A 55,969-nucleotide genomic window follows, 5' to 3' on the forward strand; every position below is an offset into this window, starting at 1 on the left:
GAGATCATTTGCAACAACGCCTTTTACGTGTCCGGCGTGGACATCGAGGAGCTGAAGAACCGCTACCACGTGGCGGTTTCCGCTCTGGACAGCCACTTTTTCGGGGAGGAGTCCTGCCACAAGGTGTTAAAGGAGCATTTCCGGGTGGGATCCCTTTCCGGGCTGGGACTGGAGGACTACGGCACCGGAATCATCGCCGCCGGAGCGGTGATGCAGTACATGTACGAGACCCAGAAGAGCACCCTGGAGCACATCACCACCATCAAGCCCTATTCCACCGGCCAGTTCATGATCATCGACACCTCCACCAGGCGGAACCTGGAGCTGGTGGAGACCATGCGGGAGAAGCAGAAGCGGGGGACCCTTTTGTGGGTTCTGGACAAGACCAAGACCGCCATGGGCGCCCGCCTGCTGAGAGCCTACATCGAACAGCCCCTGATCCACCGGGAGGAGATCATCGCCCGCCAGAGCGCGGTGGAGGAGCTGAACATGAATTACATTTCCAGGGAGGAGATCCGGGAGTATTTAAACCCCGTCTACGATCTGGAGCGCCTGATTGGGCGCATCAGCTACAAGACCGCCAATCCCAGGGACCTGATCTCCTTCTGCAATTCCCTGGAGATGCTGCCCTACATCAAACACCTTTTGGAAGAATTTTCCAGTCCGCTGTTAAAAGCTCTGGCAGATGACATGGACCCCCTGGAGGACTTATTTGAGCTGATCCGTTCCGCCATTGTGGAGGAGCCGCCCATCACCCTCAGGGAGGGCGGAATCATCCGGGACGGTTACAACGAGGAAGCGGACAAGCTGCGGGCCGCCAAGACCGAGGGCAAGACCTGGCTGGCCGAGCTGGAGGCCAGGGAGCGGGAAAAGACCGGAATCAAGGGCCTGAAGGTCAAGTTCAACAAGGTGTTCGGCTACTATTTCGAGGTGACCAACTCCTTCAAGAACATGGTGCCCGACTATTTTGTGCGTAAACAGACCCTGACCAACGCGGAGCGCTTCACCACCGACGAGTTAAAGCAGCTGGAGGAGATCATCATGGGGGCCGAGGACAAGCTGGTGTCCCTGGAGTACGATCTGTTCTGTGAAGTCCGGGACCACATCGCCTCCCAGGTGGTGCGCATCCAGAAAACCGCCAAGTCCATTGCGGGCACCGACGTGTTCTGCTCCCTGTCCACCGTGGCATCGCGGCGGAATTACGTGAAGCCCGCCATCAACGAGAAGGGCACCATTTCCATTAAAAATGGACGCCATCCGGTGGTGGAGCAGATGATGCGGGACGATTTGTTTGTGGCAAACGACACCTATCTGGACAACGGCAAGAACCGGCTGTCCGTGATCACCGGCCCCAACATGGCCGGAAAATCCACCTACATGCGCCAGGTTGCCCTGATCGTGCTCATGGCCCAGCTGGGCAGCTTCGTGCCCGCGGACGAGGCGGATATCGGTATCTGCGACCGCATCTTCACCCGGGTGGGGGCCTCCGACGACCTGGCCAGCGGCCAGAGCACCTTTATGGTGGAAATGACCGAGGTGGCCAATATTCTGCGAAACGCTACCCGCAACAGCCTGCTGGTGCTGGACGAGATCGGACGGGGAACCAGCACCTTCGACGGGCTGTCCATCGCCTGGGCGGTGATCGAGCACATTAGCAGCACCCGCCTTTTAGGGGCCAAGACGCTGTTCGCCACCCATTACCACGAGTTGACGGAGCTGGAGGGCACCATCGCCGGGGTGAAGAACTACTGCATCGCCGTCAAGGAGCAGGGGGACGACATCGTGTTCCTGCGCAAGATCGTCCGGGGCGGCGCGGACAAGAGCTACGGTATCCAGGTGGCTAAGCTGGCCGGAGTGCCGGAGTCGGTGATCCTCAGGGCCAAGGAGATCGCCGAGGAGCTGAGCAACGCTGACATTACCGCCCGGGCCAAGGAGATCGCCGAGGTCAGCGCCAACATCGCCCAGCGCAAGGTGGTGCCCAGGCCCGACGAGGTGGATATGCAGCAGCTCACCTTCTTCGACACGGTAAAGGACGACGACATTATCAAGGAACTGAGCGAGCTGGAGATCAACAGTATGACTCCGGTGGACGCCATGAATACGCTGTACCGCCTGCAGAACAAACTGAAAAACAGGTGGAAGGACAGCTGACAATCAGGAGATGCCATGAACTTTCATATATTGACACTGTTTCCCGAGATGGTGATGGGGGGCTTAAGCACCAGCATCACCGGCCGGGCCATGGAAAAGGGAATCATATCCGTGGAGGCCGTAAATATACGGGATTATTCCAAGGACAAGCACCGCCATGTGGACGACGCGCCCTACGGCGGCGGGGCCGGCATGGTCATGCAGCCGGAGCCCATCTGTGACGCCTACGAGGACCTGTGCGCCCGAACGGGCCGCAGGCCCCGGGTGATTTACATGACGCCCCAGGGCCGGGTGTTCACCCAGCAGATCGCCGAGGAGCTGGCCAAGGAGGAGGAGCTGGTGTTTCTCTGCGGCCACTACGAGGGAATTGACGAGCGGGCTCTGGAGCTGGTGGCAACGGATTACCTGTCCATCGGGGACTACGTGCTCACCGGTGGGGAGCTTCCCGCCATGGTGATGATCGACTGCATTTCCCGGCTGGTGCCCGGAGTGCTCAACAACGAGGTCAGCGCCGAGGTGGAATCCTTCCACGACAACCTGCTGGAATACCCCCAGTATACCAGACCTGAGGTGTTCAACGGGCTGGCGGTGCCGGAGGTGCTACTCAGCGGACACCACAAGAATATCGAAAAATGGCGCAGGGAGCAGTCCATAAAGCGCACCCTGGAACGCCGTCCGGACCTGCTGGAAGGGGCGAATCTCTCGAAAAAAGAGCAAAAATACCTGGAAGAGCTGATCCGGGAGCGGGAAACCGGGGAAAACGAGCCGGATAGCCATTGACAGAAAAGCGCAAATGTTGTAGAATCGGATGAAAACCACCGCCTCCGGGCGGAAAAACCTTCCCGGAAGGCCGGGATTAACAAAAATTTTGAGAATAACAGGAGTTGATGATGGACTTGTCCAGTGACACAGTAGGCATACGATTGTTTGTGATTTTGATTCTTTTGGCGCTGTCCGCCTTTTTTTCTTCCTCGGAGACAGCATTGACCACGGTCAACAAAATCCGCATCCGCAATCTGGCGGAGGCGGGAGATAAGCAGGCCGGGTACGTGATGAAGTTGGGAGAGAACCAGGCGCGCATGTTAAGCGCCATTCTGATCGGCAACAATGTGGTAAACCTGTCGGCCTCCTCCATGGTGACCGTGCTGGTGACGGACGTGTTCGGCAGCCGCTTCGCGGGGATCGCGACAGGCGTGCTGACCCTGTTGATTCTCATTTTCGGAGAGATCACGCCCAAGACCGTGGCGACACTGGAGTCCGAGCGCAACGCCCTGCGCTGCGCCCATGTGATTTATACGCTGATGATCGCCCTGACGCCCCTGATTCTGCTGGTAAACTGGATGTCCTCCGGGGTTTTAAAGCTGCTGCATGTGGATCCCAACAAGCGCAACGACGACATGACCGAGGACGAGCTGCGCACCATTGTGGAAGTGGGCCACGAAAAGGGCGTGATCGAGTCCGAAGAAAAGGAAATGATCAACAACGTGTTCGATCTGGACGACAGCGTGGCCAAGGACATCATGGTGCCCCGCATCGACATGGTGTTTGTGGACGTGGACGCCACCTACCAGAAGGTGATCGAGACCTTTCGGGAGGAGCACTACACCCGTCTGCCCGTCTACGAGGAGACTACGGACAACGTGATCGGCATCATCAATGTCAAGGATCTGCTTCTGGTGGAGGACCGGGAGCACTTTCACGTGCGCGATTATCTGCGCCAGCCCATCTACACCTACGAGTCCAAAAAGATTTCCGACCTGCTGCTGGAGCTGAGGAAAACCTCCAACAACATCGTGATCGTGCTGGACGAGTACGGTGCCACCGCGGGCCTTGCCACCCTTGAGGACATCCTGGAGGAGATCGTGGGCGATATCCGCGACGAGTACGACGGGGACGAGGAGGAAGAACTGGTGGAGGTGGCTCCCGGCGAGTATGTGGCCGAGGGCGCCATGAAGCTGGACGATTTAAACGACCGCCTGAACCTGGAGCTGGACTCCGAGGACTACGACTCCATCGGCGGCTTTATGATCGAACAGCTGGATCACCTGCCGGAGGCCGGCGAATCCATGGAATACGAGGGAATCCGCATGGTGGTGGACGCTGTGGACCGCAACCGCATCGACAAGGTCCGCATTTACCTGCCGGAAAGCGAAAAACAGCAGCAGGCTTCTTAAAAAACGCTTGCTTTTTAAGACAAGATATGGTAGAATTAATCGTTGTGACTAAGAAAGAGATGGTCCTCTGTTACAGATTGGGCGGTGAATGGGAAACTTACCGCCGGACGTATTAAGAACATCCAATATAATAAGGAGGTTCACACGATGAACGAAATTATCAAGAAGATTGAAGCAGCTCAGTTGAAGGAGAGCGTGCCGGAGTTCCACGTAGGCGACACCGTGCGCGTTTACAACAAGATCAAAGAGGGCGCTCGCGAGAGAATCCAGGTATTTGAGGGAACCGTGATCAAGAGACAGAACGGCGGCGCAAGAGAGACTTTCACCGTCCGCAAGAACTCCAACGGAATCGGCGTTGAGAAGACCTGGCCCTTACATTCCCCCAACGTAGACAACGTAGAGGTTGTCCGCAAGGGTAAAGTAAGACGCGCGAAGCTGAACTATCTGAGAGACAGAGTTGGTAAGGCTGCGAAGGTTAAAGAGTTGGTAAAATAATTGTAGTTCAGTAGGTCTGCGCACTTGCTGCGCTGACCGTACGAAAAACTAAGCTTGCAGGCAAAAGTCCCATCGACGAAGTCGATTTTAAATGGATTTTTGCTCGTATCTGTGAAGGTACTGAACAGATACAAATAATTCAGCAGTGCAGTACAAGGGACAATGAAAATTGTCCCTTTTTTGAACAGAGAACAGGTGGACGCGGTCACAGGCAGGTGGTGGTTACGTGGAATATTTTATGAATGAGGATACGGCGTGGCTCAGGCGGATTGTGCACTGGGTCGTGGACCTGGTGGTGGCGGTGGCGCTGGCGTGGTTTCTGGTGTACGGCTTCTGTGGCCAGGTGCGCATTTTAGGCAACTCCATGCAGCCGCTTCTGGACGCGGAGGACGTGGTGCTGGTCAACCGGCTGGCCTATGACCTGGGGAGTCCCCAGCGCTTCGACGTGGTGGTATTTGAGCGCGAGGACCAGCAGAAGAATGTCAAGCGGGTGATCGGACTGCCCGGCGAGACCGTACAGATCAAGGGCGGCATGGTGTTTATCGACGGCGAGCTGCTCCCCGCCGAGGACGGGCTGGAGCAGGTGTCCCTGGCCGGAATGGCGGACACGCCCATACGCCTTGGGGAGGACGAGTATTTCCTTCTGGGCGACAACCGGGACAGCAGCGAGGACAGCCGTTTCGCCAATATCGGCAATGTAAAACGCGGACAGATTCAGGGAAAGGTGTGGTTCCGAATCCTGCCCCTGCTGAAGCTGGACCTGATCCATTCCTAGTACTACAGCCGTTTTAAAGAACAGGAGAATTCAGAATGAATATACAATGGTATCCCGGACATATGACAAAGGCCAAACGGGCCATGAAAGAGGATTTAAAACTCATTGACCTGGTGATCGAGCTGGTGGATGCCCGGGTGCCGCTTTCCAGCCGCAACCCCGACATCGACGATCTGGGGGCCGGAAAGGCGCGCATCGTGCTGCTGAACAAGGCCGACCTGGCGGACGAGGCTTTAAACCGCCGCTGGGCCCAGTGGTTTACGGAGCGCGGCATGCACGTGGTGAAAATCGACGCCAGGAACAAGGGGACCTTAAAGCAGATCCAGGCGGTGGTTCAGGAGGCCTGCAAGGAGAAGATCGAGCGCGACAGGAAGCGGGGTATTTTAAACCGTCCCATCCGCGCCATGGTGGTGGGAATCCCCAACGTGGGCAAGTCCACCTTCATCAACTCCTTCGCCGGAAAGGCCTGCGCCAAGACCGGCAACAAGCCCGGCGTGACCAAGGGAAACCAGTGGATCCGCCTGAACAAGACCCTGGAGCTTTTGGACACCCCGGGAATCCTCTGGCCCAAGTTCGAGGACCAGCAGGTGGGACTGAAGCTGGCGCTGATCGGCTCCATTAACGATGAGATTTTAAACCGGGACGAGCTGGCCCTGGAGCTGGTAAGCTTCCTAAACCGCCGGTATCCCGGTGTGCTGGCGGAGCGCTATCAGCTGGAAAACGCCGGGGACTGCGACACGACCCAGGTGTTGGAGCAGGTGGCCAGACAGCGCTCCTGCCTGGCAAAGGGCGGCGAGCTGGATCTGCCCAAGGCCGCCAGACTGCTGTTGGATGACTTCCGCAGCGGACGGCTGGGACGGATCACGCTGGAGGAGCCGGAGACTGCAAAGGATAAAGGAGAGAAGGATCAGGATGGCAAGGACGTTAAGCGGTGAAAAGCTGGAAAAAGAACTGGCGCGCCTGGAGCAGATGCGGGAGTATGAGAATACCTACGCGGCCTGCGCCATGATCTGCGGCATCGACGAGGCGGGCAGAGGCCCCCTGGCAGGCCCTGTGGCCGCCGGAGCGGTGATTCTGCCAAAGGACTGCACTCTGCTGTATTTAAACGACTCCAAGAAGCTCTCGGAGAAGCGCAGGGAGGAGCTGTTCGTGCAGATCAAGGAACAGGCCGTGGCATGGTGCGTTGGCATCGTGGGGCCGGAGCGCATCGATGAGATCAACATCCTGCAGGCCACCTACGAGGCCATGCGCCAGGCTGTCGCGGGCCTCGGCGTAAAGCCGGATCTTCTGTTCAACGACGCGGTGGAGATTCCCGGCGTGGACATTATGCAGGTCCCCATCATCAAGGGGGACGCCAAGAGCGTGTCCATCGCCGCCGCCAGCATTTTAGCCAAGGTCACCAGGGACCACATGATGGTGGAGTACGACCAGCTGTTCCCGGACTACGGCTTTGCCAAACACAAGGGCTACGGCACCGCGGCCCATATCCAGGCCATTCAGGAGCTGGGGCCCTGTCCCATCCACCGACGCAGCTTTATCCGGAATATTTGGAGCGAAGAGGCTGAATCAAAAGAATAAAAAAGTGATTGACAGATTAGGATTGAGATGCTATATTCCCGTCTTTGACAGTTTGTAAATAAAAAAACTGCTGTAACCCCTTTGTTTATGGGCTTTACGGCAGTTTGTTTCCTTGTTTTATTATATAGTAATGTTTGTAGAACTGTGAATTTTTCTTAAAACACTGATACTATAAGGCTTGAGAGATTGAATGATCATGAATCAATCTCTTATGAAAATAAGTATACCACAAATTTAGAAATATCCAAGAAGTTCTAACATTACTATATATCAAAACGAAATGTTTGACACAGAAAACATAGGTTATATAAGGGGTTGAAAGACTTTTTTATTAATGCAACTGTCAAACTCCCGGCCATTCAGGAGCTGGGGCCCTGTCCCATCCACCGACGCAGCTTTATCCGGAATATTTGGAGCGAAGAGGCTGAATCAAAAGAATAAAAAAGTGATTGACAGATTAGGATTGAGATGCTATATTAATACCAGATAAAGGAAGTGCCTGTCCGGTATCTACGAGATGTTCGTAGATTTTCGTGCAGGCTTTTTTATTGCATCAATTCAGAAAACCCCGGCGCAGCCCGCGGGTTTCCGATGATAAAATTAGGGAAAGGATCATGGTGATGAGCACAAGGACAATGGAACTTACGCAGAAACAGACGAAACGCTTATGGAACAATCCGGACGCCAGATTGTTTGATTTGTCATGCCTGCGCGCAGGAGCTGTCATGCTGCTCTCTGGCGCATCTCTGTACCCTTTGGTGGATTATAATTGTTTCGCACGCAGACGAAATCCGTTTGCTTATCCGGGTCCCGGCACAGGCACGCCGTGATTGGTTAAGGAAAGGGATATTGGATCAATGCCGTCTGTCGCGAAATGAGCAGACGGCATTTTTGTATCCAAAAATAATTCCAGGCGGCTCAGGCGGCAGAGCGGCGGACAGCAGGTTCAAGTCCTGCCCTGGGAGTTCGCGAACCGGCAGAACCTGATTCTGCGGAGCGCAAAGCATGGTGGGCGATAATGCTCACACCATTTACGATATTTGGGAAACAGGCACTTCCTTGATACCGTTGACCGGGAAGAATTACCGGGCCGGACGATGCAGCCGCATAATCCGGATACTGTATGCAATGGGCGGGCAATCGATCTGCCGCCCCTATTGCGCCCGATCTGCCGGGGATACCCGGCGGATCAAATGATCGAGGAAAAATCATTTATAACTTGTGCAGGAGAGTGGAACGGAATGACCATACCAGGTTCATACCCTGTCTGTGATAGCGGGTTCGACTCCCGCTCCTGCAATGTATTAGTCTCCCTTCAGGGCGCGCGCGGGATGGACCTTCGTCTGTCCCACGCATTTGATCCGGATGACGGAATGGAATACGTCCCGCACTCAGGCTGCGGGTTTTGTGGGTTCAAATCCCACTCCGGATATTTCCTGTTGCAGCTCGAAAGACAGAGCTCCCGCCGGATCGGCGGGTGGAAGTTCGATCCTTCCCTTCAGGGTTCGCCGTTGCAGCGCAGCGGAGAACGCAGGCGTAGCCAAGCGGAATGGCAACCGGCTTTTAACCGGTATATCACAGGTTCGAATCCTGTCGCCTGCATTTGACAAAAAACGCAAAGAACCATCCGGGTATGGCCAAATGGATCAGGTCCCGTCTGTTTATCAAAAAGTAGTTGCCCTGCCGCAAAAGATACAGTAAACTATTAAGACAAAGAATGCGCAGGAAAACGGAGGCAGTGATGAACAATCGCCGGACGGGAAGCGAATATGAGGCCAGGGCGGCGGAATATCTGACCGCCAAAGGCTACCGGATACTGGAGAAAAATTTCCGCTGCCGCCAGGGGGAGATCGACCTGATCGCCCGGGACGGCAGCTACCTGGTTTTTGTTGAGGTGAAATACAGAAGCAGCCTGGCAAAGGGAGCGCCGGCGGAGGCCGTGGGGCCGCTCAAGCAGAGGCGCATCCGCCAGACCGCCGTATTTTATCTGTACAGCAGAGGTCTGGGTCTTGACTCGCCCTGCCGTTTTGACGTGGTTTCCATCACGGGAAATGAGATCCTTTTGATTCAAAATGCATTCTGAGCGATCGACGAACATAAAGGAGACCGGACAATGAAAATACAGTGGAATTATAAAAACGACCTGGAGATATTTGAAACCAGAGGTGAGGAGAGCACCCCCTATCTTTCCTTCCGAGCCCTGGACGACCTAGGAATGGTAAAAAATGGGTTTTCCACCCGCATGGGCGGAGCCAGCCAGGGGAAATTCGCCACCATGAACTTTTCCTACAGCCGGGGGGATGATCCCGATCACGTGCTGGAGAATTTCACGCGCATGGCGGCCGCACTGGGGGTGGAGCGGGACCGGATGGTGGCGTCCTACCAGACCCACACCACCAATGTGCGCCGCGTGACGAAAGAGGACCTGGGTAAAGGCGTGGTGAGGACCCGGGACTACCGGGATGTGGACGGACTGATCACGAACCTGCCAGGTGTCACCCTGGTGACCTTCTATGCGGACTGCGTGCCCCTCTACCTGGTGGACCCGGTGAAAAAGGCCATCGGTTTAAGCCATTCCGGCTGGCGTGGCACCGTAGCGCGGATGGGCCGGGAGACGGTGGAGGCCATGAAGCGCGAATTCGGCACCGATCCCCAGGATCTGGTGGCCTGCATCGGCCCCAGCATCTGCGAGGACTGTTTTGAAGTGGGCGGGGAAGTGGTGGAGGCCTTCTGTCAGGCCTTCGCGCCGGAGCATCACCAGACGCTTTTCCGGCCGGGTGTGGGGCCAGGCAAATACCAGCTGGATTTGTGGGCTGCCAACCGGATTATTCTTGAGGAGGCGGGTGTGCCCGCAAAACAGATTCACACCACAAACATTTGCACCAAGTGCAACAGCGACTATCTGTTTTCCCACCGCACGGTGGGGGAGGAGCGGGGGAACCTGGCGGCCTTTTTGTGCCTGAAGGGAGACGCGCTTTCAGACGGGAAATAAACGGGCCGGCGGGGGAAATGTCCCCGGCCGGTAAAAAACGGGAGATACCGGATTTTTGTGGTCCGGTATCTCCCGTTTTATGAAATTATCTGATTTTTATACCAATTTCTGGAAATACTCATAACCGCCGGCCTGATATTTTGCCACCAGGCGCTGAATCTTCTCCGTGGGGGAGAGGGTGGCGCTGATGGAGCGGTCATGGTTCAGAGAGTTAATGATGGCGGCGATGTACTTGCTCATATCGGCCTCCAGATACCACTCGCGGTTCAGCAGCTCCGCGGGGCGGTAGTTTAAGTTGGTGGTGATCACGTAGTCTAAGTAGCCCTTGGCGTGGAATTCGTCGAACTTGTCCAGGCCGTTGGTGAACAGGCCGAAGGTACAGCAGACGATCACCTTCTTGGCTTTGCGCTCCTTCAGCTCCTTGGCGGTGTCCAGCATACTCTCGCCAGAGGAGATCATGTCGTCGATGATCAGCACGGTCTTGCCCTCCACGGAAGACCCCAAAAACTCGTGGGCCACGATGGGGTTGCGCCCGCCGATCACCTGGGAGTAGTCCCGGCGCTTGTAGAACATACCCATGTCCACGCCCAGGTTGTTGGCCAGGTACACGGCGCGGTTCATGGCGCCCTCGTCCGGGCTGATGATCATCAGGTGCTCCTGGTCGATCTCGATGTGGGGATCGTGGGCGAACAGGGACTTCACGAACTGGTAGGTGGGCATGAAATTGTCAAATCCGATCAGGGGAATGGCGTTCTGTACACGGGGATCGTGGGCATCAAAGGTGATGATGTTGTCCACGCCCATGTTGGCTAACTCCTCCAGGGCCATGGCGCAGTCCAGGGACTCGCGCTTGCTGCGCTTGTGCTGGCGGCTCTCATAAAGGAAGGGCATCACCACGTTCACCCGGTGGGCGGTGGAGACGCAGGCTCCCACAATCCGTTTCAGGTCCTGGAAATGGTCGTCCGGGGACATGTGGTTGGTGTATCCGCTGACCGTGTAGGGGATGCTGTAGTTCATCACATCCACCATCACGTAGATGTCCGTGCCGCGGACCGACTCGTTGATCACCGCTTTGGCCTCACCGGTGCCGAATCTGGGGCAGCGGCAGTTTAACAGGTAGGAATCCACATCGTAGCCGCGGTAGTGGAGATCCTCCTTGCGGCGCATTAATTCCTCCATATCATTTCTGCGGAAGCGGACGATGTGGTCGTTGACCATACCGGCCAGCTCCTTGCAGCTTTCCAGGGCGGCGATTTTTAAGGGCGCCACGGGAAGCGAATCATTGAAAACAAAATTGTTTGTCATGAGAGCGTGCTCCTTTATGTGAATTGTAAAAAAGTTTGTGTTCCGACAATAAGCCATAATCACATATGATTTATACCATCGATCAATCGCAAACGTCAAGTGGTTGTAATAATTTTCTCAAAAAATACAAAAGCTTTTCCCATGGAACCCGATATTTTGGCGGAATTCGGCCAGTGGGAGAAAGCGCAACAATTTTGACGGCTTATCTTCTTGACCGAAAAAGGCCGCCGTCTAAACTGTTACGAAAAATCAGGCATTTACAAAAATGTGCGGAATTGGTATGATAGAAGTTACGACAGCACGTTCCAATATCGGAAGAGGAACGCTGCAACCGGCCGGGCGTTTGTGGAAAAGGCTTTACAAGTAAGGCGCAATATAGTAAAATCAAGCGGATAATGCCTGGCAGACGGAGGAAGATGCCGGATATGAAAAAACAGAGTGCGAAGAAAAACAGTTGTGAATACTGCGGCAATTACGCGTACGACGAAGAAAATGACTATTATGTCTGTGAAGTGAACTTAGACGAGGACGAGATGGTGCGGTTTTTGAGCGGAAGGGATTTCGCCTGCCCGTACTACCAGCCGGGCGATGAGTACCGGATCGTGCGTAAGCAGATGTGATGGACCGAGAAATTGGAGGAAGATTAGAATGAGCAAACCAGTGGTAGCAATCGTGGGACGCCCCAATGTGGGCAAATCCACGTTGTTTAATGTTTTGGCCGGGGAGACGATCTCCATCGTGAAGGACACGCCCGGCGTGACCAGGGACAGGATTTACGCGGACTGTACCTGGCTGAATATGAATTTCACGCTGATCGACACCGGCGGCATCGAGCCGGACACCAGCGATGTGATTTTGTCGCAGATGCGGGAGCAGGCGGAGATCGCCATCGCCACCGCGGATGTGATTGTCTTTATCGTGGACGTGCGCCAGGGGCTGGTGGACGCGGACACCAAGGTGGCGGACATGCTGCGCAAGTCCCGCAAGCCGGTGGTTCTGGCCGTCAACAAGGTGGACAGCTACGAGAAGTTCGGCAACGACGTCTACGAGTTCTACAATTTGGGCATCGGCGATCCGGTGCCGGTGTCCGCGGCCTCCCGCCTGGGAATCGGCGACCTGCTGGACGAGGTGGTCAAGTATTTTGACTGCGCCAAGCTGGAGGAAGAGGAGGATGAGCGCCCCCGCATCGCCGTGGTGGGCAAGCCCAATGTGGGCAAATCTTCTATTATAAATAAGCTGCTGGGAGAGAACCGCGTGATCGTCTCCGACATCGCGGGAACCACCCGGGACGCGGTGGACACTGAGATCATCCACGACGGCACGCCCTACGTGTTTATCGACACCGCGGGCCTCAGGCGCAAGAGCAAGATCCACGAGGAGCTGGAGCGCTACAGCATCATCCGCACCGTGACCGCGGTGGAGCGGGCGGACATCGTGGTGGTGGTCATCGATGCCAAGGAGGGTGTCACCGAGCAGGACGCCAAGATCGCCGGAATCGCCCATGAGCGCGGCAAGGGAATCATTGTTGCCGTGAACAAGTGGGACGCCATTGAGAAAAACGACAAGACCATTTACGAGTACACCAACAAGCTGAAGGAAATCCTGTCTTTCATTCCCTACGCGGAGTACCTCTTTGTCTCCGCCGCCACGGGACAGCGGCTGCCAAAGCTGTTTGAAGTGATCGACGCGGTCAGACAGAACCAGAACCTGCGGGTTTCCACCGGTGTTCTCAACGAGATTATGGCGGAGGCCGTCGCCATGCAGCAGCCGCCCTCCGACAAGGGCAAACGCCTGAAGATCTACTACATGACCCAGGTGGCTGTGAAGCCGCCGACCTTTGTGGCTTTTGTCAACGACAAGGAACTGATGCATTTTTCCTATGTACGTTATCTGGAGAATCAGATCCGAAGCGCCTTCGGCTTCCGGGGAACTTCCTTAAAGTTCGTCATCCGTGAGCGCAAGGAAAAGGATCAATAAAATGTGAGGTGTGTATTTATGGAGCGAATCATTTGCCTGGTGGTGGGATATGCCTTTGGATTGATTGAGAGCGGTTATCTTTACGGGAAAATGAACGGGATCGACATCCGCCAGCACGGCAGCGGCAACTCCGGCACCACCAACGCGCTGCGGGTGCTGGGCAAAAAGGCCGGCCTGGTGGTGTTTATCGGCGACGTGTTAAAGACCATGATCCCCTGTGTGGCGGTGCGGATCCTGTTCCGGGACGACCCGCCCATGGGGTATCTTCTGACTCTGTACACCGGTCTCGGCGTGATCCTGGGCCACAACTACCCATTTTACCTGAAATTTCAGGGCGGAAAGGGAATTGCGGCCACGGCCGGGATTCTCACCTCCCTGGACTGGCGGCTTATGGTGATCTGCCTGATCAGCTTCGTGCTGGTGGTGGCGGTGAGCCGGTATGTGTCCCTGGGCTCCCTGGTGGTGGCGACGATCTTTCTGGCCTGGAATTGTGTGATGGCTGGGTCCTACGGAATTCCTGAGGCCGGGCTGACGGACTACTACATAGTTGCGGCGGCCATATCGGCTCTGGCGTTCTGGCGGCACAAGGCCAATATTGTCCGCCTGGCCCACGGCACGGAGAACAAACTCTGGGGCAATAAAAAATAATATCACAGCAATGTTTTGACGCCGGGGCGCAGAGGGCCTTCCGAAGGGTGATGGACCGGACGGAAGGCGCGGAAATCACAAGCGCCGCGGCGTATGTTATATCAGGAGAGGAGCGAGCGTATTATGGCAAAAATCAGCGTAATCGGAGCGGGAACCTGGGGAACGGCCCTGGCCATCCTGCTGCACGGCAATGGAAATCAGGTAACCATCTGGTCGGCTCTGCCCGGGGAGGTGGAGGAACTGAACAGCACCCGCGTTCACCGGAACCTTCCCAAGGCCAGGATCCCGTCGGAGATTGAAATCACCGGGGATTTAAAATCCGCCATGGAGGAGCGGGATCTTCTGGTGCTGGCGGTGCCCAGCGTGTTCGTGCGCTCCACTGCCCGCCGCATGCGTGAATTTCTGCGCCCGGGCCAGATTGTGGTCAATGTGGCCAAGGGAATCGAGGAGGACACGTTAAAGACGCTCACGGAGATCATCGAGGAGGAACTGCCCGGAGTCCAGGTGGCGGCCCTGTCCGGCCCCAGCCATGCGGAGGAGGTGAGCCTGGGACTTCCCACCACCTGCGTGGCCGCGGCTCACAAGCGCCATGTGGCGGAGTATGTCCAGAGTCTGTTTATGAGCCGGATCTTCCGCGTCTACACCAGCCCTGATTTAAAGGGGGTGGAGCTGGGAGGTTCCTTAAAGAATGTGATCGCCCTGGCGGCCGGTATGGCCGACGGGCTGGGTTTCGGCGACAATACCAAGGCTGCTCTGATCACCCGCGGCATCGCGGAGATCGGACGCCTGGGGATTGAAATGGGAGGCCGGGCGGAGACGTTCGCGGGGCTCACCGGCATCGGCGATCTGATCGTAACCTGCGCCAGCATGCACAGCCGCAACCGGCGGGCCGGTATTCTGATGGGGCAGGGACATACCATGGAGGAGGCCATGAAGGAGGTCAACATGGTGGTGGAGGGCGTGCACAGCGCCAAGGCGGCCCTGGCCCTCTCCAGGCGGTACGGCGTGTCCATGCCCATCGTGGAGCAGGTCAACGCGGTCCTCTTTGACGGGCAGCCCGCCAGGGAATCCGTGACCGAGCTCATGCTGCGGGATAAACGCATCGAGAACGCGGGAATGGACTGGGAAGAGGACTGAACCTAAATTTTAAAGAATGTGCAGAAAAAAAGACAATAATTTTCCTGTAATGCACGCAAAAAGCCAAAAAATTTCTTTTTTCTCCCCGGGAAGTGGTTGACAATCCTTCCCGGACTTTCTATAATATAGAAAGCTTTATATTTTCCCGCCACACTTTGCGTTTATTTTGTTTTAACGCGGGGAAGCTGGGAAGCAAAAAAGCAAAAAGAGGAGGATCACAGTTATGAAGAAGAGAATTTTAAGTCTTGGCCTGGCAGTTATGATGGCTGCATCCTTAACGGCGTGCGGCGGCGGCTCCAAGACCGAGACCAGTGCAGCGGCTGAAAAGACTGAGGACAGCAAGGCAGCGGATACCAGCGCGGCAGCGGAGGGCGACACCACCGCAGCAGCAGAGGGTGAGACTGCGGCGCCGGCGGAAGGCGAGGCATTTATTATCGGAGGAATCGGTCCGATCACCGGAGCTGCGGCAGCTTACGGCAACGCTGTTAAGAACGGCATCGATCTCGCGGTAAAAGAGATCAACGCGGCCGGCGGCATCAACGGCTACCAGGTTGTGTATCAGTTCCAGGATGATGAGAACGATCCGGAGAAATCCGTGAACGCTTATAATGCTTTAAAAGATGTGCATATGCAGATGTTAGTCGGCACTGTTACCTCCAAGCCCTGTATCGCAGTGGCTGCGGAGACCGTGAACGACAATATGTTCCAGATCACCCCCTCCGGTTCCGCAGTGGAGTGTGTTGCCAACGACAACGCCTTCCGCGTATGCTTCTCCGATCCGGATCAGGGTAAAGCTTCCGCCCAGTATATCGGCGCAAACAAGCTGGCGACCAAGATCGGCGTGATCTACGACAGCTCCACCGAGTATTCCAGCGGTATCTACGAGTCCTTCCTGTCTGAGGCTCCCGCACAGGGCCTTGAGGTTGTAGCTGAGGAAGCCTTTACCGCCGACAGCAACACCGACTTCTCCGTACAGCTGGACAAGTGTAAAGAAGCCGGCGCAGAGCTGGTATTCCTGCCCATCTACTACCAGGAGGCATCCATCATCTTAAAGCAGGCTTCCGACAAGGAATTCGCACCCATCTTCTTCGGCTGCGACGGTATGGACGGAATCTTAAGCGTTGAGAACTTTGACACCAGCCTGGCCGAGGGCCTGATGTTACTGACCCCCTTCTCCGCTGACGAGGCGGGAAGCCAGGATTTCGTAAAAGCCTACGAGGCTGCTTATGGCGAGGTTCCGCTGCAGTTCGGCGCCGGCGCATATGACGCGGTTTACGCCATCAAGGCGGCTGCTGAGAAAGCCGGAATCACCCCGGATATGTCCGTTTCCGATATCTGCGACGCTATGAAGACCGCGATGACCGAGATCACGGTGGACGGCCTGACCGGCGCTCAGATGACCTGGAACGCAGCAGGCGAGCCCGAGAAAGCTCCCAAGGCTGCGAAGATTGTAAACGGCGTTTACGTAATGCAGTAAGTTCATTCACAATAGACCCAAAAGAGGGTTGTCGCAACGGCAACCCTCTTGTTGAATGTAATGGCCTGCCGTTTGAACGGTTACGGTAAAATAGAAAAAGTTGAGAGGTGTTGCACTTATGAGTTTTCTGTCCTATTTAATCAATGGCATTAGCCTGGGCAGTGTATATGCGATTATCGCATTAGGTTATACGATGGTGTACGGTATTGCCAAGATGCTGAACTTCGCCCACGGCGATATTATAATGGTAGGAGCGTTTTCCGCCTTCACCGTGATCAGCACCCTGGGCATGCCTCCGGTGCTGGGAGTGCTGGCGTCGGTCATCGTCTGCACGCTGCTGGGCGTCACCATTGAGCGGATTGCATACAAGCCGCTGCGCGGCGCCTCTCCGCTGGCCGTTTTGATCACCGCCATCGGCGTCAGCTATTTCCTTCAGAATCTGGCGCTGCTGATTTTCGGCTCCAATACCAAGCAGTTCACCTCCGTGGTGAACCTGCCCACCTTAAAGCTGGCCGGTGGCGCGCTGTCAATCTCCGCCGTGACCATTATCACCATCCTCACCTGCGTGGTGGTTATGGTGGCTCTGACCTCCTTCATCAACAAGACGAAGATGGGTCAGGCGATGCTGGCGGTTTCCGAGGACAACGGCGCGGCCACGCTGATGGGAATCAATGTCAACGGCACCATCGCCCTGACCTTTGCCATCGGCTCCGCCCTGGCGGCCGTGGCCGGCGTGCTGTACTGCTCCGCGTACCCCAACCTTTCCCCCTACACCGGCGCTATGCCCGGAATCAAGGCTTTCGTGGCCGCTGTGTTCGGGGGAATCGGCTCGATTCCGGGGGCGTTTATCGGAGGCATTATTCTGGGTGTGATCGAGGCGCTGTCCAAGGCCTACATCTCCTCCCAGCTCTCGGACGCCATTGTATTTGCCGTTCTGATTGTAGTGCTTCTGGTCCGTCCGACCGGAATTCTCGGCAAGAAGATCAACGAGAAAGTGTAGGTGCGCGAGATGGATAGCATGAAGAAGAAAAAACTGATTGACAACTCTCTTACATACGGTCTGGTGATCGCCTGCTGGGCGGTGGTGCAGATCATGATGGCCACAGGCCATATGACCAGCCTGATGAAGGGCCTGCTGGTGCCGCTGTGCATGTATGTGATCCTGGCCGTGTCCTTAAACCTGACGGTGGGTATCCTGGGCGAGCTGAGCCTGGGCCACGCCGGATTCATGTGCGTGGGCGCGTTCAGCGGAGCGTTTTTCACCAAGCTGACCGCGGAAGCGATTCCCAACCTGCAGGTGCGCTTTATCCTGGCGCTGATCATCGGCGCTCTGGTGGCGGCTTTGTTTGGAATTCTGATCGGGATTCCGGTGCTGCGCCTGCGCGGCGACTATCTGGCCATCGTGACCCTGGCTTTCGGCGAGATCATCAAGAACGTGATCAACGTGCTGTATGTGGGAGCGGACGCAAACGGCATCCACATCGCCATGAAAAAGGCTGATTTAAACCTCCAGGAGGGCGGCCAGGTGATTATCGAGGGAGCCAAGGGTATTACGGGCACCCCCAAGGCAGCCACCTTTGCCATTGGCATTATCCTGGTGCTGCTGACCCTGTTCATTGTGCTGAACCTGATGAATTCCCGCTCCGGGCGGGCTATCATGGCCATCCGCGACAACCGCATCGCCGCGGAGTCCGTGGGAATCAACATTACAAAATACAAGCTGATGGCATTCAGCATCTCCGCCTCCCTTGCAGGTGTGGCGGGCGTGCTGTACGCCCACAACCTTTCCAGTCTAGCGGCCACGCCTAAGAGTTTTGGCTACAACATGTCCATCATGATTCTGGTGTACGTGGTGCTGGGCGGTATCGGCAACATCCGCGGCTCCATTATCGCCGCCGTCATCCTGACTCTGCTGCCCGAACTTCTGCGCGGACTGAACAACTACCGCATGCTGATCTACGCGGTGGTGCTGATCGTGATGATGCTCTTTAACTCCGCGCCCAAGGCCATCGCCATGCGGGAGCGGATTATGGAGAAATTTCACAAGAAGAACGCAAAGGAGGCCGCTTAAACATGAATATGCTGGATGTAACCCATTTGAGCATCTCCTTCGGCGGACTGAAGGCGGTGGATGATTTCCATATCAATGTGAAGAAAGGGCAGCTCTACGGCCTGATCGGGCCCAACGGAGCCGGCAAGACCACGATCTTCAACCTTTTAACCGGTGTGTACAAGCCAAACGCCGGAAGCATTGTCCTAAACGGCAACAATATCACGGGCAAGCGGTCCATTGACATTAACAAGGCCGGCGTGGCCAGAACCTTCCAGAACATCCGTCTGTTCAAGGACCTGACCGTGCTGGACAACGTAAAGGTAGGGCTTCACAACAACAATCCCTACTCCACCATCGAGGGGATACTGCGCCTGCCCCGTTACCACAAGGTGGAGCGGAAGATGGACGAGAGGGCGATCGAGCTCTTAAAGGTGTTCGATCTGGACAAATACTGCCATTACAATGCCTCAAACCTTCCCTACGGCCAGCAGCGCAAGCTGGAGATCGCCAGAGCGCTGGCCACCGGTCCCAAGCTGCTGCTCCTGGACGAGCCTGCCGCTGGCATGAACCCCAACGAGACGGCGGAGCTGATGGACACCATCCGCTTTGTGCGGGACAATTTTGACATGACCATCCTTCTGATCGAGCACGACATGAAGCTGGTGAGCGGCATCTGCGAGGAGCTGACCGTGCTGAATTTCGGCCAGGTACTCTGCCAGGGCGAAACCGCCGCCGTTCTCAACGACCCGGAAGTGATTAAGGCATATCTTGGTGAATAAGGAGGAGAGGAACGAGATGGCTATGTTGGAAGTCAAAGGTCTGGAAGTCTACTACGGCGTAATCCAGGCCATAAAAGGGATCTCCTTTGAGGTCAACCAGGGGGAGATCATCGCGCTGATCGGCGCCAACGGAGCGGGGAAAACCACCACCCTGCACACCATAACCGGTCTGATCGCGGCGAAAAGCGGTTCCATCGTGTACGAGGGGACGGACGTGACCCGGATACCCGGTTACAAGCTGGTGGGCATGGGCATCGCCCACGTGCCGGAGGGCCGCCGTGTATTTTCCAGCCTCACGGTGCTCCAGAATTTAAAGATGGGCGCATACACCCGCAAGGACAAGAATGAGCTGGACGAGACTTTGAAAATGATCTACCGCCGTTTTCCGCGGCTGGAGGAGCGCAAGAATCAGCCTGCCGGAACCCTGTCCGGAGGCGAGCAGCAGATGCTGGCCATGGGCCGGGCATTGATGAGCCACCCGCGGCTCATCGTCATGGACGAGCCCTCCATGGGACTCTCGCCCATCTACGTGAACGAGATCTTCGACATTATCCAGAAGATCAACGGAGACGGCACCACCGTGCTTTTGGTGGAGCAGAACGCCAAGAAGGCCCTCTCCATCGCCAACCGCGCCTATGTTCTGGAGACGGGAAATATTGTGCTGAGCGGCGACGCGGGAGACCTGTTAAACAACGATCAGGTGAAGAAAGCTTACCTAAGTGAGTGATAGCCGGTGTTGAGGCAGTTCAACCGGATTAACCGCTGGACTGTTAAAAAAATGTTATAAAAAGTCGACCGATTTTTGGAAATTCAATAGATTTTTATGCGCCCCGCTGGTATAATAAAAGTACACCTGCGGGGCGTTTTTCTGCTGAGTGTAATGGTCCGTCGGCGCATCCTGCGGGCGATTGCCCCCCTGGGTGTGAGGTCCCCATGAACCGGGAGGAGGTTGCAAGTATGCTAAAGCGTGCAATGGAAATCACAAAAGAAACCTTGGGCAGCATGACCGGACCGGACGGCAAGCCGTATCTGGATCACGCGCTGCGGGTGATGGAGCAGATGGAGACGGAAGATGAAAAGATGGTGGCGCTTCTGCACGATGTGGTGGAGGACGGCGACATTTCCCTGCGGGAATTAAAGGACGCCGGTTTTCCCTACCGGGTGGTGCAGGCGGTGGGCCAGCTGACGAAGCGGCCGGATATCACGTACTTCGATTACATAGAGGATATCAGCTGCAACCCTTTGGCCGCCAGGGTCAAGGCTGCTGAGATCCGGGACAATCTGGATGCGGTCCGGGTGAACAAGATGAGTTTCTGTACGTTTTCCCTGGAAGAACGGGCCCAAAAGGCGTTGAAGCTGCTGGAACATTGTTAGCCCCGCATTCTTTACAGCATATGGTCATACCCTCTTGCATATACTATATCAGCATAGCAAGGGGGTATATTTATGGACAATTTTAATGTATACAAAGATATCCAGGCCAGAACAGGAGGGGAGATCTATATCGGCGTTGTGGGACCGGTCCGCACCGGCAAATCCACCTTTATCAAACGCTTTATGGAGCTCCTGGTGCTTCCGGCCATGGAGGACGAGAACATGCGCAATCTGAGCCGCGACGAGCTGCCTCAGAGCGCTGCGGGAAAGACCATTATGACTACAGAGCCCAAGTTCATTCCCAAGGAAGCGGCCAGCATCAGCCTGGCGGACGGCATCGAAGCCAAAGTACGGCTGATCGACTGCGTGGGCTTCATGGTGGACGGCGCTGCGGGACACATTGAGAACGGCGAGGAGCGGCTGGTCAAGACGCCCTGGTTCGAGAACGAGATTCCCTTTACCCAGGCGGCGGAGATCGGCACCCGCAAGGTGATCAACGACCACTCCACCATCGGAATCGTGGTGACCACCGACGGCTCCATCGGCGAGCTGAAGCGGCCCGGGTACATAGCGGCGGAAAACCAGACCATCGATGAGTTGAAAAAGCTGGGGAAACCCTTCATCGTGCTGTTAAACTCCGTCAAACCCTACTCCGATGAGACGGCGAAGCTGGCCAGGGAAATGTCTGAAACCTACCAGGTGTCCGTGCTGCCGGTGAACTGTGAGCAGCTGAAGAAGGACGATGTTTTCCATATTCTGGAACGCGTTCTGAAGGAGTTCCCGGTGACGGAGATTGATTTCCATATTCCCAAATGGCTGGAAATCCTTCCCTCCACCCACTGGTTGAAGGCCCAGGTGATCCAGGCCGCCAAGGGCGTGGTCCAGAAGGTGGCCCACATGAAGGACGTGGCCGGTGAGCTGGCCGGGCAGGGCGCGGAGGCGATCCGGGGAATGTCCATCAAGAACATGCGCATGGCGGACGGCAGCGTTGCCGTTCAGGTGGATATGGACGACAGCTACTATTACCAGATTCTCAGCGACTATGTGGGCCTGCCCATCGAGGGCGAGTACCAGCTTATGCAGACCTTAAGCAGCCTGGCCGCCATGCAGAAGGAGTACGAGAAGGTCCAGAGCGCCCTGGCCCAGGTGCGTTTAAAGGGCTACGGTGTTGTGACGCCGGAGCGCTCAGAGATCGTGCTGGATGAACCCCAGGTGATCAAGCACGGCAACAAGTACGGGGTGAAGATGAAGGCCGAGGCGCCGTCCATCAACCTGATCAAGGCTCATATCGAGACGGAGATCGCGCCCATTGTGGGCAGCGAGCAGCAGGCCGAGGACCTGATCGCCTACATAAAGGAAAATGCCAAGGACAGCGACGACGGCATCTGGAACGCCAACATTTTCGGCAAATCCGTGGAACAGATCGTGGAGGACGGAATTCAGGCCAAGATCTCCCAGATGACCGAGGACTGCCAGCTGAAACTGCAGGATACGCTGCAGAAAATCATCAACGACAGCAACGGCGGCATGATCTGCATCATCATTTAATTGGTCCGCTAAATGACACTTCACGGTGAATTGTTCAAAATTATTTTTCACAAAAGAATGTTTGCATTATTCTCAGTGATTATGCTATACTAGAACCAGAATTGACAGAAAATTCAAATGTTACCGTTGTTGATCCTGGAAAAATGTAAATAGAGGGGAGAATGCAGATGAAGTTGACATTTATTGGGGCGGACCATGAGGTTACCGGCAGCTGTCATTATCTGGAGGTTGGGAATACAAAGCTTCTGGTGGACTGCGGCATGGAGCAGGGGAACAATGTGTATGAAAACGCACCCCTGCCCGTGCCTTACAACCAGATCGATTACGTGCTGCTGACCCATGCCCATATCGATCACGCGGGACTGCTTCCCTGGCTGTACGCCAAAGGCTTCAAGGGGCGTATCATCACCACCTACGCAACGGCGGACTTGTGCAACATTATGCTGGTCGACAGCGCCCACATTCAGGAGATGGAGTCGGAGTGGAAGAACCGGAAGGCGCGCCGGGCGGGCCGTTCGGAGGTGGAGCCGTTATACACCATCGACGATGCGCTGGGCGTGCTGAAGCTGTTTGAAGGGGTGGCTTACAGCCAGATGTTCAAGCTGAACAGCGATATCACCCTGCGTTTCACGGACGTGGGCCATCTTCTGGGCTCGGCGTCCATCGAGGTCTGGGCCACCGAAGACGGCGTGACGAAGAAAATCGTCTTTTCCGGCGATATCGGCAACCAGAACAAGCCCCTGATCCGCAATCCCCAGTACATTGACGAGGCGGATTACGTGATCATGGAGAGCACCTACGGAAACCGCCATCACAAGAAACACGTGGATCACGTGCCGGAGCTGGCGCAGATCATCCAGGAGACCTTAGACCGGGGCGGCAACGTGGTGATCCCCGCCTTCGCGGTGGGCAGAACCCAGGAACTTCTGTATTTTATCCGCCGCATCAAGGAAGAGAACATGATCCAGGGCCACGACGGCTTTGAGGTGTATGTGGACAGCCCGCTGGCGGTGGAGGCCACCCACGTGTTCAAGCTGAACATGGCGGAGTGCTACGACGACGAGACCAAGGCTCTGGTGGAGCGCGGGGTCAACCCCATCGACTTCCCGGGCTTAAAGCTTTCCATCACCAGCGACGAGTCCAAAAACATCAACTTCGACACCACGCCCAAGGTGATTATCTCCGCGGCCGGAATGTGCGACGCAGGCCGGATCCGCCACCATTTAAAGCACAACCTGTGGCGGCCTGAATCCACCATCGTGTTCGCAGGCTACCAGGCCGAGGGCACTCTGGGCCGCCTGCTGGAGGACGGAGCCCCGGCGGTAAAGATCTTCGGCGAGGAGATCGACGTGCGCGCCCACATCGCCCACATGGAGGGCATCAGCGGCCACGCGGACAAGGACGGGCTTTTGACCTGGCTGCTTTCCTTTAAGGAGCGGCCGCGGTATGTGTTCACGGTCCACGGGGATGAGGAGAACTGCACGGAGTTCACCCGGGTACTGGCGGAGGAGATGGGATACCAGGCCAAGGCCCCCTATTCCGGCTCTGAGTTTGATCTGATCCGCGGCTGCTGGATCAAGGAGACGACGCCGGTGCTCATCGAGAAGGAGACGGCAAAGCGCCGCAAGGCTACGGGCATCTACACCAGGCTGGTGAATGCGGGCCAGCAGCTGATGGACGTGATCCGGAACAACGAGGGCGGCGCCAACAAGGACCTGCAGAAGTTTACCGATCAGATCCTGGCGCTCTGCGAAAAGTGGGAGCGCTGAGCGGAGATGACAGAATTTTAAGCATAGAACAGACAGGAGAGAAAACACATGACGAACGTACAGATCTACACCGACGGATCAGCCAGAGGCAACCCGGACGGCCCCGGAGGCTACGGGGTGGTCCTGCACTTTACCGACAGCCAGGGGCAGCTCCACGAAAAGACCATGTCAGGGGGCTATGTGCGGACCACCAACAACCGGATGGAGCTGATGGCCGCCATTGTAGGGCTGGAAGCGTTAAACCGCCCCTGCGCGGTAGAGCTGTACTCCGATTCCAAGTACCTGACGGACGCCTTCAACCAGCACTGGATCGACAGCTGGATCGCGAAGAACTGGAACCGGGGAAAGAGCGGGCCGGTGAAGAATATTGATCTTTGGAAACGGCTTCTGAAAGCAAAGGAGAAGCATCAGGTGCGGTTTATCTGGGTAAAAGGACATGCCGGGCATCCCCAGAACGAGCGGTGCGACCAGCTGGCCACCAGCGCGGCGGATGGGGGAGAGTTGATGGTGGATGAGGGAGTGGAGGCGTAAAGAGTACGCGTCGGATGGGGGAAAAATGAAAAATGAGTTTAGGGGGCAAATCTTTACAGAAAAAAGCCGGGGATTGGTTTTGCGATTGTCTTATCTAAAAGCAGTATACCAGACGAAAGGAAAAAGAATGCGGCGATTCAGGAAAATCATAGTTGACGGTGTTGAGTATAAATGGCTTTTTCGATATGATGATTACGATTACTGCAATGCCCCCTATCTGTTAATCATAATGAAATCCACACCAAAAGCAGCACTGCGCATAAACTTTCCGATAGCGGAACATTTTTTATTAAACAGCGGCTTACCGGCAGCGTTTCAAGGCAAAAAGGTTGAAATCAATCTCAACTGGCCCTCCTATGTATCCCAAATCATTCACCACTGCCGTGAAACAGAAAACGAAATTCCGCAGGACGGCTATAAACGTTTAGACGGAATCGAAATCCTAAAACAAATCGGCTATGAAATCCCTCCCATCTTTTTAACTTAATAGAACCGTTCACAAGTAAAAAACGAAAATTGATTGTCCAAACAACGGGAAAACAAATAAGCTACTGGATGGACTATGACAATTTCTTATCATTATCGCAAAAAGCGCTGGATTTAGGATGTACGATTGTAAAAGAATACCTGGATCAGGGAAGAGTCTATAATTCCCTAGCCCTCTCCACCAAAATCCCCCCCTGTCTCACCCTCGTCAATCAATCCGGCTACAAACTATCCTAACCCCCCTTTTCCCTCCAACGCGGGCAACATTTCCCTAAAAACGCGGCACCAACCGATACCCAGCGGGTGAGGGGGCGGGAGGGGGAGGTGGGTATGCGTATGCAGGGAGTTAGGGAGTCTTGCGGGTTGGGGAGCGGCGTTAAGAGGGAAATTGCGTGTGTCTGAGCGAAGCGAGTTGAGCAATTTCCCTCTTGCATTTAGCCGTTCCCCAACCCGCTAGACTCCCTTACGACTGAATCCAGCATACCTGCCTCCCCCTCCCGCCCCCTCACGAACGGATGCCTCCCCCTCCTCCTCAAAACAAGGAAATTCCCTTCCCGCCTCCCCCTCCTTTTCTTACATATCTCTTACAATCTATTACTCCTTTTTCAACGCTATTCCCTTTCCCATTTTTTTATGCTAATGTAGAGTTATTGAAGTGCGAGAATAGGAATGAGGCATATGAAAAATAAACGAATATGGCTGGTGATCGTATGCATTCTGGTCGTGGGAGTGCTGGTTACCAGGTATACGAGCTCGGTGGTGAACCGTGAAGAGCCGTCGCAGGAGATGGCGGCTGGCGGCGCTGAGATGAGGATGACAGAGGTTGAGGCTGAGGCAGCGCCGGCGGCGGGAGCAGGGGCTGCGCCGGAGAGCACTGCCGGATCGCCCTCTCCGGCGGTTCAGGAGAAACACTCAGTGCCGGACGCGCCGGCGACTCAGGTCGAGGAGAGCGGGCAGACCGGCGCTTTGGCGGATGAGGCGTCTGCGGAGGCGGCGCCCGCCATGGTTGCTGAGACGCAGGCAGCCGGGACCGCAGTGGGGCCGGGAGCAAGGGCAGCGGCAGATCCGGCTGCAGCGGCAGCAACGGGATCCGCCGGAGCCGGAGCGGCAGCAGCAACCGGAGCAGCCCCAGGCCCCGGAGCAGCGGCGGGAGCCTCCTCCGGAACGGGAGCTTCCACGGGCACCGGAAACGGCCCGGGAGCCGGACCGGGGGCCGCGGCTTCGACCACAACCTCCATGCCGGCCTCTCCCCTGGAAGGCGTCGGCGGCCGTGCTGAGAATACGACCCTGGTGCCGGACACGGATTACCGGCAGCGCCTTGTGGATCTGGACAATCAGATTCAGAAGCTGCGGGAGGAGGATAAGGACTCCAGCGCCTATTCGCTCAAAGCCTCGGCGGAGTCGGAGTTGAAGCTCTGGGAGGGCGAGATGAACACTGTCTACAACGCGCTTTTGGATAAGCTGAACGAGGAGGACGCCGCTACACTGGCTGCGGAGCAGCAGGAGTGGATGAAGAGCCGGGAAGCACGGGCAGTGGAGAACAACGCCAAAAACAACGCGGGCAGCCTGGAGGGCGTGGGTGTCACCACCTCCCTGACGGCGCTCACCAGAGATCGGGCCTACGAGCTGGTGGACCGCTACGAAGAACTGATGCAGAGCAAATGAACAACGGACCGAGCGTCCGGAAAAAGCCTGGGGAACCGGGCTTTTTTGCTGCCTTCACGGATCAGCAGCCGGAGGGACCGGGCCTGAAATCGTGAAAAACATCGCCAAAAAGGCCTTGAAACCGGGATTCTTTCTGCAATTCCCGCTTGATTAATACATAACGATATGGTAAAATGACGGTTATGAAATACGGCGTATGTCCGGCGGCCGGCGGCAGAAGATTCGCGGCCAGGCTGTGGCTTGCGCCAATTTATGATGTAAAGATATGGAGGAAAATAAAGTGAAAGAACCACAGTACCGCGGCGTGAACGAGCTGCGCCGGATGTTCCTTGAATTCTTTGAGAGCAAGGGCCATCTGGCTATGAAGAGCTTTTCACTGGTTCCGCATAATGATAACAGCCTGCTGCTGATCAACTCCGGCATGGCCCCCTTAAAGCCCTACTTCACGGGCCAGGAGATTCCGCCGAGAAAGCGCGTGACCACCTGCCAGAAGTGTATCCGCACCGGAGACATCGAGAACATCGGCAAGACCGCCCGCCACGGCACCTTCTTTGAGATGCTGGGCAACTTCTCCTTCGGCGACTACTTTAAGGACGACGCCATCCGCTGGACCTGGGAATTTCTGACCGAGGTGGTGGGACTGGATCCGGACCGGCTTTATCCCTCCGTCTATCTGGAGGACGACGAGGCTTTCCGCATCTGGAACGAGAAGATCGGCATCCCGGCTGAGCGCATTTTCAAGTTCGGCAAGGAGGACAACTTCTGGGAGCACGGCTCAGGTCCCTGCGGCCCCTGTTCCGAGGTTTACTATGACAGAGGCGAGAAGTACGGCTGCGGCAAGCCCGGATGTACGGTGGGCTGCGACTGCGACCGCTTCATCGAGGTTTGGAACAACGTGTTTACCCAGTTCGACAACGACGGCAAGGGCCATTACACGGAGCTGGAGCACAAAAATATCGACACCGGCATGGGCCTGGAGCGTCTGGCGGTAGTGGTTCAGGGGGTGGACTCCCTGTTTACCGTGGACACCAACAAGGCGCTGCTGGACCGCGTCTGCGAGCTGGCTCACACGGAATACCAGAAGGATCATGAGACCGACGTTTCCCTGCGCATCGTGGCCGACCACGTGAAGTCCTGCACCTTCATGATCTCCGACGGCATCATGCCCTCCAACGAGGGCCGCGGCTACGTGCTGCGCCGTCTGCTGCGCCGCGCCGCGCGCCACGGCAGAAAGCTGGGCATCGAAGGCCAGTTTATGGCAGGCCTGGCCGCCACTGTGATCGAGCTTTCCAAGGACGGATATCCGGAGCTGGAAGACAACAAGGCGATGATCTTCAAGGTGCTCGAGCAGGAGGAGGACAAGTTCAACAAGACCATTGACCAGGGACTGTCCATCTTAAACGACCGGATCGCGGACATGCAGGCCAAGGGGGAGAATACCCTGGCCGGGGCAGACGCTTTCAAGCTGTACGACACCTACGGTTTCCCGCTGGATCTGACCCGGGAGATTCTGGAGGAGAAGGGCTACGGAGTGGACGAGGACGGATTCGCCGCCGCCATGAAGGAGCAGAAGGACAAGGCCAGAAAGGCCAGAAAGACCACCAACTATATGGGCGCGGACGTGACCGTTTACCAGTCCATCGATCCCGCCATCACCACGGAATTTGTGGGATATAACAATCTGACGGCAGAGTCAAAGATCACGGTTCTCACCACGGAGGACGAGATCGTGGAGGCTCTGACCGACGGCCAGAGAGGCACCGTGATTACGGAGCAGACTCCGTTTTACGGCACCATGGGCGGCCAGCAGGGGGATGTGGGCGTGATCACCGGCCAGAACGGCGAGTTCAAGGTTGAGGACACCATCCATCTCCAGGGCGGCAAGGTAGGCCATGTGGGCGTGATGACCCGCGGCATGCTGCAGAGCGGCAACACCGTGACCCTGTCCGTCTGCGCCAGAAACCGCGCGCTCACCTGTCAGAACCACAGCGCCACCCACCTGCTTCAGAAGGCGCTGCGCCTGGTGCTGGGCGAGCATGTAAAACAGTCCGGTTCCTACGTGGACGCAGGGCGCCTGCGCTTTGACTTCACCCATTTCTCCGCAATGACTCCCGAGGAGCTGGAGAAGGTGGAGGAGCTGGTAAATCAGGAGATCCGGGCCGGACTTCCGGTTGAGACTCAGGTGATGACCCTGGACGAGGCCAAGAAGACAGGTGCAATGGCGCTGTTCGGCGAGAAGTACGGCGACTCCGTGCGCGTTGTAAAGATGGGGGATTTCTCCACAGAGCTCTGCGGCGGAACCCATGTGGCCAACACCGGCAGCATCGCCTCCTTCAAGATCCTTTCCGAGACGGGAATCGCCGCCGGAGTGCGCCGTATTGAGGCGCTGACCTCCGAGGGGCTGATGAAGCACTATGAGGAGGTTGAGAAGGAGCTTCATGAGGCTGCCAAGACCGCCAAGACCACACCTGCCGGCCTTTCCGCCAAGATCGAGGCGCTGCTGGAGGAGATCAAGACTCTGAGCGCTGAGAACGAGAAGCTTAAGAGCAAGCTCGCCAAGGATTCCCTGGGTGATGTGATGAACCAGGTGAAGGAAGTAAACGGCGTCAAGGTCCTGGCCAGCCAGGTTGCGGACGTTGACATGAACGGCCTGCGCGGCCTGGGCGACCAGTTAAAGGACAAGCTGGGAGAGGGCGTGGTTCTCATTGCATCCGTGATGGACGGCAAGGTAAACCTGATGGCCACGGCCACCGACGGTGCCCAGAAGAAGGGCGCTCACGCCGGGAACCTGATCAAGGCCATTGCGGGCCTGGTGGGCGGAGGCGGCGGAGGCCGTCCCGGCATGGCACAGGCGGGCGGAAAGAATCCTGCCGGCGTGGAAGAGGCCCTGAAAAAGGCGGTTGAGGTAGTGGAAGAACAGACAAAATAACGCCTGTTTCCCTTAAAAAACAAAATAAATGAAAGTTTTATTAAATTATTCTTGACGTACGGTATTTTTATGCTATAATCATAGCAGTGCTAAAAATACCCAAACAGTTGTATTATGCACAATTACACAACTGGAGGGAGGTTAGGTGTGAGCGATGTCAAACGTAATTGTTAAAGATAACGAGAGCTTAGACAGTGCATTACGCAGATTCAAAAGAAACTGCGCAAAGGCTGGCATTCAGCAGGAAATTCGTAAGAGAGAGCATTACGAGAAGCCCAGCGTAAGACGTAAGAAAAAGTCTGAAGCTGCTCGTAAGCGCAAGTACAACTAATCCGGCTTATCAAGCCGTATTGGTTAGTCAGCTATGTTATGATGTCAAAATAGCCGGCTGTCATATTGAACATATGACGGTCCGGCTATTTTTGCGTCCGCTTGGGAGAGAGACGCGGCTTCCAATTTGGTAAAATACTGTGCCCGGTTCTGCCGGGAATATATTCCGTTTCCCAAAGCAGCAATCCCCGCAGGCTGAGCCAGCGGCCCATTATATTCAAATCAAAAAGACCGGCAGCGAGCGATGCTGCGCGGTCTTTTTGAATGAGCCGGGGTTTGCTGCCCGGGGGACGGGGCGGTCAGCCCTCCGCTTCCGGCAGATTACAGCGGGGTTCGGCCACCAGGGAATAGTTGGTGTGGTAGATGACAAATCCGGGGGCTGCGCCAGCCACTTTTTTGATGTGCTTGCGCTGAATGTAGTCGATTTCCACCTTCTCGTTGTCGCGACCCTTGGAATAGAAGGCGGCCAGAGCACCGGCCTCCTCGAAGAGCCGGTCCGGCAGGTCCTCGCGTCCGCCGGTTTTGGCGATCACGTGGGAGCCGGGGATTCCCTTGGCATGGAACCACCAGTCGCCTCCGCCAGCCACTTTGAAGGTCAGCTCTTCGTTCTGGTAGTTGTTTTTGCCCACGTAGAGATGGAAGCCGTCTGAGGAGATATAGTGGAAGGGTTTGCTGGTGATCTTTGGCTTTTTATCCCCGGCGCGGCGCTTTTTCACATAGCCGTACTCCATCAGCTCCTCCTTGATCTGAACCAGATCGTTTTCGCTCAGGGCGATGTCCAGAGCGGCGCTGATGGATTCCAGATGGTCGATCTCGCGCCGGGTCTCCTTGGTCAGATCCACCAGGGCCTCGTAGGTGCGCTTGAGCTTGTTGTACTTGTCGAAATGCTTTTTGGCGTTGTCCTTGGCGGAGAGCTGAGGGTCCAGGGGGATGGTGATTTCCTCGTTGGTGTAATAGTTCAGGCAGCGAAATTCCTTCTCGCCGCCGGAAAGCTCGTAGCCGTAGGTGTTGAGCAGCTCGCCGTAGATCCGGTATTTTTCGCGCTTCTCCGTGTCCTTTAACTGTTTGAGCTGGAGATCGTACTTCTTGTAGTTGCGCTCCAGGGCCGTCTGCACCACCCGGCGCAGGTCCGAGGATTTCTGGCGGATGCGGGTGATGTCGCTACGGGATTTGTAGTAATGCTCCAGCACCTGGCTGATTGAGGAGAAGGGCACGGCCTTAAAACGCCCCGCGTCGCTGTAGCAGGTCAGGGGCAGGGCGGAGAATTCCACCGGCGTGTCGCCCTCGTAAACGATATTGGGGGAGAAATTTCCCTCCGCCACGTCCTCCATCGTCAGGGTGAAGGTGCGGTAGAGGTGGGTCAGCGCCGCCTCCGAGAGGTCGGCGGCAGGCAGGTCCGCGTCTACGCTGGCCAGATAACAGATTTCCTCGGCCATGATGGGGCTTATGCCGGTAAAATGGTTGTACAGGGCTTTCTGCACCTTCATGGGGGCGGAGGTCAGCACTTCCTTAAACACGGACTCCTCCACGGTCAGGGGATCTTCCTTGGCCATGGTCTGGGGGATAAAATAGCTGCGGCCGGGAAGCACCTCGCGCACGGAACTGACCTGAGCGGACACGTGCTTGATGCTGTCGATGATGGTGCCGTCCTCCTTGCAGAAGATGATGTTGCTGTGCTTGCCCATGATCTCCACGATCAGCCGTTTCCGGCAGAGATCTCCCAGCTCATCCAGGTGTTCCAGGGAAAATTCGATGATGCGCTCCAGACCGGGCTGGCTCACGGACACGATCCGCGCGCTTCCGATATGCTTGCGGAGTAGCATACAAAAATTGGGGGCGGTGAGCGGGCCCGGCTTGTTGGTCTGGGTCAGATAGACCAGGGGCAGGCTGGCGCTGGCGGACAGGAGAAGCCGCACATTGCCCCTGGGATGTTTAATGGTGAATAAAAGCTCGTCCTTCTCCGGCTGCGCGATCTTGGAGATGCGCGCTCCCTCCACGGTTTCCTTCAGCTCTTTTACCAGATTTGCCACTGTAATTCCGTCAAATGCCATTGTCGTATACTCCTATCTACTATAACCGTTAAAATGAAACAGCGCAGGCGGTTCCCCTTCCCGGCCGGAAAACGGCCCGGAAGTTTCAGATATTTCCGCTGACTGAACAGTACCATTAGAATGTCGCTGTTCACTCCGTTCCCAGTAACACGCTTCGCGAAGCACAGAAACGGCAAAAAGCGCCGTTTCGCGCCGCTATCCCCGGGTTTTCTGTGACTTCCGCTGCGCTCCACTCACAAAAAACGCCTCGCGGGATATTACCTGTGAACAGTACCATTAGAATACCACAGTTTACAAAAATAAGAAAGACTTAGTTGACTTGATTCGGCAGATGAATTATAATACAAACTAACTATGTGATCAGACCTGACGCATGGGATGAAGAGCTACTAAGGTGAAAGAGAGGCTGTCATAATGTTAAAAAGCATGACTGGTTTCGGCAGATGCGAGAACGTGACCAACGAGTACAAGATCTCTGTCGAAATGAAAGCCGTGAACCACAGATACCTGGATTTGAGCATCAAGATGCCCAAGAAATTCAATTATTTTGAGGCTTCGATCCGCACGCTGCTGAAGGAATATATCCAGCGCGGCAAGGTAGATCTGTTTATCAACTACGAGGATTACACGGAGGGAAACCTCTGTCTGAAGTACAACTCCGTTCTGGCCGCCGAGTACATGGACTATTTTCAGAAAATGTCCGAGCAGTTCGGCATTGCCAACGATATGACCGTTTCCGGCCTGTCCCGGTGCCCCGAGGTGCTGACCATGGAGCAGGTGCCGGACGACGAGGAGCACCTGTGGGAGATTCTCTCCGAGGCTCTGGGCGAGGCGGCCAAACAGTTTGTGGAGTCCAGGCAGATCGAAGGCGAGAACTTAAAGCGCGATCTGTTGGGCAAGCTGGATTATATGGACAGCCTGGTGGATTACATCGGGGAGCGTTCCCCCCAGATTCTGGCGGAGTACCGCGCCAAGCTGGAGGAGAAGGTGAAGGAGCTTCTGGCAGTGGCGGCCATCGATGAGAGCCGCATCGCCGCAGAGGTGACCATCTACGCGGACAAGATCTGCGTGGACGAGGAGATGGTCCGCTTGAAGAGCCACATCGAAGCCACCAGAGCAGAGCTTTTGGCCGGCGGAAGCGTTGGACGCAAGCTGGACTTCATCGCCCAGGAGATGAACCGGGAGGCCAACACCATTCTGAGCAAGTCCACGGACCTGGCCATCGCAGACAAGGCTATCGCCTTAAAGACCGAGATCGAGAAGGTCCGGGAGCAGATACAGAATATTGAATAAGGACTTTGAAAACGGATGGGAGAACTGCCATGAACCAGCGTGGAATATTAGTGGTTGTCTCCGGTTTTTCCGGAGCAGGTAAGGGAACGTTGATGAAGGAGCTGCTAAAGCGGTACGACAACTATGCGCTGTCCATTTCCGCCACCACCAGAAGCCCCAGGGAGGGCGAACTCGACGGGAGAGAGTATTTCTTCGTGGACAAAGAGCGTTTCCAGCAGATGATCGCGGAGGGCGAACTGATTGAATACGCCCAATATGTCAATCATTACTATGGAACCCCCAGGGAGTACGTGGAGCGGCAGATGGCTTCCGGCAAGGATGTGATCTTAGAGATCGAGATCCAGGGAGCGCTGAAGGTGAAGAAGCGTTTCCCGGACACACTGCTTTTGTTTGTGACCCCGCCCAGCGCCAGGGAGCTGAAAAGCCGCCTGGTGGGCCGTGGGACGGAGACCATCGAGGTGATCAACGCCAGGCTCAGAAGGGCCGCCGAGGAGGCAGCCGGTATGGAAGCCTACGACTACCTGCTGATCAACGATGAGATCGAAACCTGCGTGGAGGAGATGCATCAGCTGATCCAGCTGCAGCACTGCAGGACTTCCTACCATCTGGATTTCCTGAACCAGATGCGCGAGGAATTATACCATCTGGACGACTGAGAACCGGGACCCGCTGCGGCCGGTCCATTCTATCACCATGAATTCTATTTTTGAAAGGGGAATGTAATATGTTACATCCATCATACACCGATTTAATCAATGCCGTAAACAGCGAGGTGGAGCTTGGCGAGCAGCCGGTGGTTCAGAGCCGCTATTCCATCGTGGTGGCCACTTCCAAGCGCGCCAGACAGCTGATCGACGGGGAAGAGCCCCTGGTGGCCGGCAGCAACGGCAAGAAGCCGCTGTCCATCGCCATCGACGAGCTGTACCACCAGAAGGTGAAGATTCTTCCCGAAGAAGAGGAAGTGTCGGAGGACGATCAGAAATAACACTAAGTATAAGCCGTCTCCGCAGACGGCTTAATCTATTGAATGCAATGAGCCGCCGGCGCAGCCTTCGGGCGGCTGCTGGAGGTAATGGACCGCCTGAGCAGTCAGCCGGCGGTTACGGTTAAGGAGTGTTTATGGAAAAAATAAAACTGTTTTGCGTTTCCCTGGGCTGCGACAAGAACCTGGTGGATACGGAGAAAATGCTGGGTCTCTTGAACAGCGAGGGATACGCGTTCACGGACGACGAGGGAGAGGCCGACGCCATCCTCATCAACACCTGCTGCTTCATCGGAGATGCCAAGGAGGAGAGCGTAAACACCATCCTGGAGATGGCCCGGCTGAAGGAGGAAGGCCGGTGCAGGGCCCTGGTGGTGGCGGGCTGCCTGGCCCAGCGCTACAAAGAGGAGATTCTGGAGGAGATTCCCGAGGTGGACGGAATTTTGGGCACCACCTCCTGCGATGAGATCGTGAACGTGTTAAACGGCATTCTGGGACGGGAGAAGGCAGCGCCGGTGTCCTGTTTCCACGATCTGGCCGAGCCGCCCACCGGCGGAGAGAACCGGGTGGTCACCACCGGCGGCTACTACGCACATCTAAAGATCGCCGAAGGCTGCGACAAGCGCTGTACTTACTGCATTATCCCCTACCTGCGCGGATCGTTCCGCAGCGTTCCCATGGAACAGCTGGTGCAGGAGGCCGGACAGCTGGCCGAACAGGGGGTGAAGGAGCTGATTCTGGTGGCCCAGGAGACCACGCTCTACGGGAAGGATCTTTACGGCGGGAAAACCCTGCCGAAGCTGCTGCACGAGCTGGCCAAGGTGCCGGGGATCCAGTGGATCCGCCTTCAGTATTGTTATCCGGAGGAGATCACGGACGAGCTGATCGAGGCGATCCGGACGGAGGAAAAGGTCTGCCACTATCTGGACATCCCCATCCAGCACGCCAGCGACAGGATTCTGCGGCGCATGGGGCGCAGGACCAATCAGGCCCAGCTGCGGGAGATGATCGCAAAGCTCCGTCGGGAGATTCCCGATATCGCGCTTCGAACCACCCTGATCTCAGGTTTTCCCGGGGAGACCCAGGAGGACCACGAGGAGCTTATGACCTTTGTGGACGAGATGGAATTTGAACGGCTGGGTGTTTTCGCCTACTCGGCGGAGGAGGACACGCCGGCTTACTCGTTCCCGGACCAGGTGCCCCAGGAGGTCAAGGAGGAGCGCCGGGACGAGATTATGCAGCTGCAGCAGGAGATCGCCTTTGAGAAATCCGAGGACATGGTGGGCCGGGTGCTCACCGTTCTGATCGAGGGTAAGGTTGTGGATGAGCCGGCCTACGTGGGGCGGACCTATATGGATGCGCCGGGCGTGGACGGACTGATTTTCGTGAATGCGGATGTGGAGCTGATGAGCGGGGATTTTGTGCGCGTCAGGGTGACCGGTTCCGCGGAGTATGATCTGATAGGAGAGATATACGATGAATCTGCCCAATAAATTGACAATTTTGCGCGTTTGCATGATACCGTTTTTTGTGGCTGTTCTTTTGTGCCAGGGCGGCGAGAACCAGACCCTGCGGATCGTGGCGGATGTGATCTTTATCGTGGCCAGCCTGACGGATTTGCTGGACGGCAAGATCGCCCGGAAATACCATTTGGTCACCAATTTCGGCAAGTTTATGGACCCGCTGGCGGACAAGCTTCTGGTGTGCTCCGCCCTGATCTGCCTGATCGAGCTGGGCCAGATTCCTGCCTGGGTGGTCATTATCATCATCAGCCGGGAGTTCATTATCAGCGGCTTCCGCCTGGTGGCCTCGGACAACGGCGTGGTCATCGCGGCCAGCTACTGGGGAAAGTTTAAGACCGTGTTTCAGATGACGGCGGTGATTCTGCTGATCCTCAACCTGGAGCCTTTAAAGCTGGTGGCGGACATTGTGCTGTGGATCGCCGTGGCGCTGACCGTGATCAGTCTGGCGGACTATATTTACAAGAACCACAAGGTGCTGACGGAAGGGAGCATGTAAACATGACGGTAGAGCTGGTTTCCGTGGGAACGGAAATTCTGATGGGAAATATTCTGAACAGCAACACCCAATATCTGGCGGAAAAATGCGCCATGCTGGGATTTAACATGTACCACCAGGTGACAGTCGGCGACAATTACGGCCGGATGAAGGAGGTCGTCGCCACGGCGGTGAACCGCGCGGACATCGTGATTCTCACCGGCGGCCTGGGGCCCACGGAGGACGATTTGACCAAGGAGGTCTGCGCCGAGGTTATGGGCATGGAGCTGGTGGAGGATCCGCACACGCGGCAGCACATTGAGGAGTTTTTCCACAACAATATCTACCGGGAAATTCCGGCCAACAACTGGAAGATGACCACGGTTCCCCGGGGGGCCAGGGTGCTGGACAACCACAACGGCATGGCTCCGGGCCTGATTCTGGAGAAGGACGGGAAGACGGCGATTCTGCTGCCCGGACCGCCCGGCGAGCTGTACCCCATGTTTGAGCAGCAGGTGTTCCCGTATCTGGAGACCAGGGAGAATGCCAGCCTGGTGTCAAAGACTTTAAAGATCTGCGGCCACGGGGAGAGTCAGGTGGAGGATCAGCTGATCGATCTCATCGACGGCCAGACCAACCCGACCCTGGCCACCTACGCCAAGGTGGGTGAGGTGCATCTGCGCATCACGGCCCGGGCGGATGAGCCCGGGAAGGCCGCGGCTCTGGTGGAGCCGGTGGCGGCGGAGGTGAAGCGGCGCATGGGCGACGCGGTCTACACGGAGGATGAGGGGGAAACCCTGGAAATGGCGGTGGTGCGGCTCTTGACAGGGCACGGGCTGACCATTTCCACCGCGGAATCCTGCACCGGAGGCATGGTTTCCGCCCGGCTGGTGAATGTTCCCGGGGCGTCCCGGGTCTTTATGGAAGGGTATGTCACCTACTCCAACGAGGCTAAGATGAAGCTGCTTGGCGTGCGGGAGGAGACTCTGGCGGCCTGGGGCGCGGTCAGCGCCCAGACGGCGGGGGAGATGGCGCTGGGCGGAGCAAAGGCGGCGGGCACGGATGTGTGCGTGTCCATCACGGGGCTGGCCGGACCCGACGGCGGCACGGCCGAGAAGCCGGTGGGCCTGGTGTATATGGCCTGCGCGTTAAAGGGACAGGTGAGTCTTGCACGTTACCAGTTCAAGGGAAATCGCGGCAAAATCCGCGAGCAGTCGGTGATGAAGGCGCTGGATCTGGCGCGCCGGTGTATTCTTGCTTACGGGCGCGGGGAAGAGCTGCCCGGACAGGAGGCTTAGAATTTGAAGTTACAGAATGTGAGCAGGCAGTTGACGGCGGCGTGCCGCTATTCCTACAACCGCCTGGCTTTGAATTACGATATGTATTACGAGATCTGCGGGCGGGAGAACGGGCCGGGGGAACCGCCGGTGCGGGATCTTGGCAGCCGCTTCCACCCGCTTTTGGAAGGGCTTCTGCGGGGAGAACAGCCGCTTGAGGAGCTTTACGGGCTGCGTCAGGCGGTGATCGAACGGATGGAGCAGGCTACCGCCTACACGGACTGCTTCCAGGCTTATGAGTATGTGTTAAACCGGCTGGAGGGCAGGTTTATTCCGGCTGGGGATACCGCTGGGGACCGGGAGACGGACGAGGAGCGCCTGGCCTGGATTATGCGGTATATCACGGAAACCGGGGAGTCCGCCGTGGTCAATGAGCGGATTCAGACGGTGGTGGGCCAGCTGCCGGTCCGGCTGACCAAACAGAAGTTTTTCGCCCTGGTGGGGGAGGGCATGGCGGTTTACGCGGGAAGCCCCCGCAAAAATGTGGAGGACATGCTCTACATTCTGCGGTCCGAGGCGCTGTTAAACCAGCCTGCCGGCATGACCCTGGCCTTCCCTCAGCTGGCCGGGATGCTGGCGCCCTTTGAGCGCGCGGATTACAGGCAGATGACGGAGGCGGAATATTCCCTTTTGTCGGAGCAGATGAAGGAAGCGGGAGAGATTCTGACCGATTACACCAGCGAGCTTATGCTGCTCATGGATCTGATCAACGATCTCTGCGTGGTGTTTCTCTCGCGCACGGGCGCGGTGATGGACGTGGCGGAGGAGGAGCGGCTGCAGGCGGTTCTGCGGGCGGTGCGGGAGGCATTTTCCACCGGCGCAGAGCTGGACGCAGAGCTTTTGCGGCCGCTGGAGGGCCGCCAGGAGGTCTGCTGCGACCAGTGGGAGCGGTACTCTTCTCCCATGGACATTCTGGAGCAGGAGGCGCAGGGGGATCCCCAGGCGGAGACGCTGCGCAGGATCAGCCTGCTGCTCTCGGGCAGCTCCTTTGTGCCGCTGGAACCCCGGCAGGAGGGCGGGAATCCGGTGGACCGGGCGGAGCTTGACCGGATCATTGAGGATTTGAACAGCCGGATGGCGGAGGGCTTTGCAGGGCGTTCCCGCCTGGTGGTCAGAGCGCTGATGGCCAAGGTCCTGTCCAGTCTGCCGGTGTTTTTCGGCTCGCTGGAGGAAGTGCGCGATTATGTCAGGGGCTGCCTGGCCAGCTGCGCCGACGAGGCGGAGAAGGCCGTGTGCATGCGGCTGCTGCGGGAGCTGGCCGGATAAAGGGAAGGCTGTTGAGACGGAAGCGGAGGGCGGATATGCGCTGGTGGACACATCTGTATATGGGAGACCGGGCGGCGAAGCGCGGGGCTGCGGTTTTGCGGAATATCCGGGAACAAAAAATTTTGTCGGACACTTATGTGATTACTCCGTCCAGCTATGGGCATCATTTATTTGATATCCGTCCGGTGATGTTACTCCGGCCGGAGGAGCGGACGTCGGAGGATTTTCTGGTGCTGGGCGTGGCCTGTGGCTACGGCGAGGCCGGGGAGGTGGTGCGCCGCATGGTGGACGACATGTACCGGGTTACCGGAGCCTTTGACTGGAACGCTTATATGGAACGCGTGGAGGCGGACGGGCAGGATATGGAAGAGCAGATGGGAGAGTAGAATGGTTCATATACTGCTGATGATCTTAAAAATAATCGGGATTCTGCTTCTGATCATCCTGGCAATCGCTCTTGCGCTGGTCCTGGCGGTGCTCTTCGTGCCCCTGCGTTACCGGCTGAAAGCCGATTATCACGGAACGCCCCGGGGTTATGCCAGGGTTTCCTGGCTGCTCAGCCTTTTGACCTACCGTGCGGAGTACGGGCAGTCGGGACTGGTGCAGAAGGTCAGAATCTGCGGGATCTGCCTCTGGCGCTCGGATAAGAGCAGGGAGGAGGCGGACGAGGCCGTTGAGACGGTGCTCTCGGACGAGGAGCAGGCGCTGTACGAGGAGATGAGGGCGGACGACGAGGAGCGGTACGGAGCGCTGAGCGCCCAGGAGATCGGTGGGCCGGAAACGGCGTCAAAGGCGGGAAGAGAGAGCGCGCCGGAGACCGGAACAGAGACTTCACCGAAGCCAGAAACGAGGCCAGAGGTCAGAGCAGAGACCGCGCCGGAGCCAGGAATGGCGCCTGAGTCCGGGACAGGGACGATACTGGAAAACGGTGCCGGAGGGGCCGGGAAGCGAGGGAAAGAAGCTGGTGAGGCCAAGGCGGGGAAGGATCATTTCCAGACCGGGTCCCAGGGAAATCCGGAGCCGGAGGCCGCCCCCAAGGCCGGGCTGTTTTCCGGGATAACTGCAAAAATTAAGGGAATCATCCAAAAACTTCGGTTTTCTTTTCGCGTTTTCTGTGATAAGCTGAAAAGCGTGAGAGAAATGGCCGGTACGGTCCGGGAGTGGGTCGGCGATGAGAAAAACAAAGCCAGCGTCCGCCTGCTGCTTCGCCAGGCAAAGCGTATGTTAAAGCACGTTCTGCCCAGAAAGGGCCACGCGCAGGTGACCTTCGGCTTTGACGATCCCAGCACCACCGGACAGGTGCTGACGTTTCTTTCCCCCTTTTACCCGCTGTACGGGCGGGTGCTGGAGCTGCACCCGGTATTTGACGGGAGCGTGCTGTCCGGGGAGGCGGATATCCGGGGAAGGATCCGGCTGGCAAGCCTGCTTTGGCTGTGCTTTGCAGTTTACCGGGACAAGCATACATGGAATATGATTCGTAAACTCCGAAGGTAATCGCCCCCAGGCGTTGCCTGCGGCCCATTACATCCAGTAATCGCCCCCAGGCGTTGCCTGTGGCCCATTACATCCAGTAATCACCCCCAGGCGTTGCCTGTGGCCCACTACATTCAATCATTACCCGCAGGCTTCGCCGGCGGCTCATTGCATCCAATAAGAGAGAAGAGGATATATTATGGCAGATAATCATTTTTCGTCCACAATGGAAACCCTGTTTAAGGGGCTGGAACAGTTTGTGACCACGAAAACCGTGGTGGGGGAGCCGGTTCAGGCCGGCGACGTGACCATTATCCCGCTGATCGACGTGACCTGCGGCATGGGAGCGGGTGCGTTTTCGGAAGGGACGAAGCAGAAACAGAACGGCGGAGGCGGTATGAGCGCCAAGATGAGCCCCAGCGCGGTGCTGGTGATCCAGAACGGCGTGACCCGGCTGGTAAATGTGAAAAATCAGGACGCCATCACCAAGGTGATCGATATGGCACCGGATTTTATCAACAAGTTCCTGGGCGGCAAACCGCCTGTGTCCGAGGAGACCGCCCAGGCGGCCCAGGACGCGGCGGCCGCGTACGACACGGGGACGGCCGAGCACATCGATGTGAAATAGTGAGACAGATACGGCATAAGCGCCGGCGAATGGAGAAATCCTTGCGCCCGGCGCTTTTTGCATGTTGCGGCGGGTTAACGGCCGGTCCCGCTGTCTTTGCCTAACACCCGGATCAGCTGGCGCTCCAGCGCCAGCGCCGCTTTGGAACGGTAGTGGCCGGGCGGGGAAGCCAGGGCCAGGTCCAGAAAAACGCCCTCCTTCCCGATGGAGAGGTAGCGGGCCCCCTTTAACGGCTCCCGGCAGGAGGCGTAGGTGAAGGACAGTCCCAGACCGGCCAGGGCCATGGCTGCGGCGAAGGGGGCCGTCAGGTTGCCGTTCACCACCCGGGGGACCAGCCCGCGCCTGGCGAACTCCCGCCGCGCCATGGCGCCCATGATGGTGTCGTAGTCGCTGAGTATGTAGTCGAACTGCATGGTGTCCTCCAGTTCCACGTAGAGCACGGTCTCGCCATTTCGCACCGTCTCCCTGGCGCATTCCAGCACCGGGTGGTCCGCCTCCGCCGTAATCACCAGCTCGTCCCTCATGAGCAGACGCACGTCGGATTTCAGCTTGGTCAGCGGCAGCACCACAAGCCCCAGATCCAGCCGCCCCTCGATCAGCAGCTGTTCCAGGGCCATGCTGTTGGCCTCTGTGATTTCCACGTGAATCTGGGGATACAGGCGCTTGAAGCTGCGCAGGGCTCCCGGCAGCAGGTAGCTGCCCCGGAAGGTGCTGATACCAAATTCCACCTGTCCGGCCTTCAGCTCCTCCATGTCCTGTATAATATCCCGCACCTGCCGGTAATCCACCAGCATTTTCCGGGCCCGCTCCAGCATGATCTCCCCGGCCTGGGTGGGGCGGACGCCCGTGGAGGTGCGGATGAACAGCTTTCCGCCCAGCTCCGCCTCCATACTCTGGAGGGATTGGCTCAGACTGGACTGGGCCATAAACAGTTTTTCGGCCGCTTTGGAGATACTGCGCTCCTCAGCGATTGTGATCAGGTAGTTCAGTTCTCGGAATTCCATCGATTGTCTCCTAACTGCCATCGGTTTTGCCGATGTACCCTATAAGGATTTCTGCATTTCCAGGATGGCAAAGACAGTATATAATAAATTTGCTGAAAAAACAACCGGAGAATACCGGTAAAGCGACAAAACTACTCAACCATAAAAAGGGGGATATGCAGACCTATGTCAAAAGTATCATTAAAAGGTGTCATTGACATGCACGTACACACCAATCCGGACATCCGCCGCCGCGCTTACGACGATTTTGAGCTGACGGATGCAGCGATCCGCGTGGGCGCAAGAGCCATTGTGATCAAAACCCACCAGGGCGTGACCATGGACCGGGCCTACTTGTGCAACGCCTACAATCAGAGGATGTACCACGGTGGCAACGACTTTACCATGTTCGGCAGCGTGACCATGAACCGGGTGATCGGCGGGATCAATCCCACGGCCGTTGAGACGGCCTTCAAGCTGGGAGCCAAGGTGGTCTGGCTGCCCACAGCTTCCGCCAAAAACCATCTGGAGAAAATGCACCTGGACACTTCCAAGTGCGTGGAGGTGGTGAGGGACGGCAGGGTGGTGCCGGAGCTGCTGGACGTGTTCCGCCTGGTGAAGGACTATGACGGGGTGCTTGGCACGGCCCATGTGTCCCCGGAGGAGTGTAAGATCGTGGTGGAAGCCGCCAGAAACGCCGGTGTGAAAAAGCTCGTGGTGACCCATCCGGAGTGGTGGCTGGTGGGCATGAGCGTGGAGGACCAGGTGCGGCTGGTGAAGGATTACGACGTGATCCTGGAGCGCTGCTACGCCCAGAATCTGGGCGGAGGCAAGTACAAGAGCAACCTGCCGGACAACCTGGAGATCATAAAGACCGTGGGCTACAAAAACGTCATGGTGGACACGGACGGAGGCCAGGTGGAGAATCCCCACTGGGAGCTGGCCATGGAAGAGTACATGCAGTATCTTTTGGATCACGGCATCCCGGAGGAGCAGGTCCGCTACATGACCCACGATATCCCGGCCGGACTGCTGGGCATTGAGAACTGATGAGAAAATAAGGGGGAAACTACTATGTTAAGTGCACTGATTATCGCCTCCATCGCCATTTCCGTGGCGATCGGGTACAAGACCAAATACAACACAGGCCTGTTTGCCATCGTGTTCGCCTATCTGATCGGCTGCTTTGCCCTGGGAATGAAAACCAAGGCTGTGATCGGCACCTGGCCGGTCAGCACCATGTTTGTGATCTTTTCCGTGTCCCTGTTCTACAATTTCGCTCTGGTGAACGGGACCCTGGAAAAAACAGCCCGCTATCTGCTGTACGCCTGCCGCAGATTCCCCGGCCTGCTCCCCTTCGCCATCTATCTGGCGGCGGCGGGCATCGCGGCCCTGGGAGCCGGTTTCTTCACGGTGATGGCGTTTATGGCTCCCATCACCCTTCTGATCTGTGAGGAGGCCAAGATGGACAAGCTGGTGGGCGCGGTGGCCGTGAACTGCGGCGCGCTGTCCGGCGCAAACTTCATGACCAGCGGCAGCGGCATTATTTTCCGGGGCCTGATGGACGAAGCGGGGCTGAGCGACGTCTCCTTCAACTATTCCGCCGTGATTTTTGTCACCAGCGTGATCTTTTCCCTGCTGCTGATTGCTGCGTTCCGCTACATACCCAAGAGCAACCGCAACATCGGAAAGGGCGTTACCTTTGAGAAACCGGAGCCGTTTACCAAGCAGCAGAAGACCAACCTGCGCCTGATCATTCTTATGATCGTGCTGGTATTAATCTTCCCCATCCTGCACATCATTCTGCCCGGAAACGCCGTGATCGCCAACATCAACGGCAAGATCGACGTGGGCCTGGTGGCAATCATCTTCTCCGTGATCGCGCTGCTCTTAAAGCTGGCGCCCCAGAAGGAAGTGATCGCCAAGATTCCGTGGAACACCATCATCATGATCTGCGGCGTGGGAATGCTGATCGGAGTTGCCATCGAGGCGGGCACCATCGATATGCTGTCCACCTGGGCGGGGTCCAATCTGCCGGTATGGGTGGTTCCCATTGCGTTCAGCATCATTGGCGCCATCATGAGCTTCTTCTCCAGCACCCTGGGTGTGGTGTGTCCGGCCCTGTTCCCGCTGGTACCGGCTCTGGCGGCCGGAACCGGGATCAATCCCATGATCCTGTTCACCTGCATCGTGGTCGGATCCCAGAGCTCCGCCATCTCGCCGTTTTCCTCCGGCGGAAGCCTGGTACTGGGCTCCTGCGCGACGGAAGAGGAGCGCAATGCGATGTTCCCACGGCTGCTGTTTTTGGCAGTGCCTGCCAGCGTGCTGGCCGCCACCGCTTACAACTTTTTCCTTTCTCTGTTCCTGTAAGAGAAAAAACGTCCCGCAGACATGATTTGCCTGCGGGGCGTTTTTTGGATTGCAGGGCGCTTCGGCCGCGGCGCTGGCCGCGGGCTGCGGCAGGGTAGCGTGGTCGGCACCTGAGCCCATTGCATCCAAACAAAAAAGACAATCCATAAAAGGATTGTCTCTCAGTGGAAGCAAGGAGGCTCGAACTCCTGACCTCTCGCGTGTGAGGCGAGCGCTCATCCCGGCTGAGCTATGCTTCCATATATGTATTTACCAATTTCATACAAATAGTAGTATACCACAACTTTTCGATATGTCAAGCAGTAATGAAAATTTTTTTTCCGCATATGATAAAATATAGTATCCGTTCAGACGGCGGGAAAATGGGTATGCAACATCGGATGTCTGGACGGTTACGAAACATACAACCGGCCGCAGGAGCGCTCCCGGCGGGGGCCTGTTGTGGCCGGTGACAAAACGATAGCTTTTTGCAGACGGGAGGATGCTATGAGAAGGATATGCGGCCTGATGCTGTTTTGTTTTGCATCCGGGATGGCGGTGTTGCTATTTATTCCGGAAACAATTTTTACCATCCTGTTTATCGTGGGCTGCTTGGTGCTGGGATATAATCTGTTCTGCTGCTGAATGCCCCTGTAAAAATGCAGGTGGACGGCGGGCGGAACAGAATTTGTATAGATGATCGGGACAAGGCGGCTGCGCCGGTGCCGGGAAAGCGACCCGGGGAGACGAAAACGCCGGGAACAGGCAGGAAAACGAGAAGGAGAGAGAACCGGGCCGGGAGTGCGCTTCCGCGCCCGGCATTTTTGCATAAAAAAAGACTGCTGCCCGGCAAACATGTCGCCGTCACAGCAGTCCCTCCCAAAGTCCGTTCCCCATTAAGCTCTTTCTACTAAGCCAGAACGTAAGCAGGAAGTACAAACGTACATTCTCTGGGTTCCGCCATTCACTTTAACCTTAACAGATTTTACGTTCGCTTTCCACATTTTGTTGGCTCTTCTATGAGAATGGCTCACGCTGTTTCCAAAATGAGCTGCCTTTTCGCAGATTGCACACTTAGCCATACTTGCACCTCCTTAATTACGCATATTGGATCTTTACATAAAAATCCACAACAAATGTATGATACCAGAAACTTTGAAAATTTGCAAGTGAAAAACAAAAATTTATTTCTTTTTTGTAGAAAATAGTGTATACTGTTTGATAGCACATCACTTTATGGGTGAAGACTGCCCTTTTTCGGGTGAATTGGCCCATAAAAAAACATAAATCAGATTGGAGGCACGTGTATGAAGGGACGAATCAGTAATAAGATGGGCGAGATTCAGATCAACCCGGATGTGATAGCTCTGTATGCAGGCACCACCGCGGTAGAGTGTTTCGGAATTGTAGGAATGGCGGCGGTGAGCATGAAGGACGGCCTTGTAAAGCTGCTCAAGCGTGAAAGCCTGACTCATGGAATCAATGTGCAGATCAACGACAACAGGATTTCCGTGGATTTTCATGTGATCGTTTCCTATGGAGTCAGCATCTCGGCGGTTGCTGACAATTTAATCGAGAGCGTGAAGTACAAAGTAGAAGAATTCACCGGCATGGAGGTTGAGAAGATCAACGTATTCGTGGAAGGTGTGAGAGTGATTGATTAAGGAGGACGCAACCCGTGGGTATAAATTGTATTGACGCAGCGAGTTTGCAGCGCGCGTTTCTGGCGGCTGCCAGGGAGCTTGAGGCCAGGAAAGAGTGGATCAATGAACTGAACGTATTTCCGGTACCGGACGGCGATACGGGAACCAACATGAGCCTGACCATTATGGCGGCAGCCAAAGAGGTGGCCGCTCTGGAGAATCCCAATATGAAGGATCTGGCCAGAGCCATTTCCTCCGGTTCCCTGCGCGGCGCCAGAGGAAACTCCGGCGTAATCCTCTCTCAGCTGTTCAGAGGTTTTACAAAGGAGATCAAGAATGTGGACGCCATCGATACCACCACCCTGGCCAACGCCATGGTGCGCGGCACGGAGACGGCGTACAAAGCGGTGATGAAGCCCAAGGAGGGCACCATTCTCACCGTGGCCAAGGGAATGGCCGACAAAGCCATGGAACTGGCCGCCCAGACCGACGACATTCTGGAGATGGTGGAGGAAGTGATCCGCCACGGAGACTACGTGCTCAGCCAGACCCCGGAGATGCTACCGGTGCTCAAACAGGCCGGCGTGGTGGATTCCGGCGGCCAGGGACTGATGCAGGTGGTGAAGGGCGGATTCGACGGCCTGACCGGCAAGGTGTCCGATTTTAAGATTTCTGGGGAGACGGCGGACTTGGGTCCCTCCCGCACCGAGGCGGTGAAGCGCTCGGAGATCGACACTGCGGATATCCGTTTCGGCTACTGCACGGAGTTTATCATCAATCTGGAGAAGGAGTTTGGCGAAGGGGACGAGCAGGCCTTTAAGTCCTACCTGGAGTCCATCGGCGACTCCCTGGTGGTGGTATCCGACGACGAGATCGTCAAGGTGCACGTGCACACCAACCATCCCGGTCTGGCCTTTGAGAAGGCCCTGACCTTTGGTTCCCTGTCCCGGATGAAGGTTGACAACATGCGGGAGGAGCACGAGGAGCGCCTGATCAAGGACGCCGAGAAGCTGGCGAGGGAGCAGAAGGCTCAGGCGAAGGAGAAGGCCGCAGAGCCGGAGCCTGCCGCGGAACATAAAAAATACGGCTTTATCGCAGTCTCCTGCGGCGAGGGCCTTTCGGAGATTTTTAAGGGGATCGGCGCGGACTACCTGATCGAGGGCGGCCAGACCATGAACCCCAGCACCGAGGATATGTTAAACGCCATCGACAAGGTTTCTGCGGACAACATTTTCATCCTTCCCAACAACAAGAATATTATTCTGGCCGCCCAGCAGGCCAGCTCCCTGGTGGAGGACAAGAACATTATCGTGATCCCGTCAAAGACAGTGCCCCAGGGCATCACCGCGCTGGTGAATTTCATGCCGGACCTGTCCGTCGCGGAGAACGTGGCCAATATGGAGCGGGAGATGGGCAGCGTCAAGACGGCTCAGATCACCTACGCGGTGCGCACTACCAACATCGACGGCATGGACATCGAGCAGGGCGATATTATGGGCCTGGGAGATCACGGCATGCTGGCTGTGGGTAAGTCCGTGGAGGGCACGGCCATGGCGGCCTTAAAGGCCATGATCGACGAGAATTCCGAGCTGGTGACCATTTACTATGGAAGCGATATCGGCGAGGAGGACGCAGAGCGCATGGCGGATCAGGCCAGGGCCCAGTTCCCGGAGGCTGAGATCGAGCTGCAGTGCGGCGGCCAGCCCATTTACTATTATCTGATTTCCGTGGAGTAAGAGGTCACTGTTCACAGGCAATATCCCACGAGGCGTTTTTTGTGAGTGGAGCGCAGCGGAAGTCACAGAAAACCCGAGGATAGCGGCGCGAAACGGCGTTTTTTGCCGTTTCTGTGCATCGCGAAGCGTGTTACTGGGAACAGAGTGTACCGTAACGTAAGAGGCGGATCAATCAAGAAAAAGCCGGATTTTACTTGTAATATACTGGAAAATGTGATATTTTATTGACAAAGACAAATGTTGTATTTTTGTTCGTATCTGTGAAGGTACTGAGCAGCTACGCATTTTTACAACGGAAGGAGGATGCCGATGGCGAGATGGGTGCGCGATGAAGTGTTGAACCAGCCGGCGGATTTTGTCGATTTTCTGATGAACGACTATCTGATGAAGAACGGCTTTAAGCAGACGGAGCGCAAGGGTGGGCAGGTGTGGAAGGAGGGAGACGGCTATTTTGCAATGGCGCGGTTTCTGAAATACTCCTACATCAACGGAGTCCTGCATCTGGAAGCCTGGGTCGGCCTGTTCCGGGAGAACGCGCTCAAAGGGTTTGTGGGCAGCCTTCCCAAAAAGTTTTACCGCGAAAGCCTGGAGGAGCTGCTGCGCCTGCTCCATCAGCCGATTCCGCAAAACGGCATGGACCAGACGGGCCAGCCCGTTGTGGTGCAGGTGCCGGATCACTCAGGACCGGCTGTGCCGGCGATGGTGTTGGGCATTCTGGGAATCGCGATTGGGCTTTTGATCCCCATTGTGGGCGTGATCCTTTCCGGCATCGCCATGTCCTTGGGACAGCGGGCCAGAAACTCGTCCAAATATGGGATTGCCAGGTCCGCAGTGATTCTGGGAACCATTGGTATGGTGATATCGCTGCTCAACTGGATCGGCGGTATCATCCTGAATTTCTTGTTATTCTAAAATGAATCAAATAAGAGGAGAACAATCTTATGAACGAAGAGATGATGAACCAGTCCTATTCACAGGCCGGTGCTTACAGCGAATCGCTGGGACGCTACACGGCTAAAACCTTTGGCTGGATGTTTGCAGGCCTGTTGGTCACCTTTGCGGTGGCGGTGGGAGGCGTTTTCACCGGCGCGATTTTCCTGCTGAACTATGTGCCCGCATGGCCTTATGTGCTGCTGTTTGCAGAGCTGGGCGTAGTGCTGTTTTTGTCCGCACGCATCAGCAAGATGAGCGTTGTGACGGCGCGGGTGCTGTTTTTTGTCTACGCGATCTTAAACGGCATTGTATTTTCCGCTTATTTTTATGTGTATGACCTGATGATTCTCTGGTCCGTATTCCTGCTGACCTCCCTGTTCTTCGGAGTGATGGCGCTGATCGGATATTTTGCAAACGTGAATTTCAGCGGAATCCGCCCCTTTATGACCGGCGGCCTGATTTTCCTCTGCGGCTTCTGGGTGCTGAGCCTGTTCATCAACCTGTCCGCGTTTGAGACTATCGCCTGCACAGTGGGGATTTTCATCTTCCTGCTGTTCACCGCCTACGATACCAAGAAGATCAAAGCGTACTACGAGTATTACGGTCAGGCGCCGGAGATGGCGGCCAAGGCCTCGATTTTCTCCGCGCTTCAGCTGTACCTGGATTTTATCAACCTGTTCCTGTACATCCTGCGGATCCTTGGCAGAAAGAGAAACTAATACCTTTAAAAGCGCAGCTGCCGGACCTTTGGTTTGGCAGCTTTGTTGAATGTGACGGGCCGCGGGCGCAGCCTGCGGACAGATTGGATTATAAGGAGGAAGCCATATGTTGATCGGAGCACTGGAGGCGGGCGGCACCAAGATGGTCTGCGCCCTGGGAAATGAAAACGGGACAATTCTGGAGCAGGTATCCATCCCCACCACCACGCCGGAGGAGACGGTGGAGCAGATCGTGCGCTATTTTAAGGACAAGGACATAGAAGCCCTGGGGGTGGCGGCCTTTGGCCCGGTGGATGTGAAGCCCCAGTCCCCCACCTACGGCCGGATTCTGGACACACCCAAGCTGGCCTGGCGCCACTTTGACCTTTTGGGGGCTCTGAAAAAAGAGCTGGACGTGCCTATGGGCCTGGACACGGATGTGAACGGTTCCTGTCTGGGGGAGATGACCTACGGCTGCGCCAAGGGGCTTGACAGCGCCATCTACATAACCATCGGCACCGGCGTGGGCGTGGGCGTCTGCGCGGGCGGAAAACTGCTGCACGGCATGCTGCACCCCGAGGGAGGCCACATTCTGTTGGCCCGGCATCCCGAGGACCCGGAAGGCGGCATCTGCCCCTATCACCCCAACTGCCTGGAGGGCTTTGCCAGCGGTCCGTCCATTGAGCGCCGCTGGGGTAAAAAGGCCGTGGAGCTGGTGGATCGTCCCGAGGTTTGGGAGCTGGAGAGCTACTACATCGCCCAGGCCCTGGTGAACTACATCATGATCCTGTCCCCGCAGAAGATCATTCTGGGCGGCGGCGTCATGCACCAGGAGCAGCTGTTCCCCATGATCCGGGAAAAGGTGAGGGAGATGATCGGCGGTTACTTAAACACCTCGGAGCTGGCGGACCTGGACAACTACATTGTGCCGGCCAGCCTTCACGACGATCAGGGGATTATGGGCTGCATCAAGCTGGGGTTGGACGCGTTATGTTAAATCAGGAACCAATCAGCTCCTTAAAGGGCATCGGGGATAAGACGGCCGCGCTCTTTGAGAAGCTGGGCGTATACACGGTGGCGGATCTCCTGGCCTATTATCCCCGGGCCTACGATGCCTTTGAGGAGCCGGTGGCCATCGGACAGTTAAAAGAAAATAGCGTTATGGCAGTACAGTCGGCATTAGTTAAGCATGCCGACTTGCTGCGTTTTAATCACATGCAGGTGGTGTCCCTGCAGCTGAAGGACCTCACCGGCTCCCTGCAGGTTTCCTGGTACAATATGCCTTATATGCGGGCCAATCTAAAGCCCGGGGAAATCTACGTGTTCCGGGGCCGGGTGGTAAAAAAGCGGGGCCGCCTGATCATGGAGCAGCCGGAGGTGTTTACCCCACAGGCTTACGGCGAGCTGGTACACTCCATGCAGCCCATCTACGGACAGACCAGAGGACTGGGAAACAAGGCCATTGTGAAGGCTCAGACCCAGGCGCTGCAGCTGCGGCAGATGGAGCGGGAGTACATGCCCATGGAGCTGCGGAAACGGTACGAGCTGGCGGAGATCAACTACGCGGTGGAGCACATCCATTTCCCCGCGGATCAGAGCGAGCTGCTCTACGCCAGAAAACGCCTGGTGTTCGACGAGTTTTTCCTTTTTCTGGTGGGCGTGCGCAAGCTGAAGGAAAAGCGGGCCGACAAGCGCTCCTCCTATGTGATGGAATCCTGTGAGGAGGTGGCGCGTTTTAAGGAAGCCCTTCCCTACCGGCTGACCGGGGCGCAGGAGCGCACGCTCCAGGAGGTGTTTGGGGATCTCAGCGGCGGCCTGGTGATGAACCGGCTGATTCAGGGGGACGTGGGCTCTGGCAAGACCATTGTGGCGGTGCTGGCGCTGCTGATGGCGGCCTGCAACGGCTACCAGGGGGCGCTGATGGCGCCCACGGAGGTGCTGGCGAGACAGCATTTCGAGTCCATCACCCAGCTGTTTGAGACGTACCATATTGAGAAAACGCCGGTGCTCGTCACCGGCTCCATGACCGCAAAGGAGAAACGTCTGGCTTACGAGCGGATCGAGCGCCATGAGGCGGATATTGTGATCGGAACCCACGCCCTGATCCAGGAGAAGGTTCACTACGACAATCTGGCTCTGGTGATCACGGATGAGCAGCACCGCTTCGGGGTGGGGCAGCGGGAGCTGCTCAGCAGCAAGGGCGGCGATCCCCACGTGCTGGTCATGAGCGCCACACCCATTCCGCGGACCCTGGCGATTATCCTCTACGGCGACCTGGACATTTCCGTGATCGATGAGCTGCCCCAGGGCCGCCAGCCCATCAAAAACTGCGTGGTGAACACGGGATACCGCCCCAAGGCGTATTCCTTTATCGCCAGACAGGTGGAGGAGGGCCGCCAGGCCTACGTGATCTGCCCTATGGTGGAGGAGAGCGAGATGATCGAGGCGGAGAACGTGCTGGATTACACCAAAAAGCTGCGAAAGGAGCTGCCCGCGTCGGTGACGGTGGAGTACCTTCACGGGAAAATGAAAGGCAGGGAGAAGAACCGCATCATGGAGCGGTTTGCGGCAGGCGAGATCCAGGTGCTGGTGTCCACCACGGTGATCGAGGTGGGCGTCAACGTGCCCAACGCCACGGTGATGATGATCGAGAACGCGGAGCGCTTCGGCCTGGCCCAGCTCCATCAGCTTCGCGGGCGGGTAGGCCGGGGCAGCAGCCAGTCCTACTGCATCATGGTAAACTGCTCGGACGAGGAGGGCACTCTGGAGCGGCTGGATATTTTAAACCGTTCCAACGACGGATTTTACATCGCTTCCGAGGATTTAAAGCTGCGCGGACCCGGAGATATTTTCGGGATGCGCCAGAGCGGGGACATGGAATTCAAGCTGGCGGACATTTTTACGGACGCCAACATCCTGAAATCCGTCTCCGAGGAGGTGAACCGCCTGCTGGACGGCGACCCGGAGCTGGAGGAAGAGGAGCACTCGCAGTTGAAGCGGAAGCTGGACGAGTATTTGGGGCGGAATTACGAGCGGCTGAACCTGTAGGACGCGTCTGCCTTCGGTGAATGGTGGACCGGGCGGTTTGTGGTTCGGGAAAACTTGCGGCGAGCTGCCTGGAAGGACTTCCGGGAACATGCCGCACATGGTATAATAAGGATACGGTGCCTTTATCGCCAACCTGCGGTTGACTACAAAACATAATAATGGAAAAAGCTGCAGGTCCGCCGTCAACCTGCGGCCTGTGGCAGGATACAATAAAGGGTAAAGGCAGTTAAAGGAAAGGAGTATTTCATATGAATCAGACACTTGAGACAATACTTACCAGAAGAAGCACGCGCAAATTTTTGTGCAAACCCATTCCCGAGGAGGAGATGGAGCTGATCGTCCAGGCGGCTCTCCACGCGCCCAGCGCCAAGGGATTGCAGACCTGGCAGTTCACGGTGGTGAGAAACCGGGAGAAGATTCAGAAGCTGGCCACGGCCATCCGTGAGGTGCTGGACCGGAAGGGCTACAATATGTATGAGCCCGAGGCTCTTGTCATCCCCTCGAACCTGAAGGAAAGTCCCTACGGCAGGGAGGACGACGCCTGCGCCATGGAGAACATGTTCCTGGCCGCCCATTCTTTAGGCATCGGCTCCGTGTGGATCAACCAGCTTCAGGACGTCTGCGACGTTCCGGCCATCCGGCAGGTTCTGGATGAGCTTGGCATTCCGGCGGACCACGTGGTCTACGGCATGGCGGCGCTGGGATATCCGGACGATGTGAAGGCGGATAAGGCCAGAACCGGCAAAGTGGTGTATGTGGACTGATCCCATTGGAATATAGGATAAAAAACTCCCCGGGCCGAATTGCTTCAGTCCGGGGAGCTCTCATTCAATTACATTTTTTCTTCCGAAAAGGGCGTGATCTTATTTGCCAGCCAGCTGACGCTCGTAGGACTCGATCATCTTCTTAACCATATAACCGCCTACGGAACCATTCTGAGCGGAAGTCAGGTTGCCGTTGTAACCGTTGGTTAACGGTACGCCGATCTCATTTGCAACTTCCATCTTGAATTTGTCCATTGCCTCTCTTGCTTCAGGTACGTTTGTTCTGTTAGAATTGTTAGACATTGTAACATTCCTCCTTTAATCGTTTTGTCATGCTGTTTTATAAGTGGTGCATGACTTTGTTTTGTGTTACAATCCTATTATGTGTTCATGCGGGAATAATACACTAGAAGGTTTTTCGTTTTCTGTTAAAAAATGGGAGGAATGTAAACCCTGCATTCAGCGGCATTTCCGGCATCTAATTATAGAAAGAAAGGGTGTTTTTTTGCCCGGAACGCAAAAAAACCCCTTGTATAACTGGGATTTTCATATTATACTTGTTGGGAAAACAAATTTGGCGGGATTGAATACCGATCCCTTTTTATCATACGAAATCATTCAGGAGTCAAAATGAGAGTAATCGCAGGCAGCGCCAGAAGGCTGCTTTTAAAGACCGTGGACGGACTCGACACCCGTCCGACCACAGACCGGATCAAGGAAACGCTGTTTAACATGCTGCAGCCGTCCATTCCGGACTGTATGTTTCTCGATCTGTTTTCCGGCAGCGGGGCCATCGGCATCGAAGCCTTAAGCCGCGGAGCCAGCCTGGCCGTCCTGGTGGAGAACAATCCCAAAGCCGTGGAGTGCATCCGGGAGAATTTAAGCAGAACCAAGCTGGAGGACCGGGCCGTGGTGATGGGAAACGATGTGATTTCCAGCCTCCGCAAGCTGGAGGGAAAGAACTACGTGTTCGATATCATCTTTATGGATCCGCCCTACAACAAGGGCTGGGAACAGCAGGTTTTAACCTATCTGTCCGGCTCGCCCATGGCGGATGAAAACACAACCATCGTTATTGAGGCGGCAAAGGAGACGGATTTTGGGTGGCTTACGGCCGCCGGATACGATCTGATCAGGAGTAAAGAGTACAAGACCAACAAGCATGTCTTTGTTGCAAAGGGAGAAAAACATGAATAAAGCCATATACCCCGGAAGCTTTGATCCGGTGACCCTGGGTCATCTGGATATCATCGAGCGCACCTCCAAGATGTTCGACCGGGTCATCATCGGAGTTTTGAATAATAAATCAAAGTCTCCGTTGTTTTCTGTGGAAGAACGTGTTAATATGTTAAAAGAAGTGACCGCCAACCTGCCCAACGTGGAGGTTCAGTCCTTCGAGGGATTACTGATTGATTTTGTCCGCAAGAACGACGCGCGGGTGATCGTGCGTGGCCTGCGGGCGATTACGGATTTTGAATATGAGTTGCAGATGGCCCAGACCAACCGGGTGATTGCCCCGGAGGTGGACACCATCTTCCTGACCACCAATTTGAGATATTCCTACTTGAGTTCCAGCATCGTCAAAGAGATCGCCGAGTTCGACGGTGAGATCAGCGCGTTCCTGCATCCGGCTGTGGCAGAGAAAGTGCGGGAAAAGCTGACCGCCAGGCGATGAGCCGCGACGGCGCTGCACAAAAGATGAATTTGTTGTAAGCGGACTGTAGCTGTGAGGCATCGGGCAGCTATGAGCGATTTTGGAAAATGAGGAGATAGGTTAAGATGATGAGCAGAATTGAACAGTTGATCAGTGAAATTGAAGAATACATAGACACCTGCAAATATCAGGCGTTATCCAATACAAAGATCATCGTGAACAAGGAGGAGCTGGAGGAGCTCTTGGTTGAGCTGCGTCTGCGCATCCCCGATGAGATCAAAAAGTACCAGAAGATCATCAGCCAGCAGGACACCATTCTCGGGGAGGCCCAGGCCCAGGCGGACGCCATGATGGAGGAGGCCAAAAAGCAGGCGGATTCCCTGGTGGCCCGGGCGGACGAACAGACCAGCGAGATGGTCAACGAGCACGAGATCATGCAGCGGGCCTACGCCCACGCCAACGAGGTGGTGGAGCAGGCCAACATGCAGGCCCAGGCCATTGTGGACCAGGCGTTAAACGATGCCAACACCATCCGCCAGGGGTCCATCCAGTACACGGACGACATGCTGCGCAGCCTTCAGACCATTATCAACCACACCATGGAGGGGGCAAAGGGGCGTTTCGACGGATTCATGAGCTCCATGCAGTCCAGCTACGACATCGTTTCCACCAACCGCAACGAGCTGTCTGGCGGCCTGGTTCAGCAGGAGGAGCCGGAGGAGCAGGAGCTTCCTGTGGAGGACGGCCCCCAGCGTTAGAGTGCTGTCAGCCGCAGATGAGAAGCAGGCTTTGCAGCCCAAGTAACAGTATACAGGTGATGAGACTGTGGAGCGCTTTCCACAGTATATAATGCCGGATGGAGAGTCCGGCATTTTTTAGTACGCTTTTTGTCTGGAAAATGCCGGAGAAACCGCCGAAGGCCGTGGCCGCTGCGATCAGAACCGCGGCCGGGAAGCCGGG

General features: G+C 56.4%; 55 protein-coding genes and 4 tRNA genes (2 of these 59 only partly in view). 52 read left to right on the forward strand and 7 right to left on the reverse strand.

The window, feature by feature from the left end; translation table 11 throughout:
- From mutS to pgeF, 12 genes are all read left to right on the forward strand, one after another.
- On the forward strand, window positions 1-2,151 hold the 3' portion of the coding sequence (gene mutS / locus ACK2JC_RS27385) for a DNA mismatch repair protein MutS (protein ID WP_320937272.1). 492 nt of this gene lie to the left of the window's left edge; 2,151 of the gene's 2,643 nt are visible here — the last part of the coding sequence; the start codon falls outside the window, past its left edge; its stop codon occupies window positions 2,149-2,151.
- A 15-nt stretch (window positions 2,152-2,166) separates the two neighbouring features.
- On the forward strand, window positions 2,167-2,931 hold the full coding sequence (trmD, locus tag ACK2JC_RS27390; protein WP_092360809.1) for a tRNA (guanosine(37)-N1)-methyltransferase TrmD: 765 nt from the start codon (window positions 2,167-2,169) through the stop codon (window positions 2,929-2,931).
- A 110-nt stretch (window positions 2,932-3,041) separates the two neighbouring features.
- Window positions 3,042-4,325, forward strand: a complete 1,284-nt coding sequence (locus ACK2JC_RS27395) for an HlyC/CorC family transporter (RefSeq protein ID WP_092360808.1) — start codon at window positions 3,042-3,044, stop codon at window positions 4,323-4,325.
- A gap of 147 nt (window positions 4,326-4,472) precedes the next feature.
- Window positions 4,473-4,820 (forward strand): 50S ribosomal protein L19, encoded by a 348-nt coding sequence (gene rplS, locus ACK2JC_RS27400; protein WP_024734791.1) that lies wholly within the window; start codon window positions 4,473-4,475, stop codon window positions 4,818-4,820.
- Window positions 4,821-5,058: 238 nt separating this feature from the next.
- Window positions 5,059-5,595: a signal peptidase I gene (gene lepB, locus ACK2JC_RS27405; protein WP_264477310.1), complete on the forward strand. Its 537-nt coding sequence runs from the start codon at window positions 5,059-5,061 to the stop codon at window positions 5,593-5,595.
- Window positions 5,596-5,630: 35 nt separating this feature from the next.
- Window positions 5,631-6,530, forward strand: coding sequence for a ribosome biogenesis GTPase YlqF (ylqF, locus tag ACK2JC_RS27410; RefSeq protein WP_107434759.1), 900 nt, complete (start codon window positions 5,631-5,633; stop codon window positions 6,528-6,530).
- Window positions 6,508-7,173: a ribonuclease HII gene (locus ACK2JC_RS27415; protein ID WP_368274790.1), complete on the forward strand. Its 666-nt coding sequence runs from the start codon at window positions 6,508-6,510 to the stop codon at window positions 7,171-7,173. The genes ylqF and ACK2JC_RS27415 overlap by 23 nt, the downstream gene beginning before the upstream one ends.
- A gap of 1,222 nt (window positions 7,174-8,395) precedes the next feature.
- Window positions 8,396-8,473, forward strand: a tRNA-Met gene (locus tag ACK2JC_RS27420).
- Between the two features lie 59 nt (window positions 8,474-8,532).
- Window positions 8,533-8,605 (forward strand) — tRNA-Leu (locus ACK2JC_RS27425).
- 98 nt (window positions 8,606-8,703) lie between these two features.
- Window positions 8,704-8,775: transfer RNA gene (locus ACK2JC_RS27430), tRNA-Lys, on the forward strand.
- Between the two features lie 139 nt (window positions 8,776-8,914).
- The gene (locus ACK2JC_RS27435) at window positions 8,915-9,256 is read left to right on the forward strand and encodes a YraN family protein (RefSeq protein WP_107434758.1); all 342 of its coding nucleotides are present in this window, start codon (window positions 8,915-8,917) and stop codon (window positions 9,254-9,256) included.
- A gap of 30 nt (window positions 9,257-9,286) precedes the next feature.
- The gene (gene pgeF, locus ACK2JC_RS27440) at window positions 9,287-10,165 is read left to right on the forward strand and encodes a peptidoglycan editing factor PgeF (RefSeq protein ID WP_320937446.1); all 879 of its coding nucleotides are present in this window, start codon (window positions 9,287-9,289) and stop codon (window positions 10,163-10,165) included.
- Between the two features lie 96 nt (window positions 10,166-10,261).
- On the opposite strand, the gene ACK2JC_RS27445 is transcribed toward pgeF, so the two are convergent.
- Window positions 10,262-11,470: a ribose-phosphate pyrophosphokinase gene (locus tag ACK2JC_RS27445; RefSeq protein ID WP_320937445.1), complete on the reverse strand. Its 1,209-nt coding sequence runs from the start codon at window positions 11,468-11,470 to the stop codon at window positions 10,262-10,264.
- A 425-nt stretch (window positions 11,471-11,895) separates the two neighbouring features.
- On the opposite strand from ACK2JC_RS27445, the gene ACK2JC_RS27450 reads away from it, so the two are divergent.
- From ACK2JC_RS27450 to rpsU, 17 genes are all read left to right on the forward strand, one after another.
- Window positions 11,896-12,090, forward strand: coding sequence for a DUF6472 family protein (locus ACK2JC_RS27450; protein ID WP_092360801.1), 195 nt, complete (start codon window positions 11,896-11,898; stop codon window positions 12,088-12,090).
- Window positions 12,091-12,118: 28 nt separating this feature from the next.
- Window positions 12,119-13,447: a ribosome biogenesis GTPase Der gene (gene der / locus ACK2JC_RS27455; protein WP_092360800.1), complete on the forward strand. Its 1,329-nt coding sequence runs from the start codon at window positions 12,119-12,121 to the stop codon at window positions 13,445-13,447.
- Between the two features lie 18 nt (window positions 13,448-13,465).
- Window positions 13,466-14,095: a glycerol-3-phosphate 1-O-acyltransferase PlsY gene (plsY, locus tag ACK2JC_RS27460; RefSeq protein WP_092360799.1), complete on the forward strand. Its 630-nt coding sequence runs from the start codon at window positions 13,466-13,468 to the stop codon at window positions 14,093-14,095.
- A gap of 123 nt (window positions 14,096-14,218) precedes the next feature.
- Entirely contained in the window at window positions 14,219-15,232 is a 1,014-nt protein-coding gene (locus ACK2JC_RS27465) for an NAD(P)H-dependent glycerol-3-phosphate dehydrogenase (RefSeq protein WP_390512752.1), read from the forward strand.
- Between the two features lie 223 nt (window positions 15,233-15,455).
- Window positions 15,456-16,709, forward strand: a complete 1,254-nt coding sequence (locus tag ACK2JC_RS27470) for an ABC transporter substrate-binding protein (protein WP_320937443.1) — start codon at window positions 15,456-15,458, stop codon at window positions 16,707-16,709.
- Window positions 16,710-16,827: 118 nt separating this feature from the next.
- Complete coding sequence (locus ACK2JC_RS27475; protein WP_107434753.1) at window positions 16,828-17,709, forward strand: branched-chain amino acid ABC transporter permease; 882 nt, start codon at window positions 16,828-16,830, stop codon at window positions 17,707-17,709.
- A 9-nt stretch (window positions 17,710-17,718) separates the two neighbouring features.
- Window positions 17,719-18,780 (forward strand): branched-chain amino acid ABC transporter permease, encoded by a 1,062-nt coding sequence (locus ACK2JC_RS27480; protein ID WP_092360980.1) that lies wholly within the window; start codon window positions 17,719-17,721, stop codon window positions 18,778-18,780.
- 2 nt (window positions 18,781-18,782) lie between these two features.
- Window positions 18,783-19,541, forward strand: a complete 759-nt coding sequence (locus ACK2JC_RS27485; RefSeq protein WP_107434752.1) for an ABC transporter ATP-binding protein — start codon at window positions 18,783-18,785, stop codon at window positions 19,539-19,541.
- Window positions 19,542-19,557: 16 nt separating this feature from the next.
- The gene (locus tag ACK2JC_RS27490; RefSeq protein WP_092360794.1) at window positions 19,558-20,268 is read left to right on the forward strand and encodes an ABC transporter ATP-binding protein; all 711 of its coding nucleotides are present in this window, start codon (window positions 19,558-19,560) and stop codon (window positions 20,266-20,268) included.
- Between the two features lie 230 nt (window positions 20,269-20,498).
- The gene (locus ACK2JC_RS27495) at window positions 20,499-20,915 is read left to right on the forward strand and encodes a GTP pyrophosphokinase (protein ID WP_320937442.1); all 417 of its coding nucleotides are present in this window, start codon (window positions 20,499-20,501) and stop codon (window positions 20,913-20,915) included.
- A 72-nt stretch (window positions 20,916-20,987) separates the two neighbouring features.
- Window positions 20,988-22,463 (forward strand): stage IV sporulation protein A, encoded by a 1,476-nt coding sequence (gene spoIVA / locus ACK2JC_RS27500; protein ID WP_107434751.1) that lies wholly within the window; start codon window positions 20,988-20,990, stop codon window positions 22,461-22,463.
- A gap of 161 nt (window positions 22,464-22,624) precedes the next feature.
- Window positions 22,625-24,232, forward strand: a complete 1,608-nt coding sequence (locus ACK2JC_RS27505) for an MBL fold metallo-hydrolase RNA specificity domain-containing protein (protein WP_092360791.1) — start codon at window positions 22,625-22,627, stop codon at window positions 24,230-24,232.
- 48 nt (window positions 24,233-24,280) lie between these two features.
- Window positions 24,281-24,763 carry a ribonuclease HI gene (rnhA, locus tag ACK2JC_RS27510; RefSeq protein ID WP_092360790.1) on the forward strand — a complete coding sequence of 161 codons (483 nt, stop codon included), beginning with the start codon at window positions 24,281-24,283 and terminating at the stop codon, window positions 24,761-24,763.
- A 25-nt stretch (window positions 24,764-24,788) separates the two neighbouring features.
- Entirely contained in the window at window positions 24,789-25,250 is a 462-nt protein-coding gene (locus tag ACK2JC_RS27515; RefSeq protein ID WP_368271411.1) for a hypothetical protein, read from the forward strand.
- A 677-nt stretch (window positions 25,251-25,927) separates the two neighbouring features.
- Window positions 25,928-26,914: a lysozyme inhibitor LprI family protein gene (locus ACK2JC_RS27520; protein ID WP_320936199.1), complete on the forward strand. Its 987-nt coding sequence runs from the start codon at window positions 25,928-25,930 to the stop codon at window positions 26,912-26,914.
- A gap of 280 nt (window positions 26,915-27,194) precedes the next feature.
- Window positions 27,195-29,843, forward strand: coding sequence for an alanine--tRNA ligase (gene alaS, locus ACK2JC_RS27525; RefSeq protein ID WP_206196976.1), 2,649 nt, complete (start codon window positions 27,195-27,197; stop codon window positions 29,841-29,843).
- Between the two features lie 154 nt (window positions 29,844-29,997).
- The gene (gene rpsU, locus ACK2JC_RS27530) at window positions 29,998-30,174 is read left to right on the forward strand and encodes a 30S ribosomal protein S21 (protein ID WP_003504099.1); all 177 of its coding nucleotides are present in this window, start codon (window positions 29,998-30,000) and stop codon (window positions 30,172-30,174) included.
- A 298-nt stretch (window positions 30,175-30,472) separates the two neighbouring features.
- On the opposite strand, the gene ACK2JC_RS27535 is transcribed toward rpsU, so the two are convergent.
- Window positions 30,473-32,224, reverse strand: coding sequence for an NFACT family protein (locus ACK2JC_RS27535; RefSeq protein WP_320937033.1), 1,752 nt, complete (start codon window positions 32,222-32,224; stop codon window positions 30,473-30,475).
- Window positions 32,225-32,638: 414 nt separating this feature from the next.
- On the opposite strand from ACK2JC_RS27535, the gene ACK2JC_RS27540 reads away from it, so the two are divergent.
- The 10 genes from ACK2JC_RS27540 to ACK2JC_RS27585 all read left to right on the forward strand — a co-directional run bounded on the left by ACK2JC_RS27540 (window position 32,639) and on the right by ACK2JC_RS27585 (window position 41,201).
- The gene (locus ACK2JC_RS27540; protein ID WP_118753990.1) at window positions 32,639-33,517 is read left to right on the forward strand and encodes a YicC/YloC family endoribonuclease; all 879 of its coding nucleotides are present in this window, start codon (window positions 32,639-32,641) and stop codon (window positions 33,515-33,517) included.
- A gap of 29 nt (window positions 33,518-33,546) precedes the next feature.
- Complete coding sequence (gmk, locus tag ACK2JC_RS27545) at window positions 33,547-34,173, forward strand: guanylate kinase (protein WP_092360784.1); 627 nt, start codon at window positions 33,547-33,549, stop codon at window positions 34,171-34,173.
- 68 nt (window positions 34,174-34,241) lie between these two features.
- Entirely contained in the window at window positions 34,242-34,502 is a 261-nt protein-coding gene (gene rpoZ / locus ACK2JC_RS27550; protein WP_092360783.1) for a DNA-directed RNA polymerase subunit omega, read from the forward strand.
- 134 nt (window positions 34,503-34,636) lie between these two features.
- The gene (gene rimO / locus ACK2JC_RS27555) at window positions 34,637-35,992 is read left to right on the forward strand and encodes a 30S ribosomal protein S12 methylthiotransferase RimO (protein ID WP_092360782.1); all 1,356 of its coding nucleotides are present in this window, start codon (window positions 34,637-34,639) and stop codon (window positions 35,990-35,992) included.
- Window positions 35,976-36,518: a CDP-diacylglycerol--glycerol-3-phosphate 3-phosphatidyltransferase gene (pgsA, locus tag ACK2JC_RS27560; RefSeq protein ID WP_024734770.1), complete on the forward strand. Its 543-nt coding sequence runs from the start codon at window positions 35,976-35,978 to the stop codon at window positions 36,516-36,518. Before rimO ends, pgsA begins: the two co-directional genes overlap by 17 nt.
- 2 nt (window positions 36,519-36,520) lie before the next feature.
- Window positions 36,521-37,795, forward strand: a complete 1,275-nt coding sequence (locus tag ACK2JC_RS27565; protein WP_227167462.1) for a competence/damage-inducible protein A — start codon at window positions 36,521-36,523, stop codon at window positions 37,793-37,795.
- 3 nt (window positions 37,796-37,798) lie between these two features.
- Entirely contained in the window at window positions 37,799-39,100 is a 1,302-nt protein-coding gene (locus ACK2JC_RS27570) for a hypothetical protein (RefSeq protein WP_320937034.1), read from the forward strand.
- A gap of 59 nt (window positions 39,101-39,159) precedes the next feature.
- A complete protein-coding gene (locus ACK2JC_RS27575) occupies window positions 39,160-39,486 on the forward strand; it encodes a hypothetical protein (RefSeq protein ID WP_320937062.1) in 327 nt (108 codons plus the stop codon).
- Window position 39,487: 1 nt separating this feature from the next.
- The gene (locus tag ACK2JC_RS27580; RefSeq protein WP_320937035.1) at window positions 39,488-40,594 is read left to right on the forward strand and encodes a hypothetical protein; all 1,107 of its coding nucleotides are present in this window, start codon (window positions 39,488-39,490) and stop codon (window positions 40,592-40,594) included.
- A gap of 178 nt (window positions 40,595-40,772) precedes the next feature.
- Window positions 40,773-41,201, forward strand: coding sequence for a GerW family sporulation protein (locus ACK2JC_RS27585; RefSeq protein ID WP_092360778.1), 429 nt, complete (start codon window positions 40,773-40,775; stop codon window positions 41,199-41,201).
- Between the two features lie 74 nt (window positions 41,202-41,275).
- Here the strand turns inward: ACK2JC_RS27585 and ACK2JC_RS27590 are convergent, their stop codons facing one another.
- Window positions 41,276-42,205 carry a LysR family transcriptional regulator gene (locus ACK2JC_RS27590; RefSeq protein WP_320937036.1) on the reverse strand — a complete coding sequence of 310 codons (930 nt, stop codon included), beginning with the start codon at window positions 42,203-42,205 and terminating at the stop codon, window positions 41,276-41,278.
- A gap of 165 nt (window positions 42,206-42,370) precedes the next feature.
- On the opposite strand from ACK2JC_RS27590, the gene ACK2JC_RS27595 reads away from it, so the two are divergent.
- Window positions 42,371-43,234: a DUF6282 family protein gene (locus ACK2JC_RS27595; protein WP_092360776.1), complete on the forward strand. Its 864-nt coding sequence runs from the start codon at window positions 42,371-42,373 to the stop codon at window positions 43,232-43,234.
- 24 nt (window positions 43,235-43,258) lie between these two features.
- Window positions 43,259-44,554 carry an SLC13 family permease gene (locus ACK2JC_RS27600; RefSeq protein ID WP_092360775.1) on the forward strand — a complete coding sequence of 432 codons (1,296 nt, stop codon included), beginning with the start codon at window positions 43,259-43,261 and terminating at the stop codon, window positions 44,552-44,554.
- A 165-nt stretch (window positions 44,555-44,719) separates the two neighbouring features.
- Here the strand turns inward: ACK2JC_RS27600 and ACK2JC_RS27605 are convergent.
- Window positions 44,720-44,793 (reverse strand) — tRNA-Val (locus ACK2JC_RS27605).
- A gap of 247 nt (window positions 44,794-45,040) precedes the next feature.
- On the opposite strand from ACK2JC_RS27605, the gene ACK2JC_RS27610 reads away from it, so the two are divergent.
- The gene (locus ACK2JC_RS27610; protein WP_166434425.1) at window positions 45,041-45,178 is read left to right on the forward strand and encodes a hypothetical protein; all 138 of its coding nucleotides are present in this window, start codon (window positions 45,041-45,043) and stop codon (window positions 45,176-45,178) included.
- A gap of 251 nt (window positions 45,179-45,429) precedes the next feature.
- On the opposite strand, the gene rpmB is transcribed toward ACK2JC_RS27610, so the two are convergent.
- The gene (rpmB, locus tag ACK2JC_RS27615; protein ID WP_007711488.1) at window positions 45,430-45,615 is read right to left on the reverse strand and encodes a 50S ribosomal protein L28; all 186 of its coding nucleotides are present in this window, start codon (window positions 45,613-45,615) and stop codon (window positions 45,430-45,432) included.
- Between the two features lie 225 nt (window positions 45,616-45,840).
- Here rpmB and ACK2JC_RS27620 point away from each other — a divergent pair, with 225 nt between their 5' ends.
- The 7 genes from ACK2JC_RS27620 (at window position 45,841) to ACK2JC_RS27650 (ending at window position 53,355) form a co-directional block, all read left to right on the forward strand.
- Window positions 45,841-46,197, forward strand: coding sequence for an Asp23/Gls24 family envelope stress response protein (locus ACK2JC_RS27620; protein WP_007711476.1), 357 nt, complete (start codon window positions 45,841-45,843; stop codon window positions 46,195-46,197).
- Window positions 46,198-46,211: 14 nt separating this feature from the next.
- Window positions 46,212-47,912: a DAK2 domain-containing protein gene (locus ACK2JC_RS27625; RefSeq protein ID WP_320937037.1), complete on the forward strand. Its 1,701-nt coding sequence runs from the start codon at window positions 46,212-46,214 to the stop codon at window positions 47,910-47,912.
- A gap of 309 nt (window positions 47,913-48,221) precedes the next feature.
- On the forward strand, window positions 48,222-48,824 hold the full coding sequence (locus ACK2JC_RS27630) for a DUF4190 domain-containing protein (protein WP_368271810.1): 603 nt from the start codon (window positions 48,222-48,224) through the stop codon (window positions 48,822-48,824).
- A 29-nt stretch (window positions 48,825-48,853) separates the two neighbouring features.
- Window positions 48,854-49,564, forward strand: coding sequence for a Bax inhibitor-1/YccA family protein (locus ACK2JC_RS27635; RefSeq protein WP_007711469.1), 711 nt, complete (start codon window positions 48,854-48,856; stop codon window positions 49,562-49,564).
- 106 nt (window positions 49,565-49,670) lie between these two features.
- The gene (locus tag ACK2JC_RS27640) at window positions 49,671-50,540 is read left to right on the forward strand and encodes an ROK family protein (RefSeq protein WP_368271812.1); all 870 of its coding nucleotides are present in this window, start codon (window positions 49,671-49,673) and stop codon (window positions 50,538-50,540) included.
- Window positions 50,534-52,591 carry an ATP-dependent DNA helicase RecG gene (gene recG / locus ACK2JC_RS27645; protein ID WP_092360771.1) on the forward strand — a complete coding sequence of 686 codons (2,058 nt, stop codon included), beginning with the start codon at window positions 50,534-50,536 and terminating at the stop codon, window positions 52,589-52,591. Before ACK2JC_RS27640 ends, recG begins: the two co-directional genes overlap by 7 nt.
- A 248-nt stretch (window positions 52,592-52,839) precedes the next feature.
- Window positions 52,840-53,355: a nitroreductase family protein gene (locus tag ACK2JC_RS27650; RefSeq protein WP_092360770.1), complete on the forward strand. Its 516-nt coding sequence runs from the start codon at window positions 52,840-52,842 to the stop codon at window positions 53,353-53,355.
- A gap of 99 nt (window positions 53,356-53,454) precedes the next feature.
- Here the strand turns inward: ACK2JC_RS27650 and ACK2JC_RS27655 are convergent, their stop codons facing one another.
- Window positions 53,455-53,658: an alpha/beta-type small acid-soluble spore protein gene (locus ACK2JC_RS27655; RefSeq protein ID WP_024734761.1), complete on the reverse strand. Its 204-nt coding sequence runs from the start codon at window positions 53,656-53,658 to the stop codon at window positions 53,455-53,457.
- Between the two features lie 303 nt (window positions 53,659-53,961).
- Here ACK2JC_RS27655 and rsmD point away from each other — a divergent pair, with 303 nt between their 5' ends.
- From rsmD to ACK2JC_RS27670, 3 genes are all read left to right on the forward strand, one after another.
- Entirely contained in the window at window positions 53,962-54,552 is a 591-nt protein-coding gene (gene rsmD / locus ACK2JC_RS27660; RefSeq protein ID WP_227167639.1) for a 16S rRNA (guanine(966)-N(2))-methyltransferase RsmD, read from the forward strand.
- The gene (gene coaD / locus ACK2JC_RS27665) at window positions 54,545-55,030 is read left to right on the forward strand and encodes a pantetheine-phosphate adenylyltransferase (RefSeq protein WP_092360768.1); all 486 of its coding nucleotides are present in this window, start codon (window positions 54,545-54,547) and stop codon (window positions 55,028-55,030) included. The genes rsmD and coaD overlap by 8 nt, the downstream gene beginning before the upstream one ends.
- Before the next feature lie 104 nt (window positions 55,031-55,134).
- Window positions 55,135-55,767, forward strand: a complete 633-nt coding sequence (locus ACK2JC_RS27670) for a vacuolar family H+-ATPase subunit H (protein ID WP_092360767.1) — start codon at window positions 55,135-55,137, stop codon at window positions 55,765-55,767.
- Window positions 55,768-55,774: 7 nt separating this feature from the next.
- On the opposite strand, the gene ACK2JC_RS27675 is transcribed toward ACK2JC_RS27670, so the two are convergent.
- Window positions 55,775-55,969: the end of a nucleoside recognition protein gene (locus ACK2JC_RS27675; protein ID WP_368271816.1), read on the reverse strand. 750 nt of this gene lie beyond the right edge of the window; the window shows 195 of its 945 coding nt (coding positions 751-945); its start codon lies beyond the right edge, outside the window; it ends in the stop codon at window positions 55,775-55,777.

Source organism: Enterocloster lavalensis (genome assembly GCF_046603895.1).
Taxonomy (GTDB): Bacteria; Bacillota; Clostridia; order Lachnospirales; family Lachnospiraceae; genus Enterocloster; species Enterocloster lavalensis.

What these genes read in the sequence shown, in the direction of transcription:
- trmD (WP_092360809.1), top strand. Translation starts at nt 2,167, where the DNA reads ATGAACTTTCATATATTGACACTGTTTCCCGAGATGGTGATGGGGGGC.
- ACK2JC_RS27395 (WP_092360808.1), top strand. Translation starts at nt 3,042, where the DNA reads ATGGACTTGTCCAGTGACACAGTAGGCATACGATTGTTTGTGATTTTG.
- rplS (WP_024734791.1), top strand. Translation starts at nt 4,473, where the DNA reads ATGAACGAAATTATCAAGAAGATTGAAGCAGCTCAGTTGAAGGAGAGC.
- lepB (WP_264477310.1), top strand. Translation starts at nt 5,059, where the DNA reads ATGAATGAGGATACGGCGTGGCTCAGGCGGATTGTGCACTGGGTCGTG.
- ylqF (WP_107434759.1), top strand. Translation starts at nt 5,631, where the DNA reads ATGAATATACAATGGTATCCCGGACATATGACAAAGGCCAAACGGGCC.
- ACK2JC_RS27415 (WP_368274790.1), top strand. Translation starts at nt 6,508, where the DNA reads ATGGCAAGGACGTTAAGCGGTGAAAAGCTGGAAAAAGAACTGGCGCGC.
- ACK2JC_RS27435 (WP_107434758.1), top strand. Translation starts at nt 8,915, where the DNA reads ATGAACAATCGCCGGACGGGAAGCGAATATGAGGCCAGGGCGGCGGAA.
- pgeF (WP_320937446.1), top strand. Translation starts at nt 9,287, where the DNA reads ATGAAAATACAGTGGAATTATAAAAACGACCTGGAGATATTTGAAACC.
- ACK2JC_RS27445 (WP_320937445.1), bottom strand. Translation starts at nt 11,470, where the DNA reads ATGACAAACAATTTTGTTTTCAATGATTCGCTTCCCGTGGCGCCCTTA.
- ACK2JC_RS27450 (WP_092360801.1), top strand. Translation starts at nt 11,896, where the DNA reads ATGAAAAAACAGAGTGCGAAGAAAAACAGTTGTGAATACTGCGGCAAT.
- der (WP_092360800.1), top strand. Translation starts at nt 12,119, where the DNA reads ATGAGCAAACCAGTGGTAGCAATCGTGGGACGCCCCAATGTGGGCAAA.
- plsY (WP_092360799.1), top strand. Translation starts at nt 13,466, where the DNA reads ATGGAGCGAATCATTTGCCTGGTGGTGGGATATGCCTTTGGATTGATT.
- ACK2JC_RS27465 (WP_390512752.1), top strand. Translation starts at nt 14,219, where the DNA reads ATGGCAAAAATCAGCGTAATCGGAGCGGGAACCTGGGGAACGGCCCTG.
- ACK2JC_RS27470 (WP_320937443.1), top strand. Translation starts at nt 15,456, where the DNA reads ATGAAGAAGAGAATTTTAAGTCTTGGCCTGGCAGTTATGATGGCTGCA.
- ACK2JC_RS27475 (WP_107434753.1), top strand. Translation starts at nt 16,828, where the DNA reads ATGAGTTTTCTGTCCTATTTAATCAATGGCATTAGCCTGGGCAGTGTA.
- ACK2JC_RS27480 (WP_092360980.1), top strand. Translation starts at nt 17,719, where the DNA reads ATGGATAGCATGAAGAAGAAAAAACTGATTGACAACTCTCTTACATAC.
- ACK2JC_RS27485 (WP_107434752.1), top strand. Translation starts at nt 18,783, where the DNA reads ATGAATATGCTGGATGTAACCCATTTGAGCATCTCCTTCGGCGGACTG.
- ACK2JC_RS27490 (WP_092360794.1), top strand. Translation starts at nt 19,558, where the DNA reads ATGGCTATGTTGGAAGTCAAAGGTCTGGAAGTCTACTACGGCGTAATC.
- ACK2JC_RS27495 (WP_320937442.1), top strand. Translation starts at nt 20,499, where the DNA reads ATGCTAAAGCGTGCAATGGAAATCACAAAAGAAACCTTGGGCAGCATG.
- spoIVA (WP_107434751.1), top strand. Translation starts at nt 20,988, where the DNA reads ATGGACAATTTTAATGTATACAAAGATATCCAGGCCAGAACAGGAGGG.
- ACK2JC_RS27505 (WP_092360791.1), top strand. Translation starts at nt 22,625, where the DNA reads ATGCAGATGAAGTTGACATTTATTGGGGCGGACCATGAGGTTACCGGC.
- rnhA (WP_092360790.1), top strand. Translation starts at nt 24,281, where the DNA reads ATGACGAACGTACAGATCTACACCGACGGATCAGCCAGAGGCAACCCG.
- ACK2JC_RS27515 (WP_368271411.1), top strand. Translation starts at nt 24,789, where the DNA reads ATGAAAAATGAGTTTAGGGGGCAAATCTTTACAGAAAAAAGCCGGGGA.
- ACK2JC_RS27520 (WP_320936199.1), top strand. Translation starts at nt 25,928, where the DNA reads ATGAAAAATAAACGAATATGGCTGGTGATCGTATGCATTCTGGTCGTG.
- rpsU (WP_003504099.1), top strand. Translation starts at nt 29,998, where the DNA reads ATGTCAAACGTAATTGTTAAAGATAACGAGAGCTTAGACAGTGCATTA.
- ACK2JC_RS27535 (WP_320937033.1), bottom strand. Translation starts at nt 32,224, where the DNA reads ATGGCATTTGACGGAATTACAGTGGCAAATCTGGTAAAAGAGCTGAAG.
- ACK2JC_RS27540 (WP_118753990.1), top strand. Translation starts at nt 32,639, where the DNA reads ATGTTAAAAAGCATGACTGGTTTCGGCAGATGCGAGAACGTGACCAAC.
- gmk (WP_092360784.1), top strand. Translation starts at nt 33,547, where the DNA reads ATGAACCAGCGTGGAATATTAGTGGTTGTCTCCGGTTTTTCCGGAGCA.
- rpoZ (WP_092360783.1), top strand. Translation starts at nt 34,242, where the DNA reads ATGTTACATCCATCATACACCGATTTAATCAATGCCGTAAACAGCGAG.
- rimO (WP_092360782.1), top strand. Translation starts at nt 34,637, where the DNA reads ATGGAAAAAATAAAACTGTTTTGCGTTTCCCTGGGCTGCGACAAGAAC.
- pgsA (WP_024734770.1), top strand. Translation starts at nt 35,976, where the DNA reads ATGAATCTGCCCAATAAATTGACAATTTTGCGCGTTTGCATGATACCG.
- ACK2JC_RS27565 (WP_227167462.1), top strand. Translation starts at nt 36,521, where the DNA reads ATGACGGTAGAGCTGGTTTCCGTGGGAACGGAAATTCTGATGGGAAAT.
- ACK2JC_RS27575 (WP_320937062.1), top strand. Translation starts at nt 39,160, where the DNA reads ATGGGAGACCGGGCGGCGAAGCGCGGGGCTGCGGTTTTGCGGAATATC.
- ACK2JC_RS27580 (WP_320937035.1), top strand. Translation starts at nt 39,488, where the DNA reads ATGGTTCATATACTGCTGATGATCTTAAAAATAATCGGGATTCTGCTT.
- ACK2JC_RS27585 (WP_092360778.1), top strand. Translation starts at nt 40,773, where the DNA reads ATGGCAGATAATCATTTTTCGTCCACAATGGAAACCCTGTTTAAGGGG.
- ACK2JC_RS27590 (WP_320937036.1), bottom strand. Translation starts at nt 42,205, where the DNA reads ATGGAATTCCGAGAACTGAACTACCTGATCACAATCGCTGAGGAGCGC.
- ACK2JC_RS27595 (WP_092360776.1), top strand. Translation starts at nt 42,371, where the DNA reads ATGTCAAAAGTATCATTAAAAGGTGTCATTGACATGCACGTACACACC.
- ACK2JC_RS27600 (WP_092360775.1), top strand. Translation starts at nt 43,259, where the DNA reads ATGTTAAGTGCACTGATTATCGCCTCCATCGCCATTTCCGTGGCGATC.
- ACK2JC_RS27610 (WP_166434425.1), top strand. Translation starts at nt 45,041, where the DNA reads ATGAGAAGGATATGCGGCCTGATGCTGTTTTGTTTTGCATCCGGGATG.
- rpmB (WP_007711488.1), bottom strand. Translation starts at nt 45,615, where the DNA reads ATGGCTAAGTGTGCAATCTGCGAAAAGGCAGCTCATTTTGGAAACAGC.
- ACK2JC_RS27620 (WP_007711476.1), top strand. Translation starts at nt 45,841, where the DNA reads ATGAAGGGACGAATCAGTAATAAGATGGGCGAGATTCAGATCAACCCG.
- ACK2JC_RS27630 (WP_368271810.1), top strand. Translation starts at nt 48,222, where the DNA reads ATGGCGAGATGGGTGCGCGATGAAGTGTTGAACCAGCCGGCGGATTTT.
- ACK2JC_RS27635 (WP_007711469.1), top strand. Translation starts at nt 48,854, where the DNA reads ATGAACGAAGAGATGATGAACCAGTCCTATTCACAGGCCGGTGCTTAC.
- ACK2JC_RS27640 (WP_368271812.1), top strand. Translation starts at nt 49,671, where the DNA reads ATGTTGATCGGAGCACTGGAGGCGGGCGGCACCAAGATGGTCTGCGCC.
- recG (WP_092360771.1), top strand. Translation starts at nt 50,534, where the DNA reads ATGTTAAATCAGGAACCAATCAGCTCCTTAAAGGGCATCGGGGATAAG.
- ACK2JC_RS27650 (WP_092360770.1), top strand. Translation starts at nt 52,840, where the DNA reads ATGAATCAGACACTTGAGACAATACTTACCAGAAGAAGCACGCGCAAA.
- ACK2JC_RS27655 (WP_024734761.1), bottom strand. Translation starts at nt 53,658, where the DNA reads ATGTCTAACAATTCTAACAGAACAAACGTACCTGAAGCAAGAGAGGCA.
- coaD (WP_092360768.1), top strand. Translation starts at nt 54,545, where the DNA reads ATGAATAAAGCCATATACCCCGGAAGCTTTGATCCGGTGACCCTGGGT.
- ACK2JC_RS27670 (WP_092360767.1), top strand. Translation starts at nt 55,135, where the DNA reads ATGATGAGCAGAATTGAACAGTTGATCAGTGAAATTGAAGAATACATA.